Consider the following 57,671-nt stretch of genomic DNA (forward strand, 5'->3'; position numbering starts at 1 on the left):
CAATAGCTTAACGGTTTGGGGGGCGGTTCGCCGCCTCCCTAAGTGGTTATTGTTAGCCCATGCGTAAACTGTGACTGGCACTTTTGATGAAAACATACACTCAACCGCAAAAATTAATTGTGGCGATCGCTCTAGGTATTTTTGTTGCTCTGTTGATTTTATCAGGTCAATATGGCTGGCGACAAAGTGTGTTATTTGTAATTGGCGTTCTTTTGGGCATAACCCTGTATAAATCTAGTTTTGGATTTGCATCAGCCTATCGAAAACTAATATTAAATAGAGATGGACAAGGAATATATGCCCAGTTACTGATGTTGTCAATTACTACCATATTGTTTGCGCCCCTACTATCAGCTGGTAAGATTTTCGGACAAGAGTTAGGAGGCGCGATCGCCCCTGTAGGAATATCAGGAGTGATAGGAGCATTTATCTTTGGGATAGGGATGCAATTAGGTGGAGCTTGTGGTTGTGGCACACTTTACACTATAGGTAGTGGCAATTATACCATGATCATCACCCTAATCACCTTTTGTTTGGGGTCATTTTGTGCCAGCATAAGCCAAGACCTTTGGTCTGGATTACCGCAAATCCCCCCCATAGTCTTAGGTGAAACCATTGGTTGGAAGAATGCAGTAATTGTCCAACTAATCATTTTTTTCTTTTTAGCGATAATAGTGGGTATTTGGACTAAAAACAGTCCCACCTCGCCAAAAAATAGCAGCTGGAGAGATTTTTTATACAATCCATGGTCGATATTTACGGGAGGGATTATTTTAGGGTTACTAAACTGGTTAACCCTAGTAATTTCTGGACAACCCTGGCGAATCACCTGGGGGTTTGCATTGTGGATGGCTAAAATTGCCACGTTTTTGGGCTGGAACCCATCCAGTAGCAAATTTTGGGATGGGGATCCAGCACTTTCCAGTTCAGTCCTAGCGGATACCACCTCAATCATGAACCTAGGTTTGATTCTAGGTGCATTATTGGCAGCTGGTTTAGCTGGTAAATTAATACCACAAACGGCAACTAACCCCTCAACACTCCTTTCTAAAGCAGTGGGTGGACTAATCATGGGTTTCGGAGCTTTTGCTGCTTTTGGATGTAATATTGGTGCCTTTTTCAGTGGCATTGCTTCCACCAGCTTACACGGTTGGCTGTGGATTATTTTTGCCCTATTAGGTACTTTCTTGATTATTAAGTTCACTTTCCCCCAAACTAAATTAGGGGCAATCAAGTAAAAATCTCAAAAAAGAGTATAAAATATGTCAGAGAAATATAGATTTGAAACCTTACAAATTCATGCTGGACAGGAACCAGCTCCAGGAACTAATGCCCGTGCGGTTCCCATTTACCAAACCACATCTTATGTATTTAATGATACAGAGCATGGGGCCAGATTGTTTGCCTTACAGGAATTTGGCAATATTTACACTCGGATTATGAATCCGACAACAGATGTATTTGAAAAGAGGATTGCTGCCTTAGAAGGAGGTGTAGCAGCTTTAGCCACTTCCAGTGGTCAAGCAGCACAGTTTTTAGCTATTAGCACCATTGCCCAAGCGGGGGAAAACATAGTTTCCACCAGCTTTTTATACGGAGGAACCTATAACCAATTTAAAGTTGCCTTACCGCGTTTAGGAATAAATGTCAAATTTGTAGAGGGAGATGAGGTAGAAAATTTTCGTCGGGCAATTGACAATCAGACGAAAGCATTGTATGTGGAAACCATTGGCAACCCACAATTCAACATACCGGATTTTACATCTCTGGCGGAAATTGCCCATGAGCATGGCATACCCCTAATAGTTGATAACACCTTTGGAGCTGCGGGATACATAGCCAGACCCATTGAATATGGAGCGGATATTGTAGTTGAATCAGCAACTAAATGGATAGGTGGTCATGGTAATTCCATAGGGGGTGTAATTATTGACTCCGGGAAATTTGATTGGGGTAGGGGCAAATTCCCCATTTTTACCGATCCATCACCGGGTTATCATGGGCTGAATTTTCAAGAAATATTTGGCCCTGGTAGTCCTTTTGGTAATATAGCCTTTATTATTCGGGCCAGGGTCGAAGGACTAAGAGACTTTGGTCCTAGTTTAAGTCCATTTAATGCTTTTTTGTTATTACAGGGACTAGAAACATTGTCATTGCGTGTAGATCGTCATCTGCACAATGCCCTAGAACTAGCTGAGTGGTTAGAGAAACAACCGCAGGTAGAATGGGTCAACTATCCAGGACTACCTAATCATCCCTATCACGAGCGAGCCAAGAAATATTTAAAACATGGATTTGGCGGAGTATTAAACTTTGGCATAAAAGGTGGACTGGAAGCAGGCAAAAATTTTATTAATCGGCTGAAATTAGCTAGCCATCTGGCCAATGTTGGGGATGCCAAGACCCTAGTTATTCATCCTGCTTCCACAACCCACCAGCAACTTAGTGACCTTGAACAACTTTCAGCTGGTGTCACCCCAGACTTAATTCGGGTATCTGTAGGAATTGAACATATTGAAGATATTAAAGAAGACTTTGCTCAAGCATTTGTATGAACTATCACCACCTAATTTCCCCACAAACCCAATATTATCATCTACATAAACCCTATGCACTGGAAAAAGGAGAAGTATTACAAAAAGTTCAGTTAGCATATCGCACCTGGGGAAAACTAAACTCAGAAGGTGATAATGGTATTCTCATCTGTCACGCCTTAACAGGTTCAGCTGATGCAGATACTTGGTGGAAAGATTTATTAGGTGCAAATAAAGCGTTAGACACCAACAAATACTTTATTGTATGCAGTAATGTATTAGGTAGTTGTTATGGCACTACAGGTTCAATGAGCATTAATCCCCATACAGGATTTGCCTATGGTGCCACATTTCCAGAGATTACAATCAGGGATATGGTCCACTTGCAAGCCCATTTAGTCGCATACTTAGGAATTAAATCCCTAGCCTTAGTAATTGGTGGATCCCTAGGGGGAATGCAAGTCTTAGAGTGGGCACTACAATATCCACATATAGTAAGGGCGATCGCACCTATGGCTACCTCTGGTAGACACTCAGCCTGGTGTATTGGTTTAAGCGAAGCCCAGAGACAAGCCATATATGCTGACCCCAATTGGCAAGGAGGCAATTACACCCTAGAAAAAGCTCCCAAACAGGGATTAGCCATAGCCCGAATGATGGCCATGAGTACCTATAGGTCATGGGAGAGCTTTAGCGAAAGATTTGCCAGAAACTGGGATGAAGAAACAGGCCAATTTGTTATAGCCAAATATTTACAATATCATGGTCAAAGATTAATAGAGAGATTTGATGCCAACACCTATATTACCTTAACTAAAGCAATGGATAACCATGACATTACCCAGGGGGGGAATTACGAATTAACCCTGCAAAGCATCAAACAACCTACCATGATTATTGCCATTAGCTCCGATATATTATATCCCCCAAGAGAGCAAGAAGAAATAGCAAATTTAATTCCCAACAGTCAACTAGTATATTTAAAATCCATTTACGGTCATGATGCTTTCCTTACTGACTCAATAGAAGTCAATAAACTAGTAATCAACTTCCTACACCAACTTTAGCTTCCTCAGGTAAAAATCCACCCGCCTGCATTTTCCATAGTTTGTAATAGGTTCCACCCAATGCCAGCAAATCATCATGAGAACCGTCCTCAACAATACGACCCCTGTCAAATACCAAAATACGATCTAAATGAGAAATGGTAGACAAACGATGGGCCACCACAATCACCGTCTTATCATTCATTGCCAGATCCAAAGTTTCCTGAATTGCCTTTTCAGTAATAGAATCCAAACTAGAAGTTGCCTCATCTAAAATCAAAATTGGTGCATCCTTTAAAATAACCCTAGCAATAGCAATCCTCTGTCTTTGTCCTCCAGATAACTTCACTCCTCGTTCTCCCACTAAAGAATTATAACCATTATTCATTTGAGCAATAAAATCATGGGCATAAGCCTTGATTGCGGATATTTTCACATCTTCATCTTCAGCTTCTAAACGACCATAACGAATATTTTCCAGTAAAGTGCGATGGAACAAAGAAGGATCCTGAGGAATTAAACTAATCTGAGAATGGAGAGAATCCTGAGTCATTTCCCTAATATCCACCCCATCAATAAGAATTTTTCCTGATTGAGGGTCAAACAACCGCAAAATTAAATTCACAAAAGTGGATTTACCAGACCCAGAAAATCCCACTAAGCCCACCCGCTGACCCGGTTCAATTGCCACGGAAAGATTTTCAAAAACCTTTTTCTCCCGAGAATAACTAAAGTTAACCTGGCGAAACTCAATCCTTCCTTGAAAAAATTGGTGAGCAAGAGCATGCTCCTTATCAATTAACTCATGAGGTTGAACTATTATATGAACTCCATTAGCTATATTACCAATGTGTTCAAAAAATTCAATAAACCTGCGACTTAAGTTCTTCGCTTCACTAATAATTAACAACGACAAACTCGTTGCTACCACAAAATCCGCTGCTGTAATTAATCCCCCACTCCACAAAAATATAGAATAATACAAAGTACTAACTTTAAGAATAGCAGCAGAAATAAATTGAAACCAACGAATTCTCTCCGAATACCAATTAGCTCTCCTTACCTCCTTAAGTTCATACCTTAATCGCTCATTTAAATATTCCCTTTCAAAGCCCAAACGAGCAAATAACCTAGTGCTACTAAGATTTGTTACAGCATCAACAATAATACCTGTAGTGTCACTTCTAGCCGCTGCTGCCCTGCGAGAATAAATTCGACAACGAGTAGCTAACCAAAAAGAAATAGTAATAAACAAAACTGCCCACGTACCAACTAATGCTGCTAAGGGAGGATAGGTACGATAAAGCAAAATTGTGGATACCACATACACAATTATTAAAGACATAAACTCAGTAATCAGCATTTGCATTGTTTGAGTAACACCTAAAGATGTTTCACCAATACGATGTGCTAATGCTCCCGCAAAACTACTACTTAAATAACGATGGGAATGATATTGCAAATAGGCGTACAGTGAGCGGACAATATGCTGACGATGAATAGGATGCAGAATAGTTTGTAATAAACCCGCAGCACGCCCAAAAACTACCTCACCAATAATAAGAAAAGTAAATAAAGTTAAAGGTTGTTTAATAGCTCCAAAAATTTCTCCACTATTGGTATGAGCTACTGTCACAGTACGAATTATCTCTCCTATAGCGTATGGCAACATAATTCCACAGGTAGCATGTAATATTTCAGACACCACCATTGCCACATACCACCAGCGAAACTGGTTCACAAAATAACAAACAAACCGGAATGGTGTATTAGGCAAATTAGGTGCTTCAGATGCACGCTGAAAAGACTGCCAAGGTCTTACATTTTTGAACATTAACATCTATCTCTTACAAACCAACACCAGCAATAAAAATATCTCTGGCCAAAAGCCAGAGAGTTCTACCGTTCAACCCCCCAAATCATCAAAACCGTCTTTATACTGACACCAAATTTTGCTCCAGACTTTCTACCTTTAAAGACCTAGCTACCTTAGATTCAATTACCGTACCCTGGAAGAAATCGGGATTAGCTTCCGTATAGAACTTATAAGGATTACCAAACACATAGGCTTGGAAATCATCCTCAGAAAGCACACCCTCCTGAACCAAATCCCAGCTTTCCGCCAAAGGATCCGTTAAATCAGGCACATCCCAATGACCAACGTCAGAAGAATAAATAGCGTTGATTTTTACATTTAAGGGATTAGCTCGATTATTGAATGCACTGGCAATAGTCCGGTCATCCGACTCGGAACCAAAAAAGAAACTGTTTACCCATCGATCGCGTATATCCTCAATAGATTCAATCCCCGCAGCAGCAAAATCTTCTAACTCACTGCCCACAGGGGAACGACTAAAACGAGTAAAAGAAGATCCCAAAACACTTCGAGTTAGCTCCTCTTTACTCAGAGAATATCCCTCCAGTAATTCTGCACCAAATTTCAAGAACAGCTCATACAACTCATGACTATTAGCCAGGTCCGGGTTATAGTTTTGTAACCCATTCAAACTACGCTTAGAAAAACGATCCACCAGATGAATATAAACATGAGCGCCCCAATCTGCTCCACCTTCTAACATCCCCACACGCAATTTAGGAAAACGCTTAGTTACACCACCAAAAAATAGGGCCTTAGCAAACGCCTGAGAACCATCAGCAAAATGACCAATATGGTTGTTCATATAATTACTGATGGAAGAACGACCTGTCCACCCCTGACTACCATAATGAGTAGTTACAGGTACTCCTAACTCAACCACCTTCGCCCAAAAAGGATCATAGTCATATTCACTGTCTATGCCATAAAAATCAATATAAGACGCATATCTGGCAATTTCCGGATATTCCTCAGCCGGATACTTATCCGCGATCGCCCGAATAGGTCTTTTCACACCACCAGGAATATTAGCCACCTTCAAACCCAGAGTTTTTACGGCAAATTCCAGTTCCTCAATCGCTTCTTGAGGGGTGTTCATGGGAATTCCCGCCACCACCGTCAGGCGATCGCTATACTTACGATACAAATCCGCATGATAATGGTTAATTGCTCGTTGTAGTGCTTGACGAGTATCATTACTAGCACCAGCAGGAGCCAAAACATTATTAGGGAAGAGAACAGAATAGTCAGAACCCTGCTCAGCTTGGCGTTCATAAAACAACTCGGGCAAAGTATAAGTAGCCAGGTCTAATGTATTGCGAGTCACCCTTGCCCACCAGGGAGAGCGAATAGTACGATAATACTGACGCTCCTCCGGCGTTTGTTCATACCAATCCTTACCCTTAGCCTTGGAATTAAGACGAGAAGATTCCGCCTTGCGCAGCGCATCTACCAATCTCGATCCCCCATAATTAGCAATATAATCTTCTAAAGCAGGAGTGAAATCATTAGTGTGAACATCAGTATCAATCACCGGATAGTTAAGTTTGGACTTAATAACAGCCGAGCGAGAGCTTTTGAGTCTATTATATTTAGCCATATTTTCTCCTAAAAAAACTAACAAACTAAGCCAAAACTAAAGCTGGGGAATCCACCCTCACAGCAAATTGATTAGGTGGACGACGTAAACCCAGGTTTTCACGCAGAGTACTACCCTCATACTCCGTACGGAACAGCCCACGTTTTTGAAGAATAGGAACCACTAAATCCACAAAATCATCCAACCCAGAAGGAAGGATAGGTGGCATGATATTGAAACCATCTGCAGCACCATTGTTAAACCACTCCTCCAACTGGTCAGCAATACTTTCAGGAGTGCCAATAATAGTGCGATGTCCTCTAGCTGTTGCCAAAGCTAGATAAAGTTGGCGCAGAGTTAAACTCCCTCGACTAGCCAAATCCTGAACCAACTTCAGACGACTCTTATTACTGTTTGTCTCACTGGGCAACTCAGGAGCAATATCATCCAGAGAATAACCAGACAAATCCACCCCCTTGTAATAGGTTTTTAAAATTCCCCAAGCCACATCCGGATGAATTAGCGACTGAATAAACTCATACTTCTCCTGAGCTTCTTCCTCCGTTCTCCCAATAACCGGAAAAGCACCGGGCATAATTTTCAGATCCTCAAAGGAACGTCCGTATTTTCCTAACCTACCCTTAATATCAGAGTAAAACTCCTGAGCATCACTCAAAGTTTGATTAGCAGTAAAAATCACCTCAGCAGTGCGAGCAGCTAACTCCCTTCCCGCTTCCGAAGCACCAGCTTGCACTATTACGGGATATCCCTGAGGAGGACGACCCACATTCAACGGACCCTTAACCGAAAAATATTTACCCTGATGATTGAGGATATGTAACTTATCCGGATCAAAGTAAATCCCCGATTCCCTGTCCCGAATAAACGCATCATCCTCCCAACTGTCCCACAAACCCTTAACTACCTCCACAAACTCTTCTGCTCGCTCATAACGCTGACTATGTTCCGGATGATATTCCAACCCAAAATTAGCCGCAGCATTTTCATTACCGGTAGTGACCACATTCCATCCTGCTCGACCATTACTTAAATAGTCTAAAGAAGCAAACTTCCTTGCCAAATTGTAAGGATCTTCATAAGTAGTAGAAGCAGTAGCAATAAAGCCAATATTCTTGGTTACCGATGATAAAGCGGAAAATAAAGTTACAGGCTCAAAATGAGCTAACTTACCATTCCGTTTTTGAGTTTCTGGTGTGCCACCCCATATCCCAGGGCTATCGGCTAAAAAAACCGCATCAAGCAGTCCCCTTTCCGCAGTTCGGGTTATTTCCCAATAGTGCAAAAAATTTAAACCAGCATCTATTTGCGCCTCTGGATGTCGCCAGGCAGAAACATGATGTCCAGTAGCCTGAATAAATGCACCTAAATGAAACCTACGCTTCTCACCCATCTGTCTATTTCCACTTATAAAAAGTTCACTATTTTAATGATGAATATACTCTTCTAACAAAGCTTAACAGCTATTTAATCTGAAGCCCTCATCACCATCAAACTAAATACCGGTAACTTGACCGAGTAAAAGTAGTTTACACCCAACCATCAAAAAAAAGATGTATCAGGCATCACATTTTATTAAAAACTAATAAAAAACTAATAATTAGACAACCTAACATTAAAATCCCCTAACTAAAAATAGGTTCCCAGGATTTGCACGCATTTTTAGAGAAATTTAGAAAACTTCTTGACTTATAACCACAACTATGATGTACTAACAGTTAGAAAAACTAAATATTAGTTCAGTAAAAAAAAGGCAGGTCTCCTCATGGTGGCTAAACTCACGGAAACGCCAGAATTAGTATCGGGTAACTTACCAGAAGTAATATTACAAACACTGGAACTCAGAAGATGTTTTGACAAATTTGTAGCAGTTGACGACCTAAGTATTTACGTTAAGTCAGGAGAGGTATTCGGTTTATTAGGTCCTAATGGAGCTGGTAAAAGCACAGTCATAAAAATCCTCACCACCCTATTACCTGCAAGTGGGGGTAAGGCCTACCTAAGCGGTTATGATGTGACTCGCCAACCTAATGCCATCAGGAGAGTAGTTGGCTACGTGCCACAAGCCCTATCAGCTGATGGCACCCTAACCGGCTATGAAAACCTATTAATATTTGCCAAAATCTATGATATACCTACTCGACATAGAAAACAGCGAATCAGAGAAATGTTAGAATTTATGGGATTAGAGAACGTAGCCCATCGAATGGTGAGAAACTATTCCGGGGGGATGATTCGCAAACTAGAAATTGCCCAAGCCATTCTCCACCAACCCCAGATTTTATTTCTGGATGAGCCAACCGTAGGATTAGATCCCGTAGCCAGGTCTCAAGTCTGGCAACTTATGGAACAGCTCCAGAAACAACATGGCACAACCATTTTTCTCACCACCCACTTTTTAGAAGAAGCAGACGCCCTTTGCGATCGCGTAGCCATCATGAACAGGGGTAAAGAAATTATCACTGGTTCCCCATCACAATTAAAAGCCTCCATCAACAAACCACAAGCCAGTTTAGACGACGTATTTATCCATTACGCAGGGAATCAACTAATATCAGGAGTTAGCTACAGTGAAACCGCTAGAACTAGACGTGCAACCCAACGCTTGGGATAATAGACCATCCATCCAACCAAACAGTATCTTACTAGGGATCAAAAACTTCCTCATCAAGACCCTAGTAATTGCCGAACTAGAAGTTAGAAAATTGCGTCACGACCCCAGTGATCTACTACTCAGAGCCGTACAACCTGCCTTATGGTTAGTCATTTTTGGACAAGTTTTTTCCCGAACCCGTGCTATTCCCACAGGTAATATAGCTTACCTAGACTTTATGACCCCGGGTATCCTAGCACAAAGTGGCCTATTTATGGCTATTTTTACGGGAGGTATGACCTTAATTTGGGAAAGGGATCTAGGAGTAGTGCATAAATTTTTAGCAGCGCCCATACCCCGTGCTGCCATAGTTTTAGGCAAGAGCCTAGCTTGCGGTGTCCGTTGTTGTTCTCAAGTAATAGTCATTTACCTTCTAGCCTTATTATTAGGAGTGAACTTAAATCATAGCCTTGTATCCTTACTGCAAGTTATCCTAGTTGTTTTCTTGGGTGCTGGTTGTTTTTGCGCCTTCTCCTTGATTATTGGCTGCCTAGTTAGATCAAGAGAAAGATTTACTGGTATTGGACAATTGATTACCATGCCATTATTTTTTGCTAGTAACGCCATATACCCAATTTCCCTAATGCCCGATTGGTTAAAAATAATTTCCCACCTCAATCCCCTCACCTACCAGGTAGATGCTTTACGGGGAATCATGGTAGTCAACGGAACCACCAATTATGGACTTGAGTTAGATTGCGCAGTTCTTCTGTTAACATTAATAGGCTTAACCTTTATTTGTGGAAGACTTTATCCACGAGTAGTCATGTAACCAGGAGAAAAACATCCTATGTCCTTCGATAAACCCCCCCAAAAATGTGCAGCTAGGGTAATGGAAACCATTCCCCTATTAATGCGGTTTATTCGAAGTGACATGCGTAATCATAGTGCTGATTCCCTCACCATTCCCCAACTGCGATCGCTCGCCTTTCTCAAACGTAACCCGGGAACTTCCCTTTCCGCAGTAGCAGAGCATCTTGGTGTTACCTGTGCCACAGCTTCCACAACCATCGAAAGACTGGTACAACGCCATCTGGTACAAAGAACAGATCACCCCCAGGAAAGAAGAAAAATAGTATTAAATCTCACCACACAAGGAAAATCCCTCTTAGAAGAATCTCAGGAAAAAACTCGCCTTCATATTGCCGAAATTATTGAGAGCCTAACCTCGGAAGAACTATTACAAATTGAAACAAGTCTTACTTTGCTAAAAAATGTCTTTGAAAAAACCGAATCTAACCACTGACCATAGTAGCATCCATGACCCATTTGCTGCGCTAAGATTTAGAGACTACCGATTATTTACCATAGGAAGGATTCTGTTATTTACAGGTAACCAAATGCAAACAGTAGCCCTAGGTTGGGAACTGTATGAACGTACCAACTCCCCTCTAGCCCTAGGTATAGTAGGACTGGCACAAGTATTACCAGTTATATTATTAACCTTAATAGCTGGACACGTAGCGGACAAATATAATCGTCAACGCACCACTGTAGTAGCTAGCCTCCTTTTAGCTCTTTGTTCATTGGGATTAGGCATAATCTCTTATACACAGGCACCAGTATTTTTGATTTATATTTGCCTAGTCCTTACTGGTATAGCCAGAGCCTTCCTCAAACCTGCCAGCGATGCCATGATGTGGCAATTAATACCTCCACAAGTATTTACTAATGCTGCCACCTGGGTAAGTGGTAGCTTTCAACTAGCATCAGTAATTGGACCAGCTCTAGGTGGATTTGTTATTGCCATTTTTAATAGTGCCACCCAGGTGTATATACTCACATCAATTGCATCCCTATCATTTCTAATAGCTGTAGTAGCTATGAACCCACCAGAAGGAAATCTCAGTAAAGAGCCAATATCCCTGAGATCCTTAGCAGCGGGGGCAGAATTCATTTGGAAGAATCAAATTATATTAGCTGCTATTACACTAGATCTATTTGCTGTTTTATTTGGTGGTGCAGTAGCACTATTGCCAATATATGCCAAAGACATTTTAAAAGTAGGTCCAGTAGAACTCGGATATTTACAAGCAGCACCGGCCATAGGAGCATTAATTATGGGCGCGGTGCTGATACAACTTCCACCCATTACTAAAACCTGGTCTACCCTACTATGGTCGGTTTTTGGTTTTGGGGTCACAACCATTATTTTTGGCCTATCCAAATGGATGTGGTTATCCCTGCTCATGTTAGCTCTTGGTGGAGGATTAGATACTATTAGCGTAGTCATTCGCCACACCTTAGTACAACTAAAAACCCCGGAAGAATTAAGAGGTCGTGTGGCAGCCATTAATACAGTATTTATAACTGCATCAAATGAACTAGGAGCTTTTGAATCTGGACTAGTAGCTGCTCTAGTAGGACCCATACTTTGCGTAGTTGGTGGAGGAATAGGTACAATTTTAGTAGTTTTAGCAACTATGGTAATTTGGCCCGAACTAAACAAAACATAAGAGAGAGGATAATCATGACCCTTTGGCTAAAAACAAAGATATACCAGCATTTACCAGCATTTAAATCCCGAAACTTTCGACTTTTCTTTACAGGACAAACCATGTCCTTGTCAGGAACATTCATGACCCAGGTGACAATTTCTTGGGTAATCTATGACTTGACCAAATCCTCTTGGTTACTTGGGTTAACAGGATTTTTACAATTTTTGCCCACCGTACTCCTCACCCCATTTTCAGGAGTATTATGCGATCGCTGGAATCAGAAAAAGCTGCTCATACTGGTACAGATTTTAGGCCTAATGGTTTCCACCACCTTGACCACACTGACATTTTTAGGATTGATAAAAGTTTGGTTGCTAATAACAGTAGCCATTTTAGGAGGAATGTTAAAAGGTTTAGACATGCCTGTTCGTTATGCAATAGTGATTAATACCGTGGACGAACGTAACCACTTAGGAAATGCGATCGCCCTTTATTCTGCCATGTTGAGCAGTTCCCTATTAATTGGACCAGCTGTGGGTGGGATATTGCTGGCCAGCGTAGGGGCCAAATATTGTTTTTTATACGACAGTATAAGTTATATCATTGCCCTGATAACATTAGGTGCGATGAAACTGCGACCAAAGATAGTAGTAAAGGGGGGAAAGACCGCAAACACCTGGAAAAAATTACAAGAAGGATGGGAATACGTTTTTAAAAATCTAGCAATTCGGTCAATTCTAATATTATTAACCTTTCATGGTTTAGTAGGTATTTCCTACATGGCAATCCTCCCCGTATTTGCGGGATATATTCTTCAGGGTGATGGGGGTACAATGGGAATGTTGAGTGCAGCGAGTTCCATAGGTTCCCTCATGGCTTGTGTCTATTTAAGTTTGCGCCGTGAGGTATTAGGATTAGAGAAATTAATGGCCAGTTGTCCAATCGCTATTGGGTTTGGACTAATAGCCTTTGGTTTATCCAAAACGACCTGGCTATCATTATTAGTTTTAACAGTTATTGGTGGTAGTGGTATGTTGCAGGTTTCCTGTGGCAATACAATTATTCAAACACTAGTAGAAGATGATAAACGGGGTAGGGTAATGAGTTTATACTCCTTAGCCATAATTGGCACTTTACCCCTAGGTAACTTGATTGTTGGCAGTTTAGCACAAAACATAGGTGCCCCAAACACAGTTATTGGATGTGGCATTTTTTGTTTGTTAGAATCAATCTGGTTCAATCAACAATTACCTCTGCTTAGAGGTAAAATAAGAGAAACTTTAATTTTGTCTACTTCCACCTTAGAAACTGGAGCTTAGCAATCTTGTAGGGTCTCTCCTTTTTGCTAGATGCTAGGCTAGATGTGAGGTGTTTGAGTGAATTTGCAGTACATGTACTTACCCATTTAATTAATTATGAAAGTGGCAATTTCTAACTTAGGCAATATTCAAAAAGCAGAAATCGAATTAAGTCCGTTCACAGTATTTATTGGTAGAAGTGGTACTGGTAAAAGTTGGACTGCTTATACAATAGCTTCTATAGTGAGTAACTATGGTTTTAAGTCTTATCTACAAATATATGAGGACAAAATTAAACGGGAACAGTATAATTTAGAATATGATGTTTTGGAAGAAAGTATTCAGGAGTTTTTAGAATCGGGCAGTTGTCAGATAAATCTGGTCAACTTTGCACAGAAGTTTGCAGAAAAGTATGTTAATGATCTTGCTAAAATGTCCCCTAATTGGTTATCAAAATTTCTGGGAACATCCAGGCTAAATTTTAATAATCTGGAAGTTAAATTTTCTATTAATGAATTAAAACAAGACTTAGTAACCAGAATCAGGCAAATTTCATTTCAGCAAGAGATGAACTATGGGAACCAAGGGTTGCAAGTTTTTAAGCAACAGGATGAAGAAGAGATATATTTTTATCAGGTTTACGAGGGTAATAGAGATAGTTTAAAAGATAGCTTAAAACTTCCTCCATTACTAATCAGAGACTTATTTTTAAAAACTATACTGGGAATAATCCATGAATGTTTCTATGCTGATGTTCATATCTTTCCCACTGAAAGAACAGCATATATAGGATTTCCTTTTTCTGTGAATTTAAGCAAGCTGATGGAGCTAGAAATGGAGAAGACAATTTCACCAGAGGAACAAAAACCTATCATGGAAAACCTCATGAAATTCAAAAGATCAAAAAGATCGAGAAGTGGTATTATTGACAGTCTAACATCTGTCATAGCAAGTGCTGTAATAAAAACAGATCAAGAGAGAGATGAAGAAGCAGAAAAAGACCCACAGATAAAAAAATATATCGACTTGGCGAATTTTTTACAAGAAAATATTCTGTCTGGCCATGTTAAGTTTAATTCATCACCATTGGTAAATGAAATTATTTTTGAGCCAATCCCAGACGTGAAATTAGAAATGCACATTACCTCATCTATGATTAAAGAATTGACACCTCTGTACTTGTGCTTACGTTACTTGGCAAAACCTAATGAATTATTAGTGATTGATGAACCGGAAATGAATTTACATCCTGCAGCACAGGTGGAAATTACCGAGTTTTTGGCTATGCTGGTGAATGCAGGAATTAAAGTCCTAATTACCACTCACAGTCCCTATATAGTCAATCATATCTCTAATTTAATTAAAGCTGCCAACTATGAGAACAAAGATACCATAAAAGAAAAATTTTATTTGGAAAGAACCGATGCTTTTATTGCACAGAAAAATGTTTCAATATATTTATTTGAAGATGGAACAGCCAAAAACATATTGCATGAAAATGGGCAAATAGACTGGGATACTTTTGCCGATGTTTCTGACGATGTCGGTCATATTTTGTTCTAGTTATATTTTAGTAAAAGCGTTATTTTATTAGAAAGGTGTAATTTCCAGATGCTTTTTGACTATTTACTATTATCAGGTTGTTTACTGCCAAATAGATATAGCTATTCAGAAAATGGAGTTAAGATAGAATTGCAACGCCAGAGTGGCGAGTTAATTTTGTTATTTCATATAGATGATCAATCAAATAGAGATTGTAAATTCAGAAGAGTTTTGGAATTGGATAATCAGGGTATGAAAATGTGTGATTTGATAGTATTTTACGCTAAGGATTCAACAAGAAATATATGTTTTATAGAATTAAAAGGTAGAGATATTGAAACCGCAATACAGCAGATAAATAATACATACAAGTACTTTCATGCCAAGCTAAATCAATCCAATGCATGTAATCTAGTACCAGAGGTTAATACCAAAGCTTGTATTGTATCCAGAGCTTGTGTGCCAATAAAACCCCTAGATTCCTATACATCATATAAAGAATTGAAATATAACTTTGGAAAGGAAAACATTTCTATTAGTAAGTCTTCAAGTTTAGATAGGTTTTTACGAGGTTTAAATTATGAACCTAAAGGTAAAAAAAATAGGAAATAATCAAAGCCTATTTAAACAAAATATGTAAAATATAGCGATATGCGATTGAATGAGATACAAGCTGACGTGGTAAGCAGACGAGTTAACTAGAAAATTGGAATCTGGTCCCAAATACATCTCTTAGCAATAGAATATACTTTAAAACCACCTTAGAAACTGGAGCTTAGCAATCTTGTAGGTTGGGTTGAGGGACGAAACCCAACAAACTCCAATGTGGACTACAAGCAATTCGCCAATGTCGCAGATTGGATTGAGGACCAACCATCTGGGATGATTATATGATTATAGGTATGGACTTCTCTTAGGTTTTGGAACCACACTTGGGTAATTAGAACTCTAAATCTCATAGTACCAAATATCTTCTTGATGGACAATAATTCGATTAAGAGATTTTCTCTCAATGACTTTTTCCTGTTCTAATTGTCCTAGTAAGCGGGTGACAGTAACCCGACTAGAACTGATCAACCCAGCCAAATCTTCATGAGTTAACCGCATATCAATTAAACGTCCTTGTTCTACCTGAGAACCGAATTTTCTCGACAACCACACTAGTAATTGAATTAACATTGTTTCGACCTTTTTATTACCGCGAATTACCATTAATTCCTCTGCTTGCTCAATGTGCTTAAGCCAATCAGTTTTTGATTGATTCCAGTCCTGGGCAAATACCAAGCTTGCTTCTACGTTAGTTAAACATTGTGCTTGATAAGGTTTTATTCTTGTCAGGGACTGACCGACTATATCCCCCGCACCCCATAACCCCAGTGCTATCATTGTTCCATCTTCCAAATATGTATTAGTCATAACAAAACCGCTATTTATTTGCCAAAGATGACTATTATCTAATGGTAAAAGCGATCGCCGAGTAAAGTACCTTTGATGATCGTTAGCAGATAATTGACTTAAATCTGTAGATGATGGCATTATTACTTATATTACAATTAGTCGATTGAGTAATCGTAGTATATATTAAATTAGGATCCAAAAGATAGATTTTTAAGTTTTTCGCTCTGGGTAGACAAAAATACGAAAAACCGATAGAGTTATGATATTTCAGTGTCATAAATGAGAAAGCAACTAGTTTCGCATAAAAACCCATAAACAAATCAATGAACAATAGTATTTTAAACACCGACGGAAATAGTCAAAGTTACGGACTTTTAGAACTGTCTGCCAAAGTGGAGTACGCACTGTTAGCACTGTTAGAGCTAGCTATTAATCACGGGAAGAAAGTTACTCTAACGATCAACGACATTGCTGCCAAACAACCGATACCAGAGCGTTACTTAGAGCAGATTCTCACCCAATTACGACGTGCGGGAGTAGTGCAAAGCCAGCGGGGGTCAAAAGGGGGTTTTTTGTTGGTGCGTGAACCTTGGGAGATAAGCTTGCTAGAGATAGTTTCTTTAATAGAAGGGGAAAGGAATGAAAAGAGAAATGCCAACGTTTTGACCATAGAGAAAACCCTAGTGTGGGAAATTTGGGAGCGGGCCAACACAGCTTCAGTAGAAGTGCTAGGTCGCTACACCTTGCAGGACTTGTGTCAAGAAAGGGAAATAAGATCACAAGAAAATCCTATGTACTATATTTAGACTATACAAAACAAGTATAATAATATATACCATAGATAAGAATAAACGTATCAATTGTTTATAAGGGCTGCAATATGATAAGGTACGCGGGTATATTGATATCCTCAATTGGAATTAACTGCGGATCGCATCACAGTGTAATCTAGGTTGGATTTTCTCAACCCAAGGTGAGTTTAACCATGAGTTAGGGGTAATTCTTCCCGTGGGTTTGTTGGGTTTCGTATTAAACTCAACCTTGTATATTCAGAGAAGTGGTAGGCCATCCCAAAGTGGGTCTGGACACCAGTCAGAGTAAGGGACTAAAAGCGATCGCATCTTACAGGTTACTATTGTAACATTTGTCCTAGTACAGTGTTTTTTTGCAGATGGGCGATTGCGAAGCACTCCTCATAGGCGATCGCTCTTACACAGTCTGTTTTCTAGACTTTACCATTTTGCTAATGTTTTAAGTTGCTATATTTATATATAGATTTTGTGGTATACTGGTGTGCTAGTAATCCACTATAAACTTTATACTTGATGCCTATTGGGTATTTTGAATCTCATGCGATCGCCAGTAGTAGTGTTAATAAAAACAGTGGTTCGGATAGTTTTTTCATCTCATCTAGAACCTGGCTGGATTTGTTCTCTAAAATCTCTAATAAACGACTGACATTAGAAAATTTAAATGTTACATTATATTGTTGGTTCTACAATATTGACTATTATTCTATAAATCCTCTATAATAGGGGGATTCCAGGATTTATTTTAAATTTTATTAACCAAGTATATTTAAAAAGTAAAGTAATACAAATGACACTAAAACTAGTAATTAACGAAGGAACTGCGAAGGTCAAGAAAAAACGCTGGAATGCCTATTATTTCGTCGGGAACCTCGCAGCCTTGTGGGGTAAGGGTTTCAGCCATTATTTTGAGGGTAGTGGAGGTGAAAAAGAGAGAAATTTTGCTGACCTTCGCAAAGTGGGTCTAGACACCAGTCAGGGCAAGGGCTTAAAATGGAGGGACCCGCTTCCCTCTGGGAAGTGGAATCAATGGAAACAAAATAGTCTCTTTGGTCTTTTCGACCTCTAATACTTACCCGCTTCCCTCTGGGAAGTGGAATCAATGGAAACTGTAAGCATTTGATAGATTTAAAAATATTTTCCCAAAGGTACCCGCTTCCCTCTGGGAAGTGGAATCAATGGAAACTTTATGTCTTACACTGTCACTAGTCAAATAAAAAATGGACCCGCTTCCCTCTGGGAAGTGGAATCAATGGAAACTGTTTGGGTTTTGAAACTCAATTAACAACATCATACTACCCGCTTCCCTCTGGGAAGTGGAATCAATGGAAACTTAGATCCTCTATCTCCTTCTCCGTTCGGGTTAGTATTGCTTACCCGCTTCCCTCTGGGAAGTGGAATCAATGGAAACCTCTTGCCAAAACTCTCTCCCTGAAGATGCTACTCAGCTCTTTTAACCCGCTTCCCTCTGGGAAGTGGAATCAATGGAAACATGTTAATGCCTGCTTGAGCGAGGGGAAATCAAACCCCTTTGCCCCGCTTCCCTCTGGGAAGTGGAATCAATGGAAACTTTCAGCTATCACAATTCTAAATGGTGGTTCCAGGGGATACCCGCTTCCCTCTGGGAAGTGGAATCAATGGAAACCAAGCTGCAAGAGTACGTACTCTTGCAGCTCTTGGCTATACCCGCTTCCCTCTGGGAAGTGGAATCAATGGAAACTCACTTTATCCGCAAAGAACAGAAAGCCTTCCTGCTACCCGCTTCCCTCTGGGAAGTGGAATCAATGGAAACTCCCACAGCCACTCGGCTCCCCAGCCAATGATTATCAACCCGCTTCCCTCTGGGAAGTGGAATCAATGGAAACTGAGTCCCAAACACCGGTGTTTGGGTTTTGAAATTCAATTAACAAACCCGCTTCCCTCTGGGAAGTGGAATCAATGGAAACACCTACAATCAAAACAAGACATACATCCTCCTAAGAAACCCGCTTCCCTCTGGGAAGTGGAATCAATGGAAACAGGTGGATTTCCTTGTTAATGTAAGGGAAGGTAACTCACCCGCTTCCCTCTGGGAAGTGGAATCAATGGAAACGCCTCGAGGATATCTTCAGTTGACTTTATTAGCTCTAGACCCGCTTCCCTCTGGGAAGTGGAATCAATGGAAACAATAGAGTAGACCTCACTCGCTGGGGACACTGATTGAATAGAAACATGTATAAACCAATGACAATGTTAAACTATTGAATCTTGGTAATATTACACACAAAATAATATGGAAGTTATTTACATTTTTTTTATAGTAATAGTAGTCCTTATAATCCAAGTCGCCATAGTGAGATGGGTGTTCAGAATTAATCATATTGTGATGATATTGGAAAGAATAGTAGCTCACCTTGAAGATATCAAGAAGCAGAATAACATACTAATAAGGCACCAAAATGAGATGCTGGAGTTGCTTGACACTGATGCAGAAAGTTAGTGCCAAATGTAGCATTATTGGCAAAGTGCTGACATTAGCGGGAGTCTCGACAACAGCAGTTTCATCGATCACCATTGATCGTAGTCTCATGAAATACTAGGGTTTATCACTAGTTGGGGAGACTAAGGAGCAAGGATATTTTAAGCTATAATTCTTGTATATCACACATCTTGTCTGATCGTTGTTATTCAGGACAGTTATCCTACAAACTACTTCCCTCAAAAGAAGTGGAACTAATTAATGGAAAGATCTAAGTGGTTGAGGTAGGCGATCGCGAAGCACTCGCTACGCGAAATCGCATTGGTATTTTTAATAGAATACAATTTCTGCTGTTATTAAATAGGAGATCGCACTTAACAGATTTTACTTGTAGCTTTATACCGACACAGTAGTTCGGATAGGTTTTGCATATAGTTGGTTTCTGCTGTCGCAAAGCGATCGCAAGCCAAAAATGATGAAGAGGAACAGAAGGAAACAGATACCAGCAATGACCCATAACACCTTGTTCACAGGTGACTGGGTTGAGCAACGTATTGCGAGAACAGACAAGATATGTGAGATATTACTCTCTAATCAAATGAGTGCAGGATTCTTGTATTTTTCATTTATGCTTGACAAGTCGCAAGACTTTACAAAAATTATTAATTATTTTCTGTAAACCTATTGCATATCTGTTCAAATAGTTTTATAATTAGAAAAAAGTAAGGTGACCGAGGTCTCGAACCAAGATTTCCAGATCACCTTACACCCCAAAATAGAGGCAAATAAATTATGGCACAAATTAGAAATTTCATCAGCAGCATTGATGATACTGGAGTGGTTGACTCTAGGGTGGTTTCACAAGCTAGTCACCGGGAACCACTAAAACATCTGTTGATCGGGTCGAAAAAGACGGTAATTAGTACGATTCACTATCTACACGTGCTTGGTTATGCCAATGCAACGGATTGGAGTGATCTGACGCCAACTGGTAATTCTGGGGAAGTGATGAGTATTCTGGTAAGACATATTGTGATTAATTAGTTTTCTACTTAACTCGTGGGTCTTCCCATGAGTTAGAGATATATTAGGGCGATGTCGCGAGAAGGATACTACTCTTGCTGTATATTAGGGCGATTGCGAAGCACTCCCTATGGGAGCTCGCGGGACAAGATGGGAAAAATTAGTGGAGTAGTTTTAAATATGTTACAATTGCTATGAATATAAATTAGTCACATACTACTCTTATGGTGAATGACAGACAAAGGCCAGATTTATTGATAGAGAAAAGATTGCCAGTGCAAACCTTAAATGAGCAGGTTTATTATGAACATGGAGCAAATCCATTTAAGGGACTGCATCGCTGGTATTCACGCAAACCTTTATCTTTTAGTCGGGCTAGTGTGTTGGCATCTTTGCTACCTGCGGATGTAAGTATGGAGGAATTTGAGGATTTATTGGGTTTAAAACGGGGAGAAGAGGTGAAGCTCTACAAAACACCTCCCTCCCGGGAATTAATTAAGAAGGTGCAAGGTTATTGCGTGGAAGTGTGGGGAAATCCTACTCCGACGGTTTTAGATGCTTTTGCAGGAGGAGGTAGTATACCTTTTGAAGCGGTTAGATATGGATTGAATGTTTTGGCTTCTGATTTAAATTCGGTTGCGGTGGTGACGATGAAAGCAGCTATGGAATATCCGATAAAGTTTGGAGCAGATTTACAAGATGATATTGATAGGTGGGTAAAATGGGTGGGAGAGGAAGCAGAAAAAAGATTGGCTGAGTTTTTTCCGTCCTTACCAGAGGAAACAGTACAAAATTATTTATGGGCCCACACGGTTGTTTGTCCCCATTGTCAGTCTGTTATTCCTTTAAGTCCTAATTGGTGGTTGTATAAACGTCCAGAAAAGCAGAATTTACATAAATGGACTGCAGTAAAACCGATTGGTAATGGTGAGAATAAGCGGGTTGATTTTGAATTAATAAGGGGAAAAAAGGGGAAGGGGACGACGATTGCAACAGATCATGGGGAATATGATCCGGATACTACAACTACTATTGGAAGGGGGGTGGGTAAGTGTGTTAATTGTGGGAATATAATTGAGGATGATTTTATTAAAAGGCAAGCTCAAGGTGAAGGTTTAGGCTATCAATTATATGCGGTAGCTTATAAAAAGGGAAAGGGAAGTCTGGAGTTTAGAATACCAAATGATTTAGATATTATGGGGGTGAAAAAAGCTGAAAATTACATAGAACATGAAATTGAAGACTGGAAGATTAAAGGATTTTTTCCGGATGTAGAAGTGACAGATGGTCAAGAAACTCATAGGTTATTTGCCATGGGTATTAATGATTGGAGTAAGTTTTTTAATCCCAGGCAACTGGTGACGCTAGTAACATATTTAGAAATTATAAATGAAGCGAAAAATCTGATTCAATCTGAATATGAATGGGAGAAATCACAAGCTATATCAACTTATTTGGCTTTGGTTTTGGATAGATGTGTTGATAGGAATTGTAGATTATCTATCTGGCATACGGCTAGATCATCAATAGAAAGAGCATCTACACAACACGCTCTAAATTTAACATGGAACTATCCAGAAGCTAGTGGTGCTGGTGAGTTGTGGTTTTCATGTGCTGATGCTTTTGCCTCAGACTATAAAAGTCTTTGTTCATTATTAGGAGAAAATGTGGGAAAGACAGAAAAGTATGATATTCCCATAGATAAGAAATCAATTCAAATAGAGTCAGCATCAGCGGATAACTTAACACATATTGCTGATAAATCAGTACATGCAATAATTACCGACCCTCCTTATTATTCAACCATTCAATATGCGGAACTAGCAGACTTTTTCTATGTATGGCTAAAACGCAGTCTAGGAGATATATTCCCCGAACTTTTCTACTTGGAACTAACAGATAAAGAAAGAGAAGCTGTCGCTAATCCTTCCCGGTTTAGGAATATGGGAATATCCCCAGAAATCTTAGCGAATCAAGACTATGAGGCAAAAATGTCCATGGCTTTTGCTGAATACCACCGGGTTTTGCGTGATGATGGAGTGATGACTGTTCAATTCAATCATAAAGATTCTGGTGCTTGGGATATTTTAGCCAAGTCTCTGATGGATGCTGGTTTTGAAATTACAGCTTCCTGGGCGGTTAGTACAGAAAATCCTCAAAATCTCCACCAGGCTCAAAAAAATGCGGTTTCTAGCACCGTTCTATTAGTGTGTCGTAAACGTTATCCCCATGCTGAACAAGGTTGGTGGGATGATGTGCGTCTGGAATTACGTAATACTATCTTGAGTAAAGCTCCAGAAATTGAACGCTCCCTAACTGCAGATTCTAGACCTGCACCGGATAGGGTGGAAGACCCCCGTCAAAGAATTAAGCCTCCGGGTATTGATTTATGTTTGACAGCTTATGGTAGTGCTTTAAGTGTGTTTACCCGTTATAGTTCTATATTGGATAGTACAGGAATTAAAGTAGAGCCTAAAGCAGCTTTTGAAGAAGTGCGTCAAGCTATAGTATCATACCGATTAGAAAGGTTGTTGGCGGGGAAGGATTTTCATGGGGTGGATACTTTGACTCAATGGTATATTCTGGCTTGGGATACTTTTGAAGCGCGAGAATTTCCTTTTGATGAAGCTAGACAATTGGCTTTGGCTGTGGGGGGTTTTGATGTTTCTGATTTGGTGAAAAAATATAAGTTGTTGGATTCTGCTAGTGGTTTTTGTAAGCTGTTAACTCCAGAACAAAGGTTGAAGAAACGGGCTTTTTCTGTAGTAGATAGGGAGTTTTCTGGTGTGAATTTGGTAGATGGAATTCATGCTATAATTTGCATTTATCAAATAGAACAAAAAATAGAGTTTGTCAGAAGGTTCTTAAAAAATACAGAATTGGTAAGTAAGGATGCTTTTATGAAAACTTTTGAGTTGGTTTTGAAGGTGATTCCTCAGATAAAGGATGAAAGAAAACGAATTATAGAGGAGAAGGTGTTATTGGATTTATGGTTGGCTATGGATGAGATAAAGGCTAAGGTGTCTTATGAACAAATGGAGTTGCCATTTAATCTATCTGGAACAAATGATGAGCCAACTCAAATATCCCTGTTTTAGGTGTGATAAGTAGGGAGGGACAATTATTTGTAGGATGGGTTTCATACTTCAACTCAACCTAGGTTGTACGTTCATCTTATATTTAATTACACCCACCCTCTTAGAGGTTTTTAAAAACTGTTTTGGTCGCTGGTTGGAGCTATGGGTTATTTTTTGGGGGGAGATCTATTTATAAAAGGGGTTAGGATTTGTGAAAAGTCTACGGAATAAGTCTTGGAAAATCAGTTATTCTAGCAATGGTGACAATACAATTGCTGATTTCTATATTCCTGCTCTATCTGCTGCGGTTCAATATGATAGAAAGTCAGGTTTTTTTAGTAGTTACATACTGAGTAGGGTGGCTAGGGGTTTGGGAACAATGGTTGATAATGGGGGTAAAATGCGTCTGATTATGGGATGTGAGTTTACTCCACAAGATTTGGAAGCTATCCAAAAAGGATATTCCCTGCGTGACGCTTTATGGGAGCGTTTGGATGCTAGTTTTACTCCCCCAGAAAATTTCGCTCAGTTAAAACACCTGGAAATTCTCAGTTGGTTAATTGCTAATGAATGTCTAGATATAAAAATAGCTGTTCCTCTCAAACAAAATGGTTTACCTGATGTGGAACAGTTAGATTCTAAACATATCTTTCATGAGAAGGTGGGGATTTTTACTGATATTAATGGTGATAAATTGGTATTTAATGGGTCGAATAATGAATCTATTGGGGGATGGGAAAAAAATGTTGAGTCCTTTCATGTGTATTGTTCTTGGGAGGGGGGAAGAGAGTTAGATAGGGTAGAAGAAGAGGTTTCTCGTTTTGAGCAACTTTGGTTTGATATTTCCCCTAACGTGCGGATATTTGATATTCCTGATGCAGTGCGAGAGAAATTACTGCGTTATACACCTACTTGCCAACCTACTAGTAATAGTCACTTAGATTTTGATTCTGTTCCAGAGGATGACTTTTCACAGATGCTACACTACCAAAAAGATATGGTAGGTGTCAGTCAAGCACCCGTTGAACAAACTCCATTTATTACGGAAGAGGAAAAACAGTGTTTCAGGGAGTTAACAAATATAGACCAAAATGCAGGGTGTTTAGATTACTGTCTCAAATCTATACCTATTTCTCCCTGGCCACATCAAATTAAAATATTACGCCGGGTGGGAGAAACCTTTCCTACAAGTTATTTAATTGCGGATGAGGTGGGGTTGGGTAAAACTATTGAAACAGGGTTGATTATACGTTATCTATTGTTGACAAAGAAAATAGAACGTGTCCTAATTTTGAGTCCTGCTAGTGTACAGTCACAATGGCAAAAAGCATTGAGGGAGAATTTTAATCTACATTTTTGGAGTTACACCCAAAGTTCCTTAACTGTTGACAGTGAATTTTTAATGAGAAGGAGTGAGAGGGGTAAACAGGGGGTTTGTGGCAATCCTTGGAATGCTGAGAATTTAATTCTTGCTTCTTCTCATTTAGTGAGAAGAACTGACCGAATGGAGCAACTTTTGGCAGCGGATTGTTGGGATCTGGTGATTCTGGATGAAGCTCATCATGCTAGAAGAAAAAGTCCCCAAAATAGAAAGGAAACTCCTAATCTGCTTTTAAAATTGATGCAAAGGTTAAGAGAAAAGACTCAAGCCTTAATATTGCTGTCTGCTACTCCTATGCAAATTGATGTGATAGAGATTTTTGATTTACTGAATCTTTTAGGATTAGAGGGTCATTGGGGTTACAGTGATAATTTTTGTTATTATTTTGAAAGTCTAAATCAATGTTCTGCGCTGGGGATTAAACCAGAGTTAATAGATTTTTGGCAGCTCATGTGTGGGGACTATTTTCAAAAAGGGGGAAAACCTTGCCCTAATTTACAGCAATTACTTTTACAACAAGATAAACTGTTAGCTTATAGAGTTCAGGATACTTGGCACAAATCCCAGAAAATATTGAATTATAAAAAAATCCTGGGGGATGAGTCATTTTTGAATGGTTCTCGGCAATTTTTAACTACTAATACTCCTTTAAAGGATTTAATGTTTCGTCATACTCGTGAGACTTTAAGGCAATATTATAAGAGGGGTTTATTAAAACGGGATATACCTAAAAGAATCGTGCAAGATAATGCTATTGCCCTGGAACCATTCAGTGAAATTCCGCTGTATATAGCTGTTAGTGATTACGCTCGTCATTTTTATAAGTTAGCTCAAAAGGATAGGCGCAGTTGTCGAGGTTTTTTAATGACTCTATATCGTAAACGTTTAACCAGTTCATTTTATGCAGTGAGGGAGTCTTTACAACGGGGGTTAAATTGCCTGTTGGCAAAGCAGGGAAGTTTTATTACGGATGATGATTATGTGGATGTTGATGATGCTGGGGATGAGGTGATTTCTGGGATGGAGTCTTTGTTTGAGGATGTTGACCCCCAGGAAATTGATTATTTACAAAATTTGTTGCAACAGTTTGAAAATATGGGTAAGGATAGTAAACTCTCTTATTTTTTCCAAATTTTGCGTGACGAACTTTTAGAAAGGGAAAGTGTTCTGGTTTTTACCCAATATACAGATACTATGGACTATTTAAGAGATAATCTTAAACAATTATATGGTAGTCAAATAGCGTGTTTTTCAGGAAGGGGGGGAGAATTGTTAAAGGGGGGAGATTGGTCGGTGGTGTATAAAAATCAGATTGTCTCTCTTTTTCGGGAAGGTAAAATCAAAATTCTTTTGTGTACGGAGTCAGCTGCTGAAGGACTAAATTTACAAAATTGTGGTGTATTAATTAATTATGATATGCCTTGGAATCCTATGCGGGTTGAACAAAGAATTGGCAGAATTGATAGAATTGGACAAAGGTATGATACGGTTCGGATCCATAATCTTTATTATGATGGGACGGTGGAAGCTAAGGTTTATAAAAAACTTCGCGATCGCATTAATGCTTTTTCTAATGTGGTGGGTAATTTGCAACCAATTCTAGCTCAGACTCCTACGTTCATAGAGAAAGCTGCTATGAGTGCGGATCCCGAGGAGGAAGATGTGTTAATGTCGGAGTTGGATTCTACTTTAGATAGTCCTTTAGGGGTGGAGTTTGAAGCCATGGTAACTATGGATATAGAGAGTGATTTAGGAGTGATTAATCAACCCATTTTCCCCACCGGTATAACACCAGAGAAAATAGAGAATGTGGTGACTAGGTCGGAGTTTTTAAAAACAAAGGGGATAGATTTTGAAAAGATATGTGAAAAAATATGGTTGTTAAAACATGAGGGTGAAGAATATGAGGTCACCTTTTATCCAGAAATTTTTGGAGAAAATCCTTGCCTAAAATTACTGAATTTTGGGGAACCGCTTTTTACCCTTTTGTTATCTCAGAATGTAGGTTGGGTAGAGTAAGGAAACCCATCTTACAAATAATTGTGCTTCTCTACTTAGTCTAAATATGATTTAATTAAACATAAGTGGTAGGACAAAAAAATCTAATGTGTAATCTAAGAGGTTATCTATGTTAAGTACCATATTTAAAACCTGCGCTCCTCGGGAGGAAATTTTAGCAGGGGAACTGTCGTTAGATCTATTCGCTGCTAAGTTGGAATCGGTAGTAAAAGGTACAGCACCTAAAGTATATAATGACCCGAAAACCTTTTTTGAAAATACTTTTCCTACGGATGGCTTAAAAAATTTAATTACTGAAGTATTTGGTAGACTCAGTGGAACTATGGTAGGTTCACCTATCATTCGATTAGAGACTAGCTTTGGTGGTGGTAAAACCCATGATGAAATAGCTTTATGGCACATTGCTAAACATGGTAGAAAGATTCCCGGTATAGAAAGATTTACTGATAATATTGAAATTATACCAAGTTATGCGGTTAAGGCTGGGGCTATTGCCTGTCAAGACTTAGAACCTGCGGATGGGGTGTTTCATGGGGATACGGGAATTAGGACTTATACTCTGTGGGGAGAAATTGCTTACCAATTGGGGGGAGTAGAAGGTTATAGCTTGCTCAAGGGTGCGGATGAACTAAGAGTTAGTCCTGGAACGGATGTGTTGAGAAGAATTATTCAGGATGCTCCTACGGTGATTATTCTGGATGAAATAGCAATGTATTTGAGAAGGGCAAAAGCAATAACTGTAGGTGAGAGTGATTTGGCTAAACAGGTTGTAGCTTTTTTGTTTGCGATGATGGATTTAGCTGCTTCTACTAATAATATCGTGTTGGTATATACTCTGGCTTCCGCTAATGACAGTTTTGGAGAGGAAACGAGGGAGGTGAGGGAAGCTCTTTCTATTTCTGCTAGACAGGAAAGAATTATCAAACCTAGTACGGATGTGGAGATATATAATATAGTTAAGCAAAGAATGTTTAGTAGTATATGTTCTAATGCGGCAAGGGATGCTGGGAGGGAATATATGCAAGTTTATAAGAACAGTCGATTAGATCTACCTAGTGGATGTAAGGATAGTAGTTATGCTGAAAGTATTGAACAGAGCTATCCATTTCATCCTGAACTATTTAATCTACTGACTAAGAAGATAGCATCCATTCCTAATTTCCAGCGCACGAGGGGAGCATTACGGTTATTGGCTATAGTTATTCGCTATCTTTGGCAAGAATTGGAAGATTTAGCTGAGAATTCAGCTATAATGGGTGAAAATTCACCTTTTTGGATTCCTATGATCCATCCCCATCATATTCCCCTGGGTATGGAGGAAGAAATCACCAGTGATTTAACTTCTCGTTTGGATAGACCACTGATGCGAATACCTATCCAAGCAGATATTTACAATCCAGATGGTCGGGAAGCACATAGTCAAATACAGGATAAGGAATGGAGTGCAGCAGACAAACCACCTTTTACTAGCTGGGTTACCAGAACTATTTTTCTTAATTCTATCAACCAAGGGACTGCAGCAGGTATTCGGGTTTCGGAACTGAATTTATGTTTGCTCACACCTGGTATGGATATTGGTTTTGTAGAAACGGTTTTAGAGAGATTAGGAGAGGTTGCTTGGTATTTAGATTATGACCAATTTACATCTACTGCTAGGTTTAAAGAAGAACCATCACTCAATAAGGTGATTGCTCAAGAAAAGGAGCAAGTAACTACTACAGAAACGAAGGAACGTTTAAGAAGGGAACGGGATACAATTTTTGCAGATCATTGTTTTAAACTGGTTTCTGGTCCGGTGAATCCCAGTGATGTGGATGATGTGGCGGATTATATAGCTTTATGTGTAATAGATTTTGATGAAGCAACTATTTCTGATACTACCCAAGTTGCGCCCACTTTAGTGGAAAGAGTTTTTGAAAACACGGGAGAATCGGGAAAATTCCGGATTTATAAAAATCGATTATTGTTCCTGGTGGCTAATAAGCAGGAGTTAGAACGTAGTTTGGATAACATGAAGGAATATATTGCTATAGAAAATATAATGAGGTCTGCTGATAAGTTACAGGATTTATCCGAGGGTCAACGGAAAAAGCTCAAGGAAAGGGAAGGCAATTTTAAGTTAAATGTAAGGGTGTCAATTGGCAATACCTACCGTCACCTATTTTACCCTGAGAGCGATCGGGTGAAAGCACCAAAGGGATTAATGCACTATACTTTGCCTGCGCAGGATTCAGGTGATGCTAAAAAGAAGCAGCAGGAAGTGTTGCTGAAGAAATTAAGAGATTGTGGAAAGATTAGAATGGAGGATGCAGCTGCTTATGCACCTAGTTATATAGTACAAAAAGTGTGGCCAGCGGGGATTGATCATTGGAAAACTAAGGAAATGAAAGAAGCGTTTTTCAAGGATGTGAGTTTGAAGATGTTTTTAGACGGAGAAATAAGTAAGTTGAGGGAAACCATTCGCAATGGGATTTTGGATGGTTCCTGGGATATGAAAATTGGAGAGAAGGTGTTTATTAAAGCTGAAAACTTGAAAGTTCCTGATTCTATAGAGTTTTCGGAGGGAGTGGAGTTGTATCGTCCGGGGATTTTGGAACTGCCAAAACCAAGAGAGATTGAAATAAGTGCGCAGGTGATGTTTAGTAAGGATATGAAAAAACCTGTTCGAGTGGGGTGGAGAGCATCGGGAGGGTTGAAGGTACAAATGTATGAAAATGGAAAGATTATTGATAAGGAGTTTCGACCCCGGGATGAATATAGCACTGAGATTGGGGAAACCACAATTTTTAAAATAGTTGTGGATTATGGGAATGGGGAAATTTTGGAGAAGGAAACTACAGCGTTTATAGGGAGGGGTGGTAATGAAGGTGAGAGGTATGGTGATAGCACGAGAAAGACTACAGTTGGAGGATTTAGTGCAGCAGAATCAGGAAGTATTTTTGCGGTCAAACCATTAATATTTAGCTGTGCAGGAACGGTAAATAGTAGCTTTGTGAAACTGAGTGATTTTATTAAGGACAATAAACCAGCGGGAATTCAGGAAATAGAAATTTCTGTGACAGAACCCATGGACTATAGGAAGTTATTTACAGCTATTCCTCTAGTAGCCAAATTACCTCTGTATATCAACCATACAGCCACAATTAGCTTAGAGGAGCAGTTTTTGAGATTGGAGTACCAAGGACCAGAGAAAGGATTTAAAGTTTTTCAGGGAGTGCTTAATAGTTTTTTAAATAATCCCCAGGTGAAAGCAGATCTACTATTGAAATTGGAGTTTAAATTTTTGTCACCAATTATGGTAGAAGGGGGAGAAATAAGAGATCTTAAAAAAGCGCTGGAACGGAATCCAGTAGACAATTTGAACTTAGTTGCCAAAGTTACCTATTAAGAGTTTTCACATGCAGGAATTTCAGTTGCGAATAGTGCCCACGGATAATAATAACTTTGCTGTTGAGTTATATCAATGTGCCTATAAAAAAGCAGGAGAAAAGAAACGTCCTGCTGCTAAACGAATTGGCAGGTTAAAAAGTAGTATATTAGTACAGGTTCGGGAGATGGTTTATGATTGTTTGAAAGCGAATAACTACGATCCAAAGACTTTAACGCATAATAGACAAGCTCATTATGTATTAAACGAGGAAACGGGAGTGAACCTAGCTTTATTATTTCAGACTATACAACCGCTTTCAAAAGTAGAAAGAATAAGTAATATTGCTCAGGGAATACAAGCTATGAGTTATGAAGAATCTCATTATTGGTTTGCTAAAGTTAGTAATGGGAAACGTAGCCAAGCTTTAAGAGCTATTAGGGTTTTGTTGGGTGACTAGATTACAAGTAAATCGAGCGATTGCGCAGCACTCGCAACCTGGAGACAGGGAATTCATTCCCTGTCTCCTCCTACGGTTTGAATCCTTCCGTGGGTCCACCAAATGTTTTCCAAGCTGGTAAACCCCCGGAAATAATCCCTACATTCCTAAATCCAGCTGACTCCAAAATATTAGCTCCTTGGGTGGCGTGCATATCATTTTCACCGTAAACGTAAATTTGACGGTCTTGATGTATACTGGATTTAGCACGTTCGGCTAAATTTCCCAAAGGGATGGAAATCGCTCCGGTTATTCGATGATGATTATAGGTGGGGCGATCGCGCAGGTCAACAATTGTTAATGCGGGCTGTCCCCATCGCAAACGGGCTATCAATTCACTAGCTTCAGCAGTTAAATTACTCATAAGCTGGCTTTGCTTATAACTTTAAACGCAATCTATCAGAAATAATTTTCTAGTTCTGTTTTTTTTGCTATTAATTGAAATTCCTCTAATTGTCAGTTACACTATCTATGATTCAATCTTTGCCAACGGAAGTAGTTTATTTAATCACAGCGGGAGAAGTAATTGATAGTCTAAGTGCTGTCGTTAGGGAGTTGGTGGAGAATTCCCTGGATGCAGGTGCAACACGCATAGTTATTTCCCTGTATCCAGAACAATGGCGAGTACGCGTCACAGATAATGGTTTGGGAATGAGTCTGGAGGATTTAGAACAAGCTGCGATCGCCCATAGTACAAGCAAAATTCACCATGCTGCTGATTTATGGAAAATTAAAACTTTGGGGTTTCGTGGTCAAGCACTACATAGCTTAACTACCTTGGGGGAACTGGAAATTTTCAGTCGCTGTGCAGGAGAAAACCAAGGATGGCGGGTGGTTTACAATAAAAATGGCAATGTGACTAAAACGGAAGTAGTGGCGATCGCACCTGGTACTGTAGTAACGGTGGATAATTTGTTTGGTAACTATGCTGAACGTCGACAAGGATTACCAAATAAAAATCAGCAGTTAAAAAAAGTCCAAGCAACAATCCAGCAAATTGCTTTGTGTCATCCCCAGGTAACCTATCAGGTATGGCAAGATAAAACGGAATGGTTTACAATTTACCCAGCACCTGCTGTGGAAAGAATAATCCCGCAAATTCTCAATCAAGTTAAGCCAGGTGATCTAAAAGGAATAAATTTAACAATACCAGAATTAGACTCGACAATTAACTTAGTAGTGGGCTTACCCGATCGGTGTCATCGACACAAACCTGACTGGGTGAAAATAGCCATTAATGGTAGAATAGTCAAGTCACCAGAGCTAGAAGAGGCGGTTTTTGGAGCATTTTATAAAACCCTACCACGCGATCGCTATCCAGTTTGTTTTGTACATTTGACTATCCAACCGGATCAAATTAACTGGAATCGCAACCCTGCCAAAAACGAAATTTACCTGAACAAAATGACTTATTGGCAACAAAAAGTTACCGAGAGTATTGATCAAGCATTTAGCATTGCTAGTTCTACTATCAAAGAGTCGGTGCAGACAGGTAGGATAACCAATTTATTCAAATTGGCTGAAACCAAGGGTGATTATAATTTTTCCCATTCCAACCCAGAAGAGAACAAAGGATCAAATTTAATAGACTTAAAAGTAATTGGTCAAGCAAGTAACACCTATATTGTTGCCGAATATTCAGAAGGTATGTGGTTAATAGAGCAACATATAGCCCATGAAAGAGTGATATACGAAAGACTTTGTGATCAATGGCAAATTGTACCTGTAGAATCTCCCATTGTGCTTTATCAATTATCCACCGAACAGGTCAAACAACTAGAAAGAATTAATTTAGATATTGAATGTTTTGGAGAAAACCTGTGGGCAGTGCGCAGTGTACCAGAGATGTTAAAAAAGAGGGAAGACTGTGTAGAAGCATTGTTAGAATTGAGCCTGGGGGGAAACCTAGAAGCTGCCAAAGTTGCAGTTGCTTGTCGAACTGCGATTCGCAATGGTACACCTATGACCTTAGTAGAAATGGAACAATTGATATATGCTTGGCAACGCACTCGCAATCCCCGCACCTGTCCCCACGGTAGACCCATTTGTTTAACATTAGAGGAGTCAGCTTTAGCCAGGTTTTTCCGTCGTCATTGGGTGGTGGGTAAGAGTCATGGGATTTAAAGAAACCGGATTGAAGGGTGTTCTGATTTTTAAAAACTATAAATAAGGTTATAAATAAAATTATAAATAATTAATAATGGCAAATGATAAGTTTCCTGTCTATTGAAAATCTTCATAGAAAAAATTAGAATATGGCAGGCAAATAAACTTATCCATGAAAAAGATAGCACTTATGAATAACAATCAGTATTATCTTTATGTTAGTAAACATGAAAGTCCAATTCCATGGAATATATATGATGCTAAACCACCCATAGAATTTGCCCTAACTGGTTATTTTGGGCAAATATTTCAGAAGATAGAAGAAAGTTGTTTGCTCAGTGGTCTGATTTTTTATATCACCTGGAGTGAAATTGACGAACTACCATCATACGGAAGCAATGTTGTGGTTTTTGTTTTAGGAGATGAATGGTATCGTATACCCAACTATGCTCATAAAGTCAGAGCGGTATTTAAGTGTATAGGAACCCAGACTATTCTAGGGTGTAATCCTTTTTTAGAACCTTCTCGTTTGAACTTACTGACATTAATTCAGTTTTTAAGAATTCTATTTGTTGGCATACCCGGGTGGATAAATTATTGTTGGCATAAATGTAAACATCGGTTATTAGGTCAAGAAAAAATTCCGCCAATTTATGATGTTCCCCTAGGGTATAATAACTCAGAATATTTGCCGATTAAAAATATTCAAGAGCGAATTTATGACACCTATTTTTCTGGGAGTGTAATGCACAGAAAATACCCAATAACCTCAATCAAGTTTTGGTTAGGAACCCCTAAAATCCTATCTCGAGAATTGATGTTATCAACCCTGAAAAAGTTGCAAGATAACCATCCTGAACTGAAAATAGAATTATCCATGACAGGTGGTTACCACCAGAGAAGTATACAAGATGAACAGAGTTATAGTCAACTGATGATGGATACAAAAATCTGTGTTGTCCCTAGGGGAACATCCTGGGAAACAACCCGTTTATTTGAGGGTATGAAATATGGCTGTGTGTTGGTAACCGAAGCATTACCTGACCGCTGGTATTTAAAAGGAGTGCCAACAATTCAAATCAAAAATTGGCAACAATTACCCAAGGTCTTAAAAGAGCTATTAGATAATCAAGATTTGATGCAAGAAATGCACCATAAGTCATTAACTTTTTGGCAAGATAAATGCTGTGAAACTGTGGTAGCAGATTATATAATTGGTAAATTAACTCCCCAGGGGAACCTTAACTTTACTAAATTCTCAAAATATTAATAAATAACCAACAAAAGAATAAACTCCAATTCTGTGCTAGATTTAATATAACTGGAGCATTAGCTCAAATATAATGAAAATACACTTCTACAAGTGTGAAAACCCACGGTGCCAAAATAAAGGCGTTAAATTGCCTTAACGCTTCTGCGCTTCATTTCTTGGTCAATCAGGTGATCACAAAATCTGCCACTTCAAAATACATCACAAGATGTGATTACATGGGTAAACCGATTTGTATTTGGTGTGAGGAATAGTAGAAATGTCTAATAATTTTGTGTGGAAATCCATGGTAGTTAGTCCTGCGGTTTTAGGAGTAGCGCTGTTAGCATCTGGAACAGCGATCGCTTCTACCACAGAAGCTCCCCAATCTTCTTCAGAACTAGCTCAATTTACCCCTGTTTCTCAATTTTCCGATGTTCAACCTACAGACTGGGCGTTTCAAGCATTACAGTCCCTGGTAGAACGTTATGGTTGTGTTTCTGGTTATCCAAATGGTACCTTTCGTGGTAAAAGGGCATTAAGCCGTTATGAGTTTGCTGCAGCATTAAATTCCTGTTTAGGGAGAGTAAATGAATTAATCGCTACAGCAACAGCAGATATGGTGACTAAACAAGATTTAGTTACTATACAGCGATTGCAAGAGGAGTTCTCCGCTGAACTAGCAACTTTACGTAGTCGTGTAGATACTGTGGAAGAGCGTACTGCGCAGTTAGAAGCTAATCAATTCTCCACCACCACTAAATTAAAAGGTGAGGCAATTTTTGTCCTCACTGATTCTTCAGGAAATGATTCTGTTCCTGGAGAGACAGTTTTGCAAAATCGAGTCCGTTTGAACCTGCAAAGCAGTTTTACCGGTAAAGACGTGTTAGATACCCGTTTAACTGCGGGTAATGCCCAGGGATTTGGCAATACGGGGGAAACTAAACAAACCTTTGAAATTGGCAAAACTAATCCAGGTAATAACGTTGAACTGGATCAACTCACCTATCAAACACCTTTAGGTAGGGCGCGGATTTATCTAGCAGCTACAGGTGGTCAACATAGTGATTATGTAAGAGTTAATAATCCCTATTTTTCTGATAAAAATGATGATGGTAGTCTAAGTACATTTACGGCTGAAAACCCCATTTATCGGATTGGAGGTGGTTCGGGTGTTGCGGTAAATATACCTCTGGGTGAAGGTGGTAGTGGGGTTAAATCCAGCTCCGTGAGTATAGGATACTTAGCCTCGGGAAACAGAACCTCTGGCGCGGAAAACCCTGCTAGTGGAGGTGGTTTGTTTGATGGTAACTATGCAGCTCTGGGTCAGTTAAACTTCAACTTGAGTAATCGTTTAGCCTTGGCTGCTACTTACGTACATGGTTATCATGGGGTGGGTAGTACCCTATTCGACTCGGGACGGGATAATGGTGCAGTGGTGGGTACTCCTCAAGCCAATAGTTTGGGTCGCAGTGCCCTAACTGGTTCCCAAATTAGCGCTTCCTCCAGTAATTCCTACGGACTGTCCGCAGCTTTCCACCCCACTAATAAATTAGCCATTACTGGTTTTATTTCCTACCATGATATCACTGGCTTTGGGGTGAATGATGATTATGAAGCGTGGAGTTATGGCATGGGTGTAGCACTACCTGATATGGGTAAAAAAGGGAACGTTTTGGGAATTTTTGGCGGAGCCCAACCCTACTCCTTTAGTAATGATGGTGGTGTAGGAAATCGGAATATTCCCTACCAAATTGAAGGTTTCTATAGGTATCAGGTTTCTGACCACATCTCCGTTACTCCTGGTTTAGTTTGGCTACCTGCAATTGGTCAAAACGATAATCAACCAGATACTTTTATTGGTACGCTAAGAACAAAGTTTTCTTTCTAAATCATTTATTAGCATTAAGATTAGAACCCGTCCCCAGGCGGGTTTTTTTATGACCTTGACTTGTAAGATTTCCCCGATTCTCCATGGAACAAGTGGAGTACAATAAGAATAAGCAAGTGTAAAGTTCAGTAATTTTCTTGTTTTGTTCCTTTATTGTAAAAATTTCATCCCGTGGAACTATCCTGTAAATCTGAATACGCAATTCTGGCGTTATTAGAAATGGCCACCCATTACCAAAATGGTGAACCGATGCAAATTCGACAAATCGCTAACCAACAAAACATACCAGACCGGTATTTAGAACAGTTACTGGCTACTTTGAGACGCGGAGGTATTATTAAAAGCCAACGAGGGTCTAAAGGTGGTTATCTCTTGGCGCGAGAACCACGAAAAATCACTCTTCTTGATATTTTGGAATGTTTAGAAGGTTTAGATATCAAGATAGCAGAAGATAATACCAACCCGAAAACTGCCCCCAAAACTGCTGATAGTGGGATTATTGATGAGATTTGGAAAGAAGCTCGTCAAGCTGCCAATTTAGTCCTGGAAAAATACTCCCTGGAAGATCTTTGTGAAAAAAGAACCCTCAGAAGACAGTTAGATATCATGTACTATATTTGATTTAAAGGAAGGAAAATGATGCAGATTGCTAAAAACATTACGGAACTAATTGGTAGAACTCCTTTAGTGCAGTTAAACCATATTCCCCAAGCGGAAGGTTGTTATGCACAAATTGTGGTTAAGTTGGAAAGTATGAACCCCTCAGCATCCGTCAAGGATCGTATTGGTGTTAGTATGATCAATGATGCGGAAAAAGAAGGTTTAATTACCCCTGGTAAAACAGTATTGGTGGAGCCAACATCTGGTAATACGGGTATCGCCTTAGCTATGGCAGCTTCCGCAAGAGGATATAAGTTAATTTTAACAATGCCAGAAACCATGAGTGCGGAAAGGCGGGCAATGTTAAGGGCTTATGGCGCTCAGTTGGAACTCACACCAGGTATTGAAGGAATGAGTGGCGCTATTCGTAAGGCCCAAGAAATTGTGGAAAAAACCACACACTCATATATGTTGCAGCAATTCCGTAACCCCTCTAATCCTAAAATACACTGGGAAACAACAGCTCAAGAAATCTGGCAAGATACTGATGGTCAGGTTGATATGGTTATCTCCGGTGTGGGAACCGGAGGTACTATTACTGGTGTCGCTGAGTTCATTAAGTCAAAAAAACCCAGTTTCCAGGCGATCGCTGTGGAACCAGCAAATAGTCCAGTATTATCTGGTGGTAAACCTGGACCCCATAAAATTCAGGGAATTGGAGCTGGTTTTATTCCTCAAGTATTAAAGGTAGAATTAATTGATGAGGTAATTGCTGTAACTGATGAAGAGGCGATCGCCTTTAGTCGAAGGTTAGCTAGGGAGGAGGGTTTATTATCTGGAATTTCTAGTGGAGCTGCTTTATGTGCAGCAGTTCGTGTGGCCCAACGTCCGGAAAATCAGGGGCGTTTAATCGTCATGATTCAACCTAGTTTTGGGGAAAGATACCTAAGCACACCCCTATTCCAAGATTTGGAAATCAGTTAACCTATTGTTAGGGGAAGGGGGCACAAAATCAGAAAACCATAGCAAATACCCTAAGGAATCAAATTACCACCAGATCAAAAAAATCCGCCACCAGATCGCTCAATCATGCATGATTCGAATCATTATCAAACACTACAAATAAACAATAAGGCGACTGCTGCTGAAATAAAAAAAGCGTATCGCCGACTAGTCAAGATGTTCCACCCTGATAGTAATCAGGATACTGCTGACCACGAAGAGATTATTAAGATTAATGCAGCTTATGAAGTTTTAAGTGATGTTGAGCAGAGGGTAAAATATGATGAACAAATAGGGAACACATCACACCCACGCACTGGAAATAGGGAAAATCCACGCCAAACTAAAAAACCAGGGGGAAAAGAAGCAGACGAAAAGGTAGAAGAGTGGTTAAAGTTAGTTTATCAACCAATTAATCGTTGGCTTTGTAGTATAGTGTCTTCCCTAGAGCAGCAACTAGAAGATTTAGCAGCGGATCCCTTTGACGAACAATTAATAGATGAATTTCAAGCATATTTAGATACTTGTCGAGACAAGTTAAAAAAAGCCCAAACCGCCTTTCGTTCTTTACCTAATCCTCCCAGTTTAGCCACATCTGCTGCTCATCTTTATTATGCTCTAAATCAGGTTAGTGACGGATTAGAAGAATTGGCATATTTTCCCCTGAGTTATGATGATCGTTATTTGCATACTGGTAAGGAGATGTTTAGAATTGCTAAACATCTACTTGACTTCTCCCCAGGTTCAAACACCAGGGAGAAGTGAAAAATAAAGGCAAAAATTAAGTTCGTACCGCTTCTGGCCAAAGTTCTCGCAAGCAAGGGGGTAGTATTCTTACCACATCTTCAATTTCCCCACGGGAGATCCTTTGGGCAATAATTTTAAAAACAGCACGCACCAAAACTTCTGGGTCAATGTCAGCATTAACATTGCGGAAATAGTCACGAATGTGCTGGAGAAAAGCATCCTTAGTTCTATCCTTGGGTAATTTTGCACCAGGTCGCCAATTTTCATAATAAAATCCACCTAAAAGAATAGGTAATTGGGCCCCCAAATGAGCAGCTTCCTCCACTGTCAGGCGATCGCGCAGAGCATGTAAAGTAGCTCGTAAACCTTGAAAAACTTGGTGTTTATTTTCCCAACCCAACTCTTTTGCTAAATCATTAATCCAAGGAATTGTTTTGTGTAAAGTTGCATCAAAGGTATCTAATCCAGTTATAGTCATGATAATTGCTCCGATTTAACTGATGTTTACCAACTCACTTAGGATTGCGAATCCATGACTTGATCAACTCTAGTCCATGAACTGAAATTTTAAAGGGATTGATATTTTTCAACTTCTAGCCAAAGTCGTATATTCTTGCTTCGTATAATTGTATGTAAGTAAAGTCTGATTAACTTTTTACCAGAAAATTAATAAATTGTAAATTTGTACACTTTTTTCTCGTAAAATTCCATACTAATATCTGTTGTCTAAAGATTAAACCCAAAATTTATCAATAGTTATGACTACACAATTTAACCGGAGAAAATTCCTCATCTACGGTTCTGCTGCTCTTGGTAGCTCCGTATTGCTTAAAGCTTGTGCTAATAATACACAAACAAGTACACCCGCTGATTCCCCCGCAGGTGGTAACACCATCAAGGTAGGGATTTTACACTCTCTAAGTGGTACAATGGCCATCAGTGAAAAAAGTGTGGTAGATGCGGAAAACCTAGCGATTAAGGAAATTAATGCTCAGGGGGGAGTATTAGGTAAACAGATTGAAGCTATTACGGAAGATGGCGCTTCTAACTGGGATACTTTCAGGGAAAAAGCTACCAAACTAATTGAACAAGATAAGGTAGCTGTAGTGTTTGGATGTTGGACCTCTGCTAGTCGTAAAAATGTCAAGCCAGTGTTTGAAGACAAAGATCACATGCTGTGGTATCCCGTGCAGTATGAGGGTCAGGAATGTTCCAAAAACATTTTTTATACTGGAGCAGCTCCCAATCAACAGATCGAACCTTCTGTGGACTGGTTGCTGAAAAACAAGGGTAAGGAATTCTTTCTAGTTGGATCAGACTACGTTTTTCCCCGTACTGCTAACACAATAATTAAAGCTCAATTAGAAGCGCTTGGTGGTAAAACAGTTGGTGAAGATTATTTACCCCTGGGTAATGTGGAAGTTACTCCTATCATTGCCAAAATCAAACAGGCACTACCCAATGGTGGAGTAATTTATAATACCTTAAATGGGGATAGTAATGTGGCATTCTTTAAACAACTAAAAGGTGCGGGTTTGACCCCAGATAAGTATCCATCTATGTCCGTGAGTATTGCGGAAGAAGAGGTTAAGGCCATTGGAGTGGAATACTTAAAAGGACATTATGCAGCTTGGAATTACTTCCAAACTGTAGATACACCAGCCAACAAAAAGTTTGTAGAGGCTTTCAAGAAGGAATATGGTGCAGATAGGGTACTTAACGATCCTATGGAAGCTGCTTACATTGCTGTCTATCTTTGGAAACAGGCGGTAGAAAAAGCTGGAAGTACGGATTTAGCCAAAGTTCGCCAAGCTGCTTATGGTCAAACCATAGATGCACCCGAAGGTAAAGTGACCATGAATGGTAACCATCACATATCTAAGATTGTGCGTATTGGTGAAGTCAGAGATGATGGCTTGTTTAAGATTATTTATGCTACTCCTGCACCGGTAGAACCTATTCCCTGGAATCAATATGTGAAAGAGACCAAGGGATTTGCCTGCGATTGGTCAGATCCTGCCAAAGGTGGCAAGTACAAGCAAAGCTAGTCTGAAGGGTTGATGGTTACAAATAGGAGCTAGGCATTTCGCCTCAGACCTAATTAAGTTTTCATGTGTCATTTTAAAAATGACTCATGAATTTTTTGAGGATAAATTGGTGTTAACAGGATTTTTAGAAGCACTATTTAATGGAATTAGCATTGGGGCGGTACTATTAGTTGCAGCGCTAGGACTTTCCATTATCTTTGGACTGATGGGCGTGATTAACATGGCCCATGGAGAATTGATGATGCTGGGAGCTTATACCACTTTTGTAGTACAGCTTTGTTGTAAACAGTTAGGCGGTATTTGGTTTGATAGTTATATATTCCTGGCTTTAATTATTGCCTTTTCGGTCACTGCTTTAGTAGGTTTAGTCTTGGAGCGGGGGGTAATCTCCCATCTTTATGGTAGACCCTTAGAAACCCTTTTGGCTACTTGGGGAGTAAGTTTAATTTTTCAGCAGTTTGTCCGCAGTGTAAATTCAGTATTGGTGATTGGTATCCTCTCATTTTGTCTACTATTCTTTGGGGGGGTAAGAATTTTAAATTCCCGTCAGCGGTTTCCCCGATTTGGTTACGGAGTTAAGGGAATCATCTTGGTTTTATCCCTAGGAATTGCCATAACCCTGGGACAGCTATTTAGTCAACAGTCTTCCATGGTTCAACCCTGGTTTGGGGCCCAAAATGTTGATGTGACCGCTCCCAGTTGGTTACAATCCGGTATATCTTTGGCCGGTGTGCAGTTACCCTTTGCTCGCTTATTTATTATTGGTTTAACGGCAATTTGCGTAGCAGCAATTTACTTGTTTTTACAGCGCTCCCCTTGGGGTTTAAGAATTAGAGCTGTGACGCAAAATCGCGCCATGAGTTCTTGCTTAGGTATACCTACACAAAAAGTGGATGCTCTTACCTTTGCCCTAGGATCCGGATTAGCTGGTATAGCTGGTTGTGCTATTAGCTTACTGGGTTCCGTGGGTCCGAATACAGGACAGAATTATATCATAGATACCTTCATGGTAGTGGTTGTAGGAGGGGTTGGTAATTTAGTAGGCACAATTGTAGCTGCTTTGGTCATTGGTACTGCCAACTTCATTGTGGGATCGGGAACTCTAGCCTTTTTGTCTTCTGGTGTTCAACCCTTGGTGGATTTTTTCAATTTTTTTGCCACCACTAGTATGGCAAAAGTGATGGTGTTTGCACTGATTATTGTTTTTCTACAGTGGAAACCAGCGGGAATTTTCCCTCAAAAAGGTCGGAATATTGATGTTTAACCAGGGTCAGAAATGAAAGATCAGGCTAAAAAGTCCATTTTGGTAGAAATTGCCGTAGTAATGGCGATCGCATTATTACTGCTTGTAATTATGCCACTTGTTTTGACAGAATTTCGCTTAAATTTACTAGGGCGATTTTTATCCCTAGCGATTGTGGGTTTGGGGTTGGATTTGATTTGGGGTTACACGGGGTTGCTCAGTTTGGGCCATGGCATTTTTTTTGGGTTGGGTGGTTATGCCATAGCCATGTACTTAAAACTGCAAGTTCCCTCCGGTGAATTACCTGATTTTATGGGATTGTATGGGGTAACAGAATTACCTTGGTTTTGGCATCCGTTTTACTCCTTTGGTTTTGCTGTAATTGCAGTAATTTTGATTCCAGGTTTATTAGCAGGGGTTTTGGGTTATTTAGTCTTCCGGAATCGCATTAAGGGTGTGTATTTTTCCATTCTGACACAAGCAGCGGTGATCATATTTTTCAACTTTTTCAATGGACAACAGAAGCTATTTAATGGTACCAATGGTTTGACAGCATTTAAAACCCTGCTAGGTGTAAACTTGAGTGATAGAGGAATGCAACTTGTTTTGTATAGCCTAACGATCTTATTTTTAGTATTTACCTATGGTTTATGTCGTTGGTTAACCAGTGGTAGATTTGGAAGGTTGTTAATAGCTATTAGAGATGATGAAACCCGGGTCAGATTTTGTGGATATGATCCTACAGAGTACAAAGTTTTGGTATTTGCAATTTCCGGTGCGATCGCGGGGATAGCAGGAGCATTCTACGCCATTCAAAGTGGTTCCGTGTCACCGAGAGCGATGGATATTGGATTCTCCATTGAAATGGTAATTTGGGTAGCGGTGGGGGGAAGAGGAACCCTAACTGGTGCGATTTTAGGAACTTTACTAGTTAACTATGCACGAACCTTTTTAAGTGAACAATTTGCGGAAATCTGGTTATTTTTTCAAGGTGCGCTGTTTTTGGTGGTAGTTACAGTTCTCCCAGATGGAATGATGGGATGGTTAAAAACTCAAACCCTAGCCTTTGTGAATAGGTCAAGCAAAGTTATTACATATCCAAGTTTAGAACAGGATGCAGAAGTAGAACATGAACGCAAAAATCTTGGAAACTGAAAATGTAACCGTGAGTTTTGATGGATTTAAGGCCATAAATCGCCTGAATTTCACCATGGAAAAGGGGGAATTGCGAGTGGTGATTGGTCCTAATGGTGCGGGTAAAACCACTTTTCTCGATGTGATTACTGGTAAGGTTAAACCAACCCAGGGTCGAGTTTTATTTAAGGGTAGAAATCTACGTAATTTGAGTGAACATGAAATTGCTCGCTTAGGAATTGGACGCAAGTTCCAAACGCCCAGAATTTACTTAAATCTCACTCCTCGGGAAAATCTAGAACTCACTAGCAATAGACAGAAAAGCGTTTTTTTTACCCTATTTGGCAGTCCTCATTTTCGTGAACAACAAACTATTAAAGAGTTATTGGTAACTATCGGGTTAACTTCTAAAGCTGATATTCCTGCTGGATTGCTTTCCCACGGTGAAAAACAAAGATTGGAAATTGGCATGTTAGTTGCTCAATCCCCTGATTTATTATTGGTGGATGAACCTGTAGCAGGTTTAACAGATGAAGAAACCTACAATATTGGGGAATTATTGTTAACACTTTCTCAGGATCACTCTATTTTAGTCATTGAGCACGATATGGAGTTCGTACGGCAAATTGCTCGCAAAGTCACTGTATTACATGAAGGTTCCGTATTATGTGAAGGTGATTTCAAACAAGTGCAAAATGACCCCCGTGTCATTGAAGTATATTTGGGACAGCAACAGGAATAGAGGATTTATGTTACAAATCTCCAATCTCAATGTTTATTACGGTGAAAGTTATATTTTGCGCAATGTTGATTTAAAAATTGCTTCAGGAGAAATGGTTTGCATTATTGGACGTAATGGTGTGGGTAAAACCACCTTACTGAAAACCATTATGGGATTACTAAATCCTAGAGATGGTCAGATCCACTTTGCTGGTAATATCATTAACAATCAGTCACCAGATCAACGGGCAAAAATGGGTATTGGTTATGTTCCCCAGGGTAGGGAAATTATTCCCCGACTCACAGTAAAGGAAAATCTTTTACTCGGTTTGGAAGCTAGGAGAAAAAGACCAAAAAAACTGGAGATCCCCGACGAGATTTTCAGCTTGTTTCCCGTTCTAGCAACCATGCTTCATCGTCAAGGTGGTGATTTAAGTGGTGGACAACAACAACAATTAGCGATCGCTCGCGCTCTCATGGGGGATCCCCAATTACTGCTCTTAGATGAACCAACGGAGGGTATTCAACCCTCTATAGTATTGGAAATTGAGTCCGCAGTGCGTCGGATTGTGGAAACTAGGGGAGTTTCTGTTTTGTTGGTGGAACAGCACTTACATTTTGTTCGTCAAGCTCATTACTATTATGCTATGCAAAAAGGTGGAATTGTAGCTTCTGGACCTACCAATGAATTGAGCCAGGATGTAATTCAAAGCTTTTTGGCAGTTTAACAAACTACTGATCACAAGAAAATCGCCGGCACGGAAGCCACTTGGCTTTAGACAGGAAGTGCCAACGGCGAATTTATTCGCCTTGATATTTGACCGTGATGCGGATCTTCAATATACCTTTTAATAACATCTGCTGAAACCTGTCCAGCAGTGGAATAAAAATAACTATTAGTCCATAGGCTAGGAAGTTTAAGTAATTCAGGAAATTTTCGTCTTAACAAGCTAGATGACCGTCCTTTAAAAGCTTTAACCACTTGATTTATAGCAACATCTGGTTGATGTTCTACAAATAAATGAACATGGTCTGGAGCAACCTCAAGAGAGAGGATATCCCAGTCTTTTTCTTTGGCTAGTTCGTAAATTATCTGTCTAAGGCATTTAGCTATCTCTCCAGATAATACCTTTTTTCGGCGTTTAGTTATCCATACAAGATGCACTACTGCATTACCTTTTGAGTGATTTCCTATTCTGTATTCCAGTGTTGTCTTCATATTGTTTCGTGGCTGCTATTGACAAGTAAATCATATCTCAACTATACTTTTGAAATCAACAAACATTGAAGGTCGAACAATGTACGGATGCCAACAAGTTCTTATCAAGTCCGATAAATCAATAACAGCGATATTGGAGTACGTCATACCTAAATTCGGTGAAAAACCCGAAGGGTGGAAAGCAAGCGGGAAACGAGTTAGTCGTGGAGTATATGAAACTTCTGATGGGTTCAAAATTAATGCGGACTGTAATGGTGCTGCTAATATTTTGAAAAAAGTAGCGGTGATGCTAGGAATTGATCTTAGCGGAATCAGTAGAGGCTGTTTAAGCCAGCCTCAGAAAGTTCGTTTATGGACTCTTCAGAAATCTCCGTGTCTTTAGACCGGAGAAGCTTAATGCTGATCATACTCTAGGGAACTGAGGAAACCCGTAGGGGGCACTTCCCTGATGAGTATGGGAAATAGCAGCTTCCATAAAACCTTTAAACAGGGGGTGGGGGTGACTAGGACGAGATTGAAATTCCGGATGGAACTGACAAGCAATGAAAAATGGATGTTTGGGATATTCCACAATTTCTACCAGACGTCCATCGGGGGAAGTACCACTAATGACATAACCGGAATTCAACAGGTGATTACGATAAAGGTTGTTGAACTCATAGCGATGACGATGGCGTTCATAAATCACCTCCTCTTGATATAAATCAAAAGCTAGGGTATTTGGCTGGACATGACAGGGATATAGTCCTAATCTCATAGTACCACCTAGATCGATTACGTCTTGTTGCTCCGGTAAAAGATTAATTACTGGATAATCAGTTTGAGGATCAAACTCAGCACTATTGGCACCTACTAAACCCTCTACATTCCGTGCCCATTCAATTATTGAACACTGCATACCCAAACATAATCCTAAAAACGGAATTTGTTGGTTTCTAGCATATTCAATGGCACTAATTTTGCCATCCACACCCCGAATGCCAAAACCCCCAGGGACAATTATACCATCTACTCCCAAAAGATAATTATCTGGTGGTTCTACTTCTAGTATTTCCGAATTGACCCATCTTAAACGTAAATCCCCATAAGTGGCGATCGCTGCATGACGAAGGGATTCTACTACAGATAGATAAGCATCTCCTAAACGTACGTATTTACCAACTATGGCAATTTCTACAGGAGATTGGGGATGAGACATACGCTCTACCATGGTTTCCCAGTGGGTTAAATCCGGTTCTCGCTGTTCCATTTGTAATAGGTCTAGGGTTTGTTGAGCTAGTCCTTCTTTTTCTAAAATTAGGGGAACTTCATAAATACTACTAGCATCTTGACAGGTAATTACACACTCCACAGGAACATCACAAAACTCTGAGAGTTTTTGTTTTAAACCCACCGGAATTGGGCGATCGCATCTACAAACTAAAATATCTGGTTGAATACCAATAGATCGTAATTCCTTAACAGAATGTTGGGTGGGTTTGGTTTTCATTTCTCCTGCTGAAGCAATCCATGGCAAAAGTGTCACGTGCATGTACAGAACATTTTGCTTGCCCACTTCTTTGCGTAGTTGGCGGATAGCTTCTAAAAACGGTAGGGACTCAATATCACCCACCGTGCCACCAATTTCAGTAATTACCGCTGCAGGATTTGTTTCTTTAGCAACTCTAATGACCCGTTCTTTGATTTCATTAGTAATATGGGGAATTACCTGAACAGTGCCACCATTATAGTCTCCACGCCGTTCCTTATTAATTACAGACTGATAAATCAAACCAGTAGTAACACTGTTTAGGCGAGACATAGAAGTATCCGTAAATCGTTCATAATGGCCCAGGTCTAAATCCGTTTCAGCACCATCTTGAGTCACAAAGACCTCCCCGTGTTGAAATGGGCTCATTGTTCCTGGATCCACATTAATGTAGGGGTCAAGTTTGAGAATAGAGACGGAATAATCTCGAGATTTCAACAATCTTCCCAAACTTGCTGCTACAATTCCCTTACCAATACTGGAAACAACGCCCCCAGTTACAAAGATAAACTTAGTCATAGTATTTTCAATAAATCTTGTGTGTTTGCCGTGAAAAAGGTCATAGGAATAATAATATTCGGTTGTTTGCTTACCTCCTCTGCTACCGTAGCTCAGAACTCACTTTTAGTAGTTTTTCCACCCAAAAATCACCAAACCAGTACAGAAAAAATATTTTTTATCGGTACAGCACCCCCCCTTGGGGAGGTAGTAATTAATGGTCGGAAGGTTAAACGCAGTCAATCTGGTCATTTTTCTCCCAGCTTCCCCTTGCAATTAGGAGAAAACCTGTTCAAAATCCGTTACCAAAATCAGGAACAGGAGATTAGGGTGACCAGGGTCTCTACCCAACCAGAACTACCAAAAGGTTTAGGTTTCGCTCGGGATTCTCTCCAACCTGGAGTTGACCTAGCTAGACTCCCAGGAGAACTAATTTGTTTTAGCGCCATTGCACCTCCTCAAGCTACTGTGTTTGTCAAGTTAGGAGAGCAGATGATTTCTTTGGCACCACAACCTTTACAGGCCAATTTACCCGCCAATTCCAGCGTGCTAACCGGAAGAAACCAACCCACTAGCTATATTCCTAACAAATACCAGGGTTGTACAACAGTCACCAGTGTTGCTGATTTAGGACAACCCCAATTTAGTTTGACCTTAAATAATCAAACCATATCTCAAACTGCTCCCGGCAAAATTCAGATTCTTCATCCTGCCCAGTTATCTGTTGCAGAAGTCACATCAGAATCATGCGTAACTCGCACGGGTCCGGGGACGGATTATTCTCGAATGACTCCCTTACCCAAGGGGACAAGAGTAATGATTACAGGTCAGGAAGGTGACTGGTTAAGATTAGATTATGGAGTTTGGGTTAATAGGAAGGAAATCCAAATTATACCCGGAGCAGCACCGCCAAAAACTATTATTCGCAGTGTGGGATATAGTCAATTGCCCAAAATGACCGAGATACGATTTCCCCTACAAGTACCTGTACCCCTGAAAGTTCAACAAGGCGATCGCACTTTTACTCTTACTCTTTACAACACTACTGCTCAGACTGATACTATTCGACTAGACGATGATCCTTTAATTTCTCGTCTGGATTGGCAACAGGTCGCGCCGGATCAGGTAAATTACACTTTTAACCTTAAAAAGTTGCAACAGTGGGGATATAAGTTAAGATATGAGAATAGTACTTTAGTTTTAACTTTACGTCACCAACCAACTATTGCTTTAGCAAGACGGTTGCCATTGTTAGGTACGAAAATAGTACTAGATCCTGGTCACGGTGGTAAAGAGTCCGGTGCTATTGGTCCCACAGGATATGCGGAAAAAGATGCCAACCTAGTAGTCTCTAAACTACTGCGAGATGAATTGGTCAAGCGCGGTGCTGTTGTAGTTATGACCAGAGAAGATGATCAGGAAGTATCTTTAGTAGAAAGACAAGAGATCATCAGTAGGGAAGAACCAGCGATCGCCCTCTCCATTCACTATAATTCTTTACCTGATAATGGTGATGCAGAAAACACTAGAGGTTTTGGCAGCTTTTGGTATCACCCCCAATCGCACAGTTTAGCAGTGTTTTTGCATAATTATGTTGTTAAAAAAATCAATCAACCATCCTATGGAGTATTTTGGAATAATTTAGCTTTAACTCGTCCTAGTCATGCACCGGCGGTTTTATTGGAATTAGGTTTTATGAGCAACCCTCAAGACTTTGAGGAGATAGTCAACCCTCAAACACAGAAAAAGATGGCGAAAACCCTAGCGGAGGGTGTAACTAAGTGGTTTAAATCACAAGAGAAAAAGTAGAATTTCCACATATCATCAAGTTGCCATAATTGCTATAATCATGGCAGTCTTTCAACCACTCAATTATGGGATTTACAATCAGCGAAACACAACAACAGTACAAGACCTATTCCCTTTGGGACAGCGATGCTGATTCCCGTCTGGAAGTAGTCCCAGAAAGGGGTGGTATTGTCACCCAATGGTCATTAAAGGATCATGAAATTTTCTATTTGGACAAAGAAAGATTTACCCATCCTGACCTCAGCGTGCGAGGTGGGTTACCAATTTTATTTCCCATTTGTGGTAATCTACCCGATAACACCTACAACCACAACGGGAAACAATATACACTCAAGCAACATGGTTTCGCTCGAGAATTACCCTGGGAAGTAACCAGTAATGCTACAGAAAATGGAGCAAGTCTTAGTTTAGTCCTAAACAGTAGCTATGCAACCCGCACCGTCTACCCCTTTGACTTTCAATTAACTTTTACTTACACGTTAAGGGGTAATTCTTTAACTATTGATCAGGTTTATCATAATCTCTCAGATGAGACTATGCCTTTTTCAACCGGATTTCATCCTTACTTTCAGTGTGGAAATAAATCTATGCTAGATTTTGACATTCCCTCTGGACAGTATCTGGATCAAAAAACCAAGCAAATTTACTCCTTTGCAGGCAAATTTGACCTTGAACAAGAGGAGCTAGATTTTGCCTTTGGGGATTTACGCAGTCAATCTGCCAAGGTCACAGATCAGGAGCGTAAACTAGAATTAATCCTCGATTATGATTCTAACTATGTGGTGCTGGTCTTTTGGACCGTGCGGGGCAAAGACTTTTATTGTCTAGAGCCCTGGACTGCTGGACGTAACTCCCTCAACACCGGGGAAAATCTTACCCTTTTGGCTCCCCACACCAGTAAAACCACCTCTGTAAAACTGACCGCAAATTTTTTCTAACAAGTCCTTGACAGAGTGATGAGAGGTTGGTATATTGAAAAAGTTGCAAAAAACGAAAGGGTCACTAACTCAACGGTAGAGTACTCGGCTTTTAACCGATTAGTTCCGGGTTCGAATCCCGGGTGACCCATACAGTTGTACAATTTGGTTGTCCCAGTTATTTACCATACAAAAATGTGGAAAAAAATTAAATTCATCCTGGTTGTTACTTTGGCTATTACTTTCAGTGCTATCAGCACCACTATTTACCCTGATATGGCTATAGCTGCTGGATTTAGGAGTTTTGTGGACACAGAGGATGGTTATCAATTTTCTTATCCTAATGGTTGGTTACAAGTTAAAGTTGCTAACGGTCCTGATGTAGTATTTCATGATTTAATAGAAGTTTCTGAAAATGTATCCGTGGTCATTAGTCCCGTTCCCCAAGGTAAGAGCTTAACAGAACTGGGAACCCCAACAGAAGTAGGATATAAACTGGGCAAATCTGCTCTTGCTCCCGAAGGTTCTGGACGTTCAGCAGAATTAGTCAATGTGGCACAAAAGGAAATTAATGGTAATAATTACTATTTTCTAGAGTATGCTGTTAAGCTAAGTAATGGTCAATCAAGACACAATGTAGCCAGTGTTGCGGTTAGCCGTGGCAAACTGTTTACATTTAATGCTTCCGTACCGGAAAGACGTTGGCGAAAATTGCAACGGACCATTGATGAGGTTGTCAGTTCTTTTCAGGTGTATTAGTGGGTTAGCAAATTTACTCCGTCAGGAGTTTTGTCCCAAAAAGAACACAACTCCTGAAATTAACTGGTGAAGTATTCAACTTAATAAATCATGAACATTCCTGAATTTGTGCTTGCGTCTGCTTCTCCTGCTCGTGATCGCTTACTACAAACCGTGGGGATTAAACCAATTATTTATCCCAGTGATTTTGATGAATCACAAGTACAACTGAGTAACCCACAGGAATTAGTTAATACCCTGGCCCAATGTAAAGCTGAAACTGTTTCCCCCCGTTTTCCTTCTGCTTTGATCATGGGTTGCGATTCCGTATTAGCTATGGATAATCAGATTTACGGTAAACCAGAAAATGTAGAGGTAGCTATATGTCGTTGGCGCTTAATGCAGGGGAATTGGGGTGATTTGTATACGGGTCACGTCTTAATAGATAACCTACAGAAAAAGACCATTATTAAGTGTCAAATAACTAGAGTTTATTTTGCCAAAATGAGTGACCATGCTATTATCAACTATGTGAGAACCGGTGAGCCACTAAAATGTGCAGGTGCTTTTGCTTTGGAAGGTTTTGGCAGTTTATTTGTGGAAAAAATTATGGGTTGCCATAGTAATGTAATTGGACTAAGTTTACCCTTACTAAGGCAAATGTTAGGGGAACTGGGTTATGAGGTAACAGATTTTTGGCAATAGGATATACTAATAAAAACAAGATACACAACAATATGTCCTCTCAACCTTCTCTACGGGAAAAACAACATCCTTTAATTCAGCAACTAGCTAATACAATCGAAGAAGTTTGGCATGAATACCTCCAGTTATCGCCCTATGAGTTACCTGAGGATTTGGGGTATGTGGAAGGTAGATTGGAAGGAGAAAAACTGGTAATTGAAAATCGCTGTTATCAGACTGTTCACTTCCGCAAAATGCACTTAGAACTAGCGAGAGTTGGCAATATCTTAGATATCTTACACTGTGTGATGTTCCCTCACCAGGAGTATGATATACCCATGTTTGGTTGTGATTTGGTGGGGGGTAGAGGTCAAATTAGTGCAGCTATAGCAGATCTTTCTCCTGTAAATTTAGAGAGAACCCTACCAGAAAATTATCATCATCAGTTAGGCAATTTAACCGCAGTTAATTTTTCTCAACCCCGGGATTTACCTGAATGGGGAAATATATTTTCAGATTTCTGTCTGTTTATTCGTCCTAGCTCTTTAGAGGAAGAATTGTTGTTTTTAAATAGAGTGAGAGAGTTTTTAAAAATCCATTGCAGTCAAGCAATTATCTCCGTTCCTGTTCCACCGGAAAAGATTCCCTCAATTATTGCGGGACAACATAACTATTGTACAAAACAACAAAAAAATGATAAGACCCGTCGGGTCTTAGAAAAAGCATTTGGTGAACAGTGGGCAGAAAACTACATGACCACTGTATTATTCGATTTGCCTTGACGATGCCAGTCTCTGATTGACTAAATCTATAGCTAGTTCTATAGCTGCTTGCATACTGGTTCCATCAGCAATACCTTTACCAACAATATCAAAAGCGGTTCCGTGATCTGGTGAAGTTCTGACAAATGGTAACCCGATAGTGGTATTAACAGCTCGGTCAAAAGCCATTAATTTAACTGGAATTAAACCCTGATCGTGATAAAGAGCTAAGTAGCCATCAGCAGGATTTGTAACTAAAGAATGACCGTACCAGGCCTGACCGGGTTTTACCCACATTGTGTCCGGTGGTATTGGTCCTTCCAGTTGCAAATGTGGTCGTTTTTCCCTTTCTCTTTGTAACCAGGGAATCAACCAATCTATTTCTTCTGTCCCTAACTGTCCCATCTCTCCACTGTGGGGATTTAAACCCGCAATCACTATTTTGGCTGTTTTAATCCCAAAGTCTCTTGCTAAACATTCCTCTAATAAATCTAACTTTCCCGTTAATAACTCTCCTGTTAGGGTTTGACATACTTGATTTATGGGAATGTGGGTGGTAGCTAATAATGTTCTTAAAGTCCAACCAGTAAAGGGCGATCGCCCGACAAATAGCATGCCAAAACGGTCTATACCTGATCTTTGAGCCAGAAGTTCGGTTTGTCCGGGATAATCGTGCCCAGCAGCTTTCCAAGCGGATTTAGCAATGGGAGCGGTAACAATCCCATCAAATTCACCTGCTAAAGTTTGAGCGATCGCCCGTTCCATATAAGCAAAACTAGCTGCACCACTAGCTTGATTACCCACTCCGGGGATAATGTCTGTGAGACTGGGTAGATCCACATTAATAATATCCAATTGACGGGGATGGGGTAAAAGTGGGTCAGTCTTTTCTGTGACAGAGGTTAAATTTTCATAGGTCCTGGTCAGTAAATCACGATTGCCAACCACTACTAAATGACAGTTTTTATGGAGTTGGGGATTGGCCAGAGATTTTAAAATCACCTCGGAACCGATACCAGCTGGATCGCCCTGAGTGATTGCTAAACGTGGAATGGAATGGGTTTTAGTCATTGTTCAAACCAGTTATTGTTGATATGGCAATTGTAAGCCAGATTACGTTTTTAAATAAATAAAAAATGTAGACTTTATTTAAATAATTTATTTAACCTTTATTTGATGGAGTCCAGAACCATAAGGAGTAAAAAATGGCGTGAAAAAAGTTTAAGTTATTGAACGAACAGTTTTTAAATACATTGTGTTATTAGTTTGACAAATGGTTTTTATTTTGTGAAAAAAATATGGCACAGTTAAAGGCAACTTTCGGAAGATTTGTCATAAATCTACATTTGAGAATTTAGTCCACTCTTATTTGCACAAATCATAACTTAAACAAAAAGGCAAGATAGCATGTCAAGAGTGAGCGAAAAGCCAAAGTTAACAGAACAAATTCTGGAATCACCAATTTGGTTAAAAATTGCTCTGGCAATGCCAGTAGCTATTGCAGCTGGATTCTTAGCAACAGCAAGAATCGAACAATTAAAAAAACTAGCATCTCCCACATCTATCTCCCAAACACCCAATACAATTACTGCTGTAGGTAGACTAGAACCACGGGGAGAAGTAATCAAAATAGCTGCACCCAACTCAGGACTTTCTGCAGGTTCCCGAGTTCAGGAACTGTTGGTAAAAGAGGGAGAAAAAGTACAAAAAGGACAGATAATTGCAATTTTAGATAGTCGAGATTCCAACATGGCCGCTGTGGAAGAAGCAAGAGCCAAATTACAGGAGTCTCGCGCTAATTTAGCGCAAGTCAAATCCTCCTCACCAAGAGATATTCAAACCCAGAACGCGGTGATTTATAGGTTGCAAGCACAATTACAGGGAGAAGAAAAAACCCAACAAGCTACCATTGCTCGAATTGCTGCTGAATTGAGTGGGCAAAAACTTGTCCAATCTGCAACAGTTAAAAGATTAGAAGCAGAATTGATTGGACAAAGGGATATACTGAGAGCTTCTGTTGAACGTGTGCGTGCAGAGCAGCGTAATGCTCAAGTTGATGCTAGACGCTATGATTTCTTATATAGACAAGGTGCCATTTCTCAACAAGAAAGGGATAGAAGAAGTGTAAATGCTATAACTACTACCCAGCAGTTACGGGAGAGTCAAGCTAGTTTAAAACAGGGAATAGCAACATTACAGCAGCAAATATCTGAAGCTAGAGCTAACCAAATGAAAACTATTGCTACTTTACAACAGCAATTATTGGAAGCCATTGCTACCCGTAATCAAACCTTGGCCACATTACAAAGACAAATTGACGAAGAAAGATCCAGACTGAACAAACTACTAGATGTTAGTCCTATGGATTTACAAATCGCACGAGCTCAAGTTAGTAGTGCCATTGCATTAATTAAAAAAGCACAATCAGATTTACAACTGAGTTATGTTAAAGCACCAACTAGGGGTGAAATTCTCAAGATCCATACCAAATCAGGAGAAGTGATGAATCCTAATGGGATTGCGGAAATCGGACAAACTGATCAAATGTTTGTGGTGGCTGAAATTCCGGAGGATAGTATAGGTAGGGTTAGTATGGGACAGCTGGTTACTGTCACTAGTGACAATGGTGCATTTAGTGGACAAATCCCAGGAAACATCACGGAAATTGGCAGAAAAATCGGTAAAAAGGATGTGCTAAATACAGATCCAGCAGCGGATATTGATGCTAGGGTGGTGGAAGTGAAAATTTCTCTTTCTCCCCAGGATAGTCAACGAGTCTCTGGGTTAACTAACGCCAAGGTAATGGTGGAAATTAATACGGATCAATTCGGTCGAAAAAAATAGAGTCGTCATTCTACCAATCACTTCATCATTTTTCACAATGTTACAGAAAATACCTCTATCTTGGCTACAACTAACAAGAGAAAAAACTCGCCTAGCTGTGGCTTTATCAGGTATTGCTTTTGCTGATATTTTGATGTTTATGCAGTTAGGTTTTCGAGATGCATTATATTATAGTAATGTGAGAATGCACAGCAGTTTAAAGGGCGATATTGTAATTATTAATAATCAATCTAATGCTGTGTTAGCCATGAAACCTTTTTCTTCACGGCGATTATATAAGGCTTTAGATGCACCCAACGTCTCCTCTGTTCATCCTATCTATTTGGATTATACTAGCTGGAAAAATCCGGTTACTGGTCGTTCCCGCAGTATTCTGACTTTCGCATTTAATCCAGAATATAATGTTTTTGATTTACCAGGAGTCTCCAACAATATTAATAAATTAAAACTTCCTGATGTGGTATTATTTGACCGTTCTTCCAGAGTGGAATATGGTCCAATTGCTAGTGATTTTGACCGGGGTAAAACTGTTACAGCAGAGATTAAAAGACGACGGGTTCAAGTAGTGGGATTATTTACTTTGGGCGCATCTTTTGGAGCAGATGGTAATTTAATTACTAGTGATGTGAATTTCTTGAGGATATTTCGTAATCGTCAACTGGGATTAATTGATATTGGGTTAGTCCGCATTAAACCAGGAGCAGATGTTAATCAAGTTGCTACCTATTTGCGAGGCTATTTACCACCAGATGTGAATGTTTTAACTAAGCAGGAATTTATAGATTTTGAAAGAAACTATTGGGCAACTAGTACTGCTATCGGGTTTATTTTTACTTTGGGGACAATCATGGGGTTTATTGTGGGAACTGTGATTGTTTATCAAATTCTTTATACGGAGGTAACAGACCACCTATCGGAATATGCCACTCTTAAAGCTATCGGTTACACTCAAAACTATCTATTAAGTGTGATTTTACAAGAGGCTTTCATGTTGGCAATTTTAGGCTATGTCCCTGGCTTTTTTTGCGTTCTATTCCTTTACCAGGTCGCTAGAGATGCCACACTTTTACCAGTAATGATGAGCTATGATCGAGCAATAATGGTATTGATATTAACTATTCTTATGTGTTTTATCTCCGGAGCTATTGCTATTAGAAAGCTACGCTCGGCTGATCCAGCAGATATTTTTTAAAAACTCTCCACAACATCACGCATTATTCTTAATATTAGGAGTCATATATGAACTATAAGAAACCAGTAATCTCTGTTAAAAATCTTAACCACTACTATGGTAAGGGAGTCCTCAAAAAGCAAATTCTCTTTGATATCAATCTGGATGTATATCCGGGAGAAATTGTTATTATGACCGGTCCATCAGGTTCAGGTAAAACTACTTTATTAAGTCTCATTGGTGGTTTACGCTCGGTGCAAGAGGGTAGTCTCAAGTTTTTGGGCAAGGAATTATTTGCAGCTCGTCAAGGTCAATTGGTACAAATTAGACGCAATATCGGATACATTTTTCAAGCACACAATTTATTGGGTTTCTTAACCGCTAGACAAAATGTGCAAATGGCAGTGGAATTAAATGAGAATATTTCTCCACTCCAGGCTATGAAAAAATCAACTACCATGCTGGAAGCAGTTGGTTTGGGTTCACGAATTAACTATTATCCCGATAATTTATCGGGGGGGCAAAAACAAAGAATTGCTATCGCTCGTGCTTTAGTTAATCATCCCCCCCTCGTTTTGGCTGATGAACCTACAGCAGCTTTAGATAAACAGTCCGGACGTGATGTGGTGGAAATTATGCAGCGCTTGGCTAAGGAACAAGGTACTGCTATTCTATTGGTTACCCATGATAATCGCATCCTCGATATAGCCGATCGTATTCTGGAAATGGAAGATGGTTTATTGACCCGTGACTCCTCCACCGTAACTTAATGAATGATCCTCCTTAACTTCTATTACCAAATCTACTGGCAATGATTTTGGAGATGATTTTATTAAGGGTTCGATAAATAATTCTGGATGTAATGATCGCCAAAAATACTTGACAAATTCTTCTATTTGTCCATCGTTCATACCTGAAAAACCCGCAGCAATCATTTTATGTTCTGCTTCTTTACGCCACTTTAAAGAAAATCTGTAATCAGTTGGTTTAAGTATTATTAAACTATCTATTTTTTGCCACAGAGGTACATAAGCTGCTAACTGCTGGTTCATATGACGGGCAAAAGCCTGATCTTCTGGGGTGATAATCGGTGCTGGTGCATTAGTAAATGTTTCCGGATCAATGGGTAACACTCCCACAAACCAACCTTCAAATAACACTATATCAACCCTATCTATTATTTCTGGGGTAGTGCGATCGCCCGCCCCAGAAAGAGCGGATTTATCAAAGCGGGGAACTGTCACAGGGAATTTGTCCTGGAGAATCTGATCTAGTAGGCTTAAACCTAGGTGAATATCGTGGGTTCCTGGTGGACCTCTCCAAATCAATCGGGGATCCTGCTGTCTTAACTTCAGGCGATCGCTGTGAGTTTTATATAAATCATCCAATGATAGACTTAAACTAGAGTATCCCAAGTGTCGGAGAACCAGGTTGAGGATCTGGCACATTGTGGTTTTACCTGTGCCTTGGGGACCTAAAATCCCCTCAATCATAGCCCTCCCTAAACTTTTTCTGCTTGAGGCAATTTTTACCCCCAGGGGTAGCCATAAGTCCCATAATGCCTGTAACATGGTTTCGGTGGGTATTTGCAGGTTATTTTCGCACAGTTGCTTAAAATCCGGAAAAACACACCTAAGAAGAGATAATCTCTCTTCCACAACCTCAGGGGTAATGCCAAATAGCTTTGCCCCAGCTTCCCATGTCCTACCTCCTCTTGCTAAAACCTGCCAATCTACACTTTCACCTG

General features: G+C 39.8%; 46 protein-coding genes, 1 tRNA gene and 1 CRISPR repeat array (1 of these 48 cut by a window edge). Of the genes, 37 read left to right on the top strand and 10 right to left on the bottom strand.

The features are described 5' to 3' along the window. The first annotated feature begins 86 nt into the window (after positions 1-86). From IAR63_RS10555 to metX, 3 genes are read left to right on the top strand one after another with little or no spacing between them, the layout of a single operon-like run. Positions 87-1,238 carry a YeeE/YedE family protein gene (locus IAR63_RS10555; RefSeq protein ID WP_187705243.1) on the top strand — a complete coding sequence of 384 codons (1,152 nt, stop codon included), beginning with the start codon at positions 87-89 and terminating at the stop codon, positions 1,236-1,238. A gap of 24 nt (positions 1,239-1,262) precedes the next feature. Then, a complete protein-coding gene (locus IAR63_RS10560) occupies positions 1,263-2,555 on the top strand; it encodes an O-acetylhomoserine aminocarboxypropyltransferase/cysteine synthase family protein (RefSeq protein ID WP_071241775.1) in 1,293 nt (430 codons plus the stop codon). After that, on the top strand, positions 2,552-3,601 hold the full coding sequence (gene metX, locus IAR63_RS10565; RefSeq protein WP_187705244.1) for a homoserine O-acetyltransferase MetX: 1,050 nt from the start codon (positions 2,552-2,554) through the stop codon (positions 3,599-3,601). Before IAR63_RS10560 ends, metX begins: the two co-directional genes overlap by 4 nt. Here metX and IAR63_RS10570 read toward each other — a convergent pair. The 3 genes from IAR63_RS10570 to IAR63_RS10580 form a co-directional block, all read right to left on the bottom strand. Further along, positions 3,579-5,420: an ABC transporter ATP-binding protein gene (locus IAR63_RS10570; protein ID WP_187705245.1), complete on the bottom strand. Its 1,842-nt coding sequence runs from the start codon at positions 5,418-5,420 to the stop codon at positions 3,579-3,581. The genes metX and IAR63_RS10570 overlap by 23 nt on opposite strands. A gap of 94 nt (positions 5,421-5,514) precedes the next feature. Continuing rightward, positions 5,515-7,056: an amidohydrolase family protein gene (locus tag IAR63_RS10575; protein ID WP_187705246.1), complete on the bottom strand. Its 1,542-nt coding sequence runs from the start codon at positions 7,054-7,056 to the stop codon at positions 5,515-5,517. A gap of 25 nt (positions 7,057-7,081) precedes the next feature. Continuing rightward, positions 7,082-8,446: an LLM class flavin-dependent oxidoreductase gene (locus IAR63_RS10580; protein ID WP_187705247.1), complete on the bottom strand. Its 1,365-nt coding sequence runs from the start codon at positions 8,444-8,446 to the stop codon at positions 7,082-7,084. A 372-nt stretch (positions 8,447-8,818) separates the two neighbouring features. On the opposite strand from IAR63_RS10580, the gene IAR63_RS10585 reads away from it, so the two are divergent. The 7 genes from IAR63_RS10585 (at position 8,819) to IAR63_RS10615 (ending at position 15,596) form a co-directional block, all read left to right on the top strand. Beyond that, positions 8,819-9,667: an ATP-binding cassette domain-containing protein gene (locus IAR63_RS10585; protein WP_006278112.1), complete on the top strand. Its 849-nt coding sequence runs from the start codon at positions 8,819-8,821 to the stop codon at positions 9,665-9,667. Next, on the top strand, positions 9,624-10,478 hold the full coding sequence (locus tag IAR63_RS10590; RefSeq protein ID WP_373277628.1) for an ABC transporter permease: 855 nt from the start codon (positions 9,624-9,626) through the stop codon (positions 10,476-10,478). Before IAR63_RS10585 ends, IAR63_RS10590 begins: the two co-directional genes overlap by 44 nt. A gap of 18 nt (positions 10,479-10,496) precedes the next feature. Then, complete coding sequence (locus IAR63_RS10595; RefSeq protein ID WP_071241770.1) at positions 10,497-10,952, top strand: MarR family winged helix-turn-helix transcriptional regulator; 456 nt, start codon at positions 10,497-10,499, stop codon at positions 10,950-10,952. Continuing rightward, on the top strand, positions 10,921-12,162 hold the full coding sequence (locus IAR63_RS10600) for an MFS transporter (RefSeq protein WP_057179150.1): 1,242 nt from the start codon (positions 10,921-10,923) through the stop codon (positions 12,160-12,162). Before IAR63_RS10595 ends, IAR63_RS10600 begins: the two co-directional genes overlap by 32 nt. A 14-nt stretch (positions 12,163-12,176) precedes the next feature. After that, on the top strand, positions 12,177-13,463 hold the full coding sequence (locus IAR63_RS10605; protein ID WP_071985359.1) for an MFS transporter: 1,287 nt from the start codon (positions 12,177-12,179) through the stop codon (positions 13,461-13,463). Positions 13,464-13,559: 96 nt separating this feature from the next. Continuing rightward, on the top strand, positions 13,560-15,005 hold the full coding sequence (locus IAR63_RS10610; RefSeq protein WP_057179152.1) for an AAA family ATPase: 1,446 nt from the start codon (positions 13,560-13,562) through the stop codon (positions 15,003-15,005). Positions 15,006-15,053: 48 nt separating this feature from the next. Continuing rightward, positions 15,054-15,596 (top strand): hypothetical protein, encoded by a 543-nt coding sequence (locus tag IAR63_RS10615; RefSeq protein WP_187705248.1) that lies wholly within the window; start codon positions 15,054-15,056, stop codon positions 15,594-15,596. Positions 15,597-15,932: 336 nt separating this feature from the next. Here IAR63_RS10615 and IAR63_RS10620 read toward each other — a convergent pair whose 3' ends face one another. Continuing rightward, positions 15,933-16,520 carry a Crp/Fnr family transcriptional regulator gene (locus tag IAR63_RS10620; RefSeq protein WP_057179153.1) on the bottom strand — a complete coding sequence of 196 codons (588 nt, stop codon included), beginning with the start codon at positions 16,518-16,520 and terminating at the stop codon, positions 15,933-15,935. Positions 16,521-16,705: 185 nt separating this feature from the next. Here IAR63_RS10620 and IAR63_RS10625 point away from each other — a divergent pair, with 185 nt between their 5' ends. The 6 genes from IAR63_RS10625 (at position 16,706) to IAR63_RS10650 (ending at position 30,976) form a co-directional block, all read left to right on the top strand. Next, positions 16,706-17,188, top strand: coding sequence for an RrF2 family transcriptional regulator (locus IAR63_RS10625; RefSeq protein ID WP_057179154.1), 483 nt, complete (start codon positions 16,706-16,708; stop codon positions 17,186-17,188). A 1,004-nt stretch (positions 17,189-18,192) separates the two neighbouring features. Continuing rightward, positions 18,193-19,357: a CRISPR direct-repeat array (repeat unit 36 nt; unit sequence ACCCGCTTCCCTCTGGGAAGTGGAATCAATGGAAAC). Between the two features lie 1,084 nt (positions 19,358-20,441). Further along, the gene (locus IAR63_RS10630; RefSeq protein WP_057178457.1) at positions 20,442-20,693 is read left to right on the top strand and encodes a hypothetical protein; all 252 of its coding nucleotides are present in this window, start codon (positions 20,442-20,444) and stop codon (positions 20,691-20,693) included. A gap of 203 nt (positions 20,694-20,896) precedes the next feature. After that, positions 20,897-23,770, top strand: a complete 2,874-nt coding sequence (locus tag IAR63_RS10635) for a DUF1156 domain-containing protein (protein ID WP_187705249.1) — start codon at positions 20,897-20,899, stop codon at positions 23,768-23,770. 190 nt (positions 23,771-23,960) lie between these two features. Beyond that, entirely contained in the window at positions 23,961-27,149 is a 3,189-nt protein-coding gene (locus tag IAR63_RS10640) for a helicase-related protein (RefSeq protein ID WP_187705250.1), read from the top strand. Positions 27,150-27,258: 109 nt separating this feature from the next. Continuing rightward, positions 27,259-30,537, top strand: a complete 3,279-nt coding sequence (locus IAR63_RS10645; protein WP_187705251.1) for an ATP-binding protein — start codon at positions 27,259-27,261, stop codon at positions 30,535-30,537. Positions 30,538-30,547: 10 nt separating this feature from the next. Further along, positions 30,548-30,976, top strand: coding sequence for a DUF7680 family protein (locus tag IAR63_RS10650; protein WP_057176928.1), 429 nt, complete (start codon positions 30,548-30,550; stop codon positions 30,974-30,976). A gap of 70 nt (positions 30,977-31,046) precedes the next feature. Here IAR63_RS10650 and IAR63_RS10655 read toward each other — a convergent pair whose 3' ends face one another. Further along, a complete protein-coding gene (locus tag IAR63_RS10655) occupies positions 31,047-31,379 on the bottom strand; it encodes a rhodanese-like domain-containing protein (protein ID WP_006276160.1) in 333 nt (110 codons plus the stop codon). Between the two features lie 107 nt (positions 31,380-31,486). Between IAR63_RS10655 and mutL the strand changes: the two genes are divergently transcribed. The 6 genes from mutL (at position 31,487) to IAR63_RS10685 (ending at position 38,628) form a co-directional block, all read left to right on the top strand. Beyond that, entirely contained in the window at positions 31,487-33,139 is a 1,653-nt protein-coding gene (mutL, locus tag IAR63_RS10660; protein ID WP_187705252.1) for a DNA mismatch repair endonuclease MutL, read from the top strand. Positions 33,140-33,293: 154 nt separating this feature from the next. Next, complete coding sequence (locus tag IAR63_RS10665) at positions 33,294-34,391, top strand: glycosyltransferase family 1 protein (protein ID WP_187705253.1); 1,098 nt, start codon at positions 33,294-33,296, stop codon at positions 34,389-34,391. A 259-nt stretch (positions 34,392-34,650) separates the two neighbouring features. Beyond that, the gene (locus IAR63_RS10670) at positions 34,651-36,261 is read left to right on the top strand and encodes an iron uptake porin (RefSeq protein WP_006276157.1); all 1,611 of its coding nucleotides are present in this window, start codon (positions 34,651-34,653) and stop codon (positions 36,259-36,261) included. Positions 36,262-36,432: 171 nt separating this feature from the next. Further along, on the top strand, positions 36,433-36,882 hold the full coding sequence (locus IAR63_RS10675; RefSeq protein WP_006276156.1) for an RrF2 family transcriptional regulator: 450 nt from the start codon (positions 36,433-36,435) through the stop codon (positions 36,880-36,882). Between the two features lie 18 nt (positions 36,883-36,900). Beyond that, positions 36,901-37,845 carry a cysteine synthase A gene (gene cysK, locus IAR63_RS10680; RefSeq protein ID WP_057176932.1) on the top strand — a complete coding sequence of 315 codons (945 nt, stop codon included), beginning with the start codon at positions 36,901-36,903 and terminating at the stop codon, positions 37,843-37,845. A 105-nt stretch (positions 37,846-37,950) separates the two neighbouring features. Further along, complete coding sequence (locus IAR63_RS10685; protein WP_057176933.1) at positions 37,951-38,628, top strand: J domain-containing protein; 678 nt, start codon at positions 37,951-37,953, stop codon at positions 38,626-38,628. Positions 38,629-38,644: 16 nt separating this feature from the next. On the opposite strand, the gene IAR63_RS10690 is transcribed toward IAR63_RS10685, so the two are convergent. Then, a complete protein-coding gene (locus tag IAR63_RS10690; protein ID WP_057176934.1) occupies positions 38,645-39,088 on the bottom strand; it encodes a DUF2267 domain-containing protein in 444 nt (147 codons plus the stop codon). Positions 39,089-39,368: 280 nt separating this feature from the next. Between IAR63_RS10690 and urtA the strand changes: the two genes are divergently transcribed. The 5 genes from urtA to urtE all read left to right on the top strand — a co-directional run bounded on the left by urtA (position 39,369) and on the right by urtE (position 44,483). Further along, complete coding sequence (gene urtA, locus IAR63_RS10695; RefSeq protein ID WP_096543717.1) at positions 39,369-40,658, top strand: urea ABC transporter substrate-binding protein; 1,290 nt, start codon at positions 39,369-39,371, stop codon at positions 40,656-40,658. Positions 40,659-40,767: 109 nt separating this feature from the next. Further along, positions 40,768-41,922 carry an ABC transporter permease subunit gene (locus IAR63_RS10700; RefSeq protein WP_187707440.1) on the top strand — a complete coding sequence of 385 codons (1,155 nt, stop codon included), beginning with the start codon at positions 40,768-40,770 and terminating at the stop codon, positions 41,920-41,922. Positions 41,923-41,934: 12 nt separating this feature from the next. After that, entirely contained in the window at positions 41,935-43,056 is a 1,122-nt protein-coding gene (gene urtC / locus IAR63_RS10705; RefSeq protein WP_187705254.1) for an urea ABC transporter permease subunit UrtC, read from the top strand. Beyond that, positions 43,031-43,777 carry an urea ABC transporter ATP-binding protein UrtD gene (gene urtD / locus IAR63_RS10710; RefSeq protein WP_057176936.1) on the top strand — a complete coding sequence of 249 codons (747 nt, stop codon included), beginning with the start codon at positions 43,031-43,033 and terminating at the stop codon, positions 43,775-43,777. The genes urtC and urtD overlap by 26 nt, the downstream gene beginning before the upstream one ends. Positions 43,778-43,784: 7 nt before the next feature. Next, complete coding sequence (gene urtE / locus IAR63_RS10715; RefSeq protein ID WP_187705255.1) at positions 43,785-44,483, top strand: urea ABC transporter ATP-binding subunit UrtE; 699 nt, start codon at positions 43,785-43,787, stop codon at positions 44,481-44,483. Between the two features lie 47 nt (positions 44,484-44,530). Here urtE and tnpA read toward each other — a convergent pair whose 3' ends face one another. Continuing rightward, positions 44,531-44,974 (bottom strand): IS200/IS605 family transposase, encoded by a 444-nt coding sequence (tnpA, locus tag IAR63_RS10720; RefSeq protein ID WP_096543726.1) that lies wholly within the window; start codon positions 44,972-44,974, stop codon positions 44,531-44,533. Positions 44,975-45,023: 49 nt separating this feature from the next. Between tnpA and IAR63_RS10725 the strand changes: the two genes are divergently transcribed. After that, positions 45,024-45,356, top strand: a complete 333-nt coding sequence (locus tag IAR63_RS10725; protein WP_187705256.1) for a hypothetical protein — start codon at positions 45,024-45,026, stop codon at positions 45,354-45,356. A gap of 21 nt (positions 45,357-45,377) precedes the next feature. Here the strand turns inward: IAR63_RS10725 and IAR63_RS10730 are convergent, their stop codons facing one another. After that, on the bottom strand, positions 45,378-47,021 hold the full coding sequence (locus tag IAR63_RS10730; protein ID WP_096543728.1) for a CTP synthase: 1,644 nt from the start codon (positions 47,019-47,021) through the stop codon (positions 45,378-45,380). Between the two features lie 30 nt (positions 47,022-47,051). On the opposite strand from IAR63_RS10730, the gene IAR63_RS10735 reads away from it, so the two are divergent. From IAR63_RS10735 to IAR63_RS10760, 6 genes are all read left to right on the top strand, one after another. Continuing rightward, complete coding sequence (locus IAR63_RS10735) at positions 47,052-48,809, top strand: N-acetylmuramoyl-L-alanine amidase (RefSeq protein ID WP_187705257.1); 1,758 nt, start codon at positions 47,052-47,054, stop codon at positions 48,807-48,809. 65 nt (positions 48,810-48,874) lie between these two features. Further along, positions 48,875-49,747, top strand: coding sequence for an aldose epimerase family protein (locus IAR63_RS10740; RefSeq protein ID WP_187705258.1), 873 nt, complete (start codon positions 48,875-48,877; stop codon positions 49,745-49,747). A 58-nt stretch (positions 49,748-49,805) separates the two neighbouring features. Beyond that, a tRNA-Lys gene (locus tag IAR63_RS10745) sits at positions 49,806-49,877 on the top strand. Positions 49,878-49,921: 44 nt separating this feature from the next. Then, positions 49,922-50,485 (top strand): photosystem II reaction center PsbP, encoded by a 564-nt coding sequence (psbP, locus tag IAR63_RS10750; RefSeq protein WP_187705259.1) that lies wholly within the window; start codon positions 49,922-49,924, stop codon positions 50,483-50,485. Positions 50,486-50,575: 90 nt separating this feature from the next. Beyond that, positions 50,576-51,169 carry a Maf family protein gene (locus tag IAR63_RS10755; RefSeq protein ID WP_187705260.1) on the top strand — a complete coding sequence of 198 codons (594 nt, stop codon included), beginning with the start codon at positions 50,576-50,578 and terminating at the stop codon, positions 51,167-51,169. A 32-nt stretch (positions 51,170-51,201) separates the two neighbouring features. Next, a complete protein-coding gene (locus IAR63_RS10760; protein WP_187705261.1) occupies positions 51,202-51,930 on the top strand; it encodes a phycocyanobilin:ferredoxin oxidoreductase in 729 nt (242 codons plus the stop codon). On the opposite strand, the gene pdxA is transcribed toward IAR63_RS10760, so the two are convergent. Further along, positions 51,913-52,980, bottom strand: a complete 1,068-nt coding sequence (pdxA, locus tag IAR63_RS10765; RefSeq protein ID WP_187705262.1) for a 4-hydroxythreonine-4-phosphate dehydrogenase PdxA — start codon at positions 52,978-52,980, stop codon at positions 51,913-51,915. The genes IAR63_RS10760 and pdxA overlap by 18 nt on opposite strands. Before the next feature lie 336 nt (positions 52,981-53,316). Here pdxA and IAR63_RS10770 point away from each other — a divergent pair, with 336 nt between their 5' ends. From IAR63_RS10770 to IAR63_RS10780, 3 genes are read left to right on the top strand one after another with little or no spacing between them, the layout of a single operon-like run. Further along, positions 53,317-54,753, top strand: coding sequence for an HlyD family efflux transporter periplasmic adaptor subunit (locus tag IAR63_RS10770; protein ID WP_187705263.1), 1,437 nt, complete (start codon positions 53,317-53,319; stop codon positions 54,751-54,753). A gap of 37 nt (positions 54,754-54,790) precedes the next feature. After that, positions 54,791-55,945 (top strand): ABC transporter permease DevC, encoded by a 1,155-nt coding sequence (gene devC, locus IAR63_RS10775; RefSeq protein WP_187705264.1) that lies wholly within the window; start codon positions 54,791-54,793, stop codon positions 55,943-55,945. A 47-nt stretch (positions 55,946-55,992) separates the two neighbouring features. Further along, positions 55,993-56,694, top strand: coding sequence for a DevA family ABC transporter ATP-binding protein (locus tag IAR63_RS10780; protein WP_187705265.1), 702 nt, complete (start codon positions 55,993-55,995; stop codon positions 56,692-56,694). Here IAR63_RS10780 and IAR63_RS10785 read toward each other — a convergent pair. After that, positions 56,662-57,671, bottom strand: the 3' portion of a protein-coding gene (locus tag IAR63_RS10785; protein ID WP_187705266.1) for a glycerate kinase. It continues 46 nt past the right edge of the window; 1,010 of the gene's 1,056 nt are visible here — the last part of the coding sequence; the start codon falls outside the window, past its right edge — the gene reads right to left on this strand; the stop codon is at positions 56,662-56,664. The genes IAR63_RS10780 and IAR63_RS10785 overlap by 33 nt on opposite strands.

The organism is Cylindrospermopsis curvispora GIHE-G1 (genome assembly GCF_014489415.1).
Lineage (GTDB): Bacteria > Cyanobacteriota > Cyanobacteriia > Cyanobacteriales > Nostocaceae > Raphidiopsis > Raphidiopsis curvispora_A.

Coding starts and splice junctions, on each gene's coding strand:
- IAR63_RS10555 (WP_187705243.1), top strand. CDS start 87: ATGAAAACATACACTCAACCGCAAAAATTAATTGTGGCGATCGCTCTA.
- IAR63_RS10560 (WP_071241775.1), top strand. CDS start 1,263: ATGTCAGAGAAATATAGATTTGAAACCTTACAAATTCATGCTGGACAG.
- metX (WP_187705244.1), top strand. CDS start 2,552: ATGAACTATCACCACCTAATTTCCCCACAAACCCAATATTATCATCTA.
- IAR63_RS10570 (WP_187705245.1), bottom strand. CDS start 5,420: ATGTTAATGTTCAAAAATGTAAGACCTTGGCAGTCTTTTCAGCGTGCA.
- IAR63_RS10575 (WP_187705246.1), bottom strand. CDS start 7,056: ATGGCTAAATATAATAGACTCAAAAGCTCTCGCTCGGCTGTTATTAAG.
- IAR63_RS10580 (WP_187705247.1), bottom strand. CDS start 8,446: ATGGGTGAGAAGCGTAGGTTTCATTTAGGTGCATTTATTCAGGCTACT.
- IAR63_RS10585 (WP_006278112.1), top strand. CDS start 8,819: ATGGTGGCTAAACTCACGGAAACGCCAGAATTAGTATCGGGTAACTTA.
- IAR63_RS10595 (WP_071241770.1), top strand. CDS start 10,497: ATGTCCTTCGATAAACCCCCCCAAAAATGTGCAGCTAGGGTAATGGAA.
- IAR63_RS10600 (WP_057179150.1), top strand. CDS start 10,921: ATGTCTTTGAAAAAACCGAATCTAACCACTGACCATAGTAGCATCCAT.
- IAR63_RS10605 (WP_071985359.1), top strand. CDS start 12,177: ATGACCCTTTGGCTAAAAACAAAGATATACCAGCATTTACCAGCATTT.
- IAR63_RS10610 (WP_057179152.1), top strand. CDS start 13,560: ATGAAAGTGGCAATTTCTAACTTAGGCAATATTCAAAAAGCAGAAATC.
- IAR63_RS10615 (WP_187705248.1), top strand. CDS start 15,054: ATGCTTTTTGACTATTTACTATTATCAGGTTGTTTACTGCCAAATAGA.
- IAR63_RS10620 (WP_057179153.1), bottom strand. CDS start 16,520: ATGCCATCATCTACAGATTTAAGTCAATTATCTGCTAACGATCATCAA.
- IAR63_RS10625 (WP_057179154.1), top strand. CDS start 16,706: ATGAACAATAGTATTTTAAACACCGACGGAAATAGTCAAAGTTACGGA.
- IAR63_RS10630 (WP_057178457.1), top strand. CDS start 20,442: ATGGCACAAATTAGAAATTTCATCAGCAGCATTGATGATACTGGAGTG.
- IAR63_RS10635 (WP_187705249.1), top strand. CDS start 20,897: ATGGTGAATGACAGACAAAGGCCAGATTTATTGATAGAGAAAAGATTG.
- IAR63_RS10645 (WP_187705251.1), top strand. CDS start 27,259: ATGTTAAGTACCATATTTAAAACCTGCGCTCCTCGGGAGGAAATTTTA.
- IAR63_RS10650 (WP_057176928.1), top strand. CDS start 30,548: ATGCAGGAATTTCAGTTGCGAATAGTGCCCACGGATAATAATAACTTT.
- IAR63_RS10655 (WP_006276160.1), bottom strand. CDS start 31,379: ATGAGTAATTTAACTGCTGAAGCTAGTGAATTGATAGCCCGTTTGCGA.
- mutL (WP_187705252.1), top strand. CDS start 31,487: ATGATTCAATCTTTGCCAACGGAAGTAGTTTATTTAATCACAGCGGGA.
- IAR63_RS10665 (WP_187705253.1), top strand. CDS start 33,294: ATGAAAAAGATAGCACTTATGAATAACAATCAGTATTATCTTTATGTT.
- IAR63_RS10670 (WP_006276157.1), top strand. CDS start 34,651: ATGTCTAATAATTTTGTGTGGAAATCCATGGTAGTTAGTCCTGCGGTT.
- cysK (WP_057176932.1), top strand. CDS start 36,901: ATGCAGATTGCTAAAAACATTACGGAACTAATTGGTAGAACTCCTTTA.
- IAR63_RS10685 (WP_057176933.1), top strand. CDS start 37,951: ATGCATGATTCGAATCATTATCAAACACTACAAATAAACAATAAGGCG.
- IAR63_RS10690 (WP_057176934.1), bottom strand. CDS start 39,088: ATGACTATAACTGGATTAGATACCTTTGATGCAACTTTACACAAAACA.
- urtA (WP_096543717.1), top strand. CDS start 39,369: ATGACTACACAATTTAACCGGAGAAAATTCCTCATCTACGGTTCTGCT.
- urtC (WP_187705254.1), top strand. CDS start 41,935: ATGAAAGATCAGGCTAAAAAGTCCATTTTGGTAGAAATTGCCGTAGTA.
- urtD (WP_057176936.1), top strand. CDS start 43,031: ATGAACGCAAAAATCTTGGAAACTGAAAATGTAACCGTGAGTTTTGAT.
- urtE (WP_187705255.1), top strand. CDS start 43,785: ATGTTACAAATCTCCAATCTCAATGTTTATTACGGTGAAAGTTATATT.
- tnpA (WP_096543726.1), bottom strand. CDS start 44,974: ATGAAGACAACACTGGAATACAGAATAGGAAATCACTCAAAAGGTAAT.
- IAR63_RS10730 (WP_096543728.1), bottom strand. CDS start 47,021: ATGACTAAGTTTATCTTTGTAACTGGGGGCGTTGTTTCCAGTATTGGT.
- IAR63_RS10740 (WP_187705258.1), top strand. CDS start 48,875: ATGGGATTTACAATCAGCGAAACACAACAACAGTACAAGACCTATTCC.
- psbP (WP_187705259.1), top strand. CDS start 49,922: ATGTGGAAAAAAATTAAATTCATCCTGGTTGTTACTTTGGCTATTACT.
- IAR63_RS10755 (WP_187705260.1), top strand. CDS start 50,576: ATGAACATTCCTGAATTTGTGCTTGCGTCTGCTTCTCCTGCTCGTGAT.
- IAR63_RS10760 (WP_187705261.1), top strand. CDS start 51,202: ATGTCCTCTCAACCTTCTCTACGGGAAAAACAACATCCTTTAATTCAG.
- pdxA (WP_187705262.1), bottom strand. CDS start 52,980: ATGACTAAAACCCATTCCATTCCACGTTTAGCAATCACTCAGGGCGAT.
- IAR63_RS10770 (WP_187705263.1), top strand. CDS start 53,317: ATGTCAAGAGTGAGCGAAAAGCCAAAGTTAACAGAACAAATTCTGGAA.
- devC (WP_187705264.1), top strand. CDS start 54,791: ATGTTACAGAAAATACCTCTATCTTGGCTACAACTAACAAGAGAAAAA.
- IAR63_RS10780 (WP_187705265.1), top strand. CDS start 55,993: ATGAACTATAAGAAACCAGTAATCTCTGTTAAAAATCTTAACCACTAC.